The 52,982-nt window shown below is 67.0% G+C and carries 60 protein-coding genes (2 of these 60 cut by a window edge); 24 read left to right on the top strand and 36 right to left on the bottom strand.

What is annotated here, in order from left to right; genetic code table 11:
• The 7 genes from NTCA1_RS16390 to NTCA1_RS16360 form a co-directional block, all read right to left on the bottom strand.
• Window positions 1-53: the 5' portion of a ScpA family protein gene (locus NTCA1_RS16390; protein ID WP_133084806.1), read on the bottom strand. 760 nt of this gene lie to the left of the window's left edge; 53 of the gene's 813 nt are visible here — the first part of the coding sequence; it begins with the start codon at window positions 51-53; its stop codon lies off the left edge, out of view.
• A gap of 2 nt (window positions 54-55) precedes the next feature.
• Window positions 56-1,066, bottom strand: a complete 1,011-nt coding sequence (nagZ, locus tag NTCA1_RS16385; RefSeq protein WP_133084807.1) for a beta-N-acetylhexosaminidase — start codon at window positions 1,064-1,066, stop codon at window positions 56-58.
• Window positions 1,067-1,171: 105 nt separating this feature from the next.
• A complete protein-coding gene (locus NTCA1_RS16380; RefSeq protein ID WP_133084808.1) occupies window positions 1,172-1,957 on the bottom strand; it encodes an SPOR domain-containing protein in 786 nt (261 codons plus the stop codon).
• 3 nt (window positions 1,958-1,960) lie between these two features.
• Window positions 1,961-3,709: an arginine--tRNA ligase gene (gene argS / locus NTCA1_RS16375; RefSeq protein ID WP_133084809.1), complete on the bottom strand. Its 1,749-nt coding sequence runs from the start codon at window positions 3,707-3,709 to the stop codon at window positions 1,961-1,963.
• 131 nt (window positions 3,710-3,840) lie between these two features.
• On the bottom strand, window positions 3,841-4,080 hold the full coding sequence (locus tag NTCA1_RS16370) for a helix-turn-helix domain-containing protein (protein ID WP_133084810.1): 240 nt from the start codon (window positions 4,078-4,080) through the stop codon (window positions 3,841-3,843).
• A 60-nt stretch (window positions 4,081-4,140) separates the two neighbouring features.
• Window positions 4,141-4,722 carry a hypothetical protein gene (locus NTCA1_RS16365; RefSeq protein ID WP_133084811.1) on the bottom strand — a complete coding sequence of 194 codons (582 nt, stop codon included), beginning with the start codon at window positions 4,720-4,722 and terminating at the stop codon, window positions 4,141-4,143.
• 238 nt (window positions 4,723-4,960) lie between these two features.
• Window positions 4,961-5,437 carry an RcnB family protein gene (locus tag NTCA1_RS16360; protein ID WP_133084812.1) on the bottom strand — a complete coding sequence of 159 codons (477 nt, stop codon included), beginning with the start codon at window positions 5,435-5,437 and terminating at the stop codon, window positions 4,961-4,963.
• Between the two features lie 320 nt (window positions 5,438-5,757).
• Between NTCA1_RS16360 and NTCA1_RS16355 the strand changes: the two genes are divergently transcribed.
• The 5 genes from NTCA1_RS16355 (at window position 5,758) to NTCA1_RS16335 (ending at window position 10,118) form a co-directional block, all read left to right on the top strand.
• The gene (locus tag NTCA1_RS16355; protein WP_133084813.1) at window positions 5,758-6,813 is read left to right on the top strand and encodes a PhoH family protein; all 1,056 of its coding nucleotides are present in this window, start codon (window positions 5,758-5,760) and stop codon (window positions 6,811-6,813) included.
• Between the two features lie 38 nt (window positions 6,814-6,851).
• Window positions 6,852-7,358 carry an rRNA maturation RNase YbeY gene (gene ybeY / locus NTCA1_RS16350; RefSeq protein WP_133084814.1) on the top strand — a complete coding sequence of 169 codons (507 nt, stop codon included), beginning with the start codon at window positions 6,852-6,854 and terminating at the stop codon, window positions 7,356-7,358.
• Between the two features lie 23 nt (window positions 7,359-7,381).
• Window positions 7,382-8,305: a hemolysin family protein gene (locus NTCA1_RS16345; protein ID WP_086493036.1), complete on the top strand. Its 924-nt coding sequence runs from the start codon at window positions 7,382-7,384 to the stop codon at window positions 8,303-8,305.
• Window positions 8,306-8,357: 52 nt separating this feature from the next.
• On the top strand, window positions 8,358-9,242 hold the full coding sequence (locus NTCA1_RS16340; RefSeq protein WP_086493035.1) for a LysR substrate-binding domain-containing protein: 885 nt from the start codon (window positions 8,358-8,360) through the stop codon (window positions 9,240-9,242).
• 129 nt (window positions 9,243-9,371) lie between these two features.
• Window positions 9,372-10,118 (top strand): DUF2059 domain-containing protein, encoded by a 747-nt coding sequence (locus NTCA1_RS16335; RefSeq protein ID WP_133084815.1) that lies wholly within the window; start codon window positions 9,372-9,374, stop codon window positions 10,116-10,118.
• A gap of 202 nt (window positions 10,119-10,320) precedes the next feature.
• Here the strand turns inward: NTCA1_RS16335 and NTCA1_RS16330 are convergent, their stop codons facing one another.
• Window positions 10,321-10,791 carry a peptidylprolyl isomerase gene (locus tag NTCA1_RS16330; RefSeq protein ID WP_133084816.1) on the bottom strand — a complete coding sequence of 157 codons (471 nt, stop codon included), beginning with the start codon at window positions 10,789-10,791 and terminating at the stop codon, window positions 10,321-10,323.
• 159 nt (window positions 10,792-10,950) lie between these two features.
• Between NTCA1_RS16330 and mgtE the strand changes: the two genes are divergently transcribed.
• From mgtE to NTCA1_RS16315, 3 genes are read left to right on the top strand one after another with little or no spacing between them, the layout of a single operon-like run.
• Window positions 10,951-12,387: a magnesium transporter gene (gene mgtE, locus NTCA1_RS16325; protein WP_133084817.1), complete on the top strand. Its 1,437-nt coding sequence runs from the start codon at window positions 10,951-10,953 to the stop codon at window positions 12,385-12,387.
• 24 nt (window positions 12,388-12,411) lie between these two features.
• Window positions 12,412-12,813, top strand: coding sequence for a DUF1489 family protein (locus NTCA1_RS16320; protein WP_133084818.1), 402 nt, complete (start codon window positions 12,412-12,414; stop codon window positions 12,811-12,813).
• The gene (locus NTCA1_RS16315) at window positions 12,810-13,058 is read left to right on the top strand and encodes a helix-hairpin-helix domain-containing protein (protein ID WP_133084819.1); all 249 of its coding nucleotides are present in this window, start codon (window positions 12,810-12,812) and stop codon (window positions 13,056-13,058) included. The genes NTCA1_RS16320 and NTCA1_RS16315 overlap by 4 nt, the downstream gene beginning before the upstream one ends.
• Before the next feature lie 104 nt (window positions 13,059-13,162).
• On the opposite strand, the gene nudC is transcribed toward NTCA1_RS16315, so the two are convergent.
• The 3 genes from nudC to NTCA1_RS16300 are packed head-to-tail and all read right to left on the bottom strand — an operon-like array spanning window position 13,163 to window position 16,466.
• Window positions 13,163-14,089 carry an NAD(+) diphosphatase gene (gene nudC / locus NTCA1_RS16310; protein ID WP_236549381.1) on the bottom strand — a complete coding sequence of 309 codons (927 nt, stop codon included), beginning with the start codon at window positions 14,087-14,089 and terminating at the stop codon, window positions 13,163-13,165.
• Window positions 14,086-15,402 (bottom strand): serine hydrolase, encoded by a 1,317-nt coding sequence (locus NTCA1_RS16305; RefSeq protein WP_133084882.1) that lies wholly within the window; start codon window positions 15,400-15,402, stop codon window positions 14,086-14,088. Before NTCA1_RS16305 ends, nudC begins: the two co-directional genes overlap by 4 nt.
• 5 nt (window positions 15,403-15,407) lie before the next feature.
• On the bottom strand, window positions 15,408-16,466 hold the full coding sequence (locus NTCA1_RS16300) for an A/G-specific adenine glycosylase (RefSeq protein WP_086493028.1): 1,059 nt from the start codon (window positions 16,464-16,466) through the stop codon (window positions 15,408-15,410).
• A 29-nt stretch (window positions 16,467-16,495) separates the two neighbouring features.
• On the opposite strand from NTCA1_RS16300, the gene NTCA1_RS16295 reads away from it, so the two are divergent.
• The 6 genes from NTCA1_RS16295 (at window position 16,496) to NTCA1_RS16270 (ending at window position 22,841) form a co-directional block, all read left to right on the top strand.
• Window positions 16,496-17,083, top strand: coding sequence for a DUF721 domain-containing protein (locus NTCA1_RS16295; protein ID WP_133084820.1), 588 nt, complete (start codon window positions 16,496-16,498; stop codon window positions 17,081-17,083).
• Window positions 17,083-17,838, top strand: a complete 756-nt coding sequence (locus NTCA1_RS16290; protein ID WP_133084821.1) for a thioredoxin domain-containing protein — start codon at window positions 17,083-17,085, stop codon at window positions 17,836-17,838. The genes NTCA1_RS16295 and NTCA1_RS16290 overlap by 1 nt, the downstream gene beginning before the upstream one ends.
• Window positions 17,839-17,957: 119 nt before the next feature.
• Window positions 17,958-18,725 carry a thioredoxin domain-containing protein gene (locus tag NTCA1_RS16285; protein WP_086493025.1) on the top strand — a complete coding sequence of 256 codons (768 nt, stop codon included), beginning with the start codon at window positions 17,958-17,960 and terminating at the stop codon, window positions 18,723-18,725.
• A 33-nt stretch (window positions 18,726-18,758) separates the two neighbouring features.
• On the top strand, window positions 18,759-22,196 hold the full coding sequence (gene smc / locus NTCA1_RS16280; RefSeq protein WP_133084822.1) for a chromosome segregation protein SMC: 3,438 nt from the start codon (window positions 18,759-18,761) through the stop codon (window positions 22,194-22,196).
• 131 nt (window positions 22,197-22,327) lie between these two features.
• On the top strand, window positions 22,328-22,600 hold the full coding sequence (locus NTCA1_RS16275) for a BrnT family toxin (protein ID WP_133084823.1): 273 nt from the start codon (window positions 22,328-22,330) through the stop codon (window positions 22,598-22,600).
• Window positions 22,560-22,841 (top strand): BrnA antitoxin family protein, encoded by a 282-nt coding sequence (locus NTCA1_RS16270; protein ID WP_201282518.1) that lies wholly within the window; start codon window positions 22,560-22,562, stop codon window positions 22,839-22,841. The genes NTCA1_RS16275 and NTCA1_RS16270 overlap by 41 nt, the downstream gene beginning before the upstream one ends.
• A 3-nt stretch (window positions 22,842-22,844) precedes the next feature.
• Here NTCA1_RS16270 and soxR read toward each other — a convergent pair whose 3' ends face one another.
• Window positions 22,845-23,285 carry a redox-sensitive transcriptional activator SoxR gene (gene soxR / locus NTCA1_RS16265; protein ID WP_086493021.1) on the bottom strand — a complete coding sequence of 147 codons (441 nt, stop codon included), beginning with the start codon at window positions 23,283-23,285 and terminating at the stop codon, window positions 22,845-22,847.
• Window positions 23,286-23,542: 257 nt separating this feature from the next.
• On the opposite strand from soxR, the gene NTCA1_RS16260 reads away from it, so the two are divergent.
• Window positions 23,543-23,914 (top strand): VOC family protein, encoded by a 372-nt coding sequence (locus NTCA1_RS16260; RefSeq protein WP_133084824.1) that lies wholly within the window; start codon window positions 23,543-23,545, stop codon window positions 23,912-23,914.
• A gap of 81 nt (window positions 23,915-23,995) precedes the next feature.
• Here NTCA1_RS16260 and ubiA read toward each other — a convergent pair whose 3' ends face one another.
• Entirely contained in the window at window positions 23,996-24,910 is a 915-nt protein-coding gene (ubiA, locus tag NTCA1_RS16255) for a 4-hydroxybenzoate octaprenyltransferase (protein ID WP_201282517.1), read from the bottom strand.
• Between the two features lie 159 nt (window positions 24,911-25,069).
• Here ubiA and NTCA1_RS16250 point away from each other — a divergent pair, with 159 nt between their 5' ends.
• Both NTCA1_RS16250 and NTCA1_RS16245 read left to right on the top strand, forming a co-directional pair.
• A complete protein-coding gene (locus tag NTCA1_RS16250) occupies window positions 25,070-25,813 on the top strand; it encodes a 16S rRNA (uracil(1498)-N(3))-methyltransferase (RefSeq protein ID WP_133084826.1) in 744 nt (247 codons plus the stop codon).
• A 134-nt stretch (window positions 25,814-25,947) separates the two neighbouring features.
• Window positions 25,948-27,321, top strand: a complete 1,374-nt coding sequence (locus NTCA1_RS16245) for a glutamate--cysteine ligase (protein WP_133084827.1) — start codon at window positions 25,948-25,950, stop codon at window positions 27,319-27,321.
• 195 nt (window positions 27,322-27,516) lie between these two features.
• On the opposite strand, the gene NTCA1_RS16240 is transcribed toward NTCA1_RS16245, so the two are convergent.
• The 5 genes from NTCA1_RS16240 to NTCA1_RS16220 all read right to left on the bottom strand — a co-directional run bounded on the left by NTCA1_RS16240 (window position 27,517) and on the right by NTCA1_RS16220 (window position 33,372).
• On the bottom strand, window positions 27,517-28,869 hold the full coding sequence (locus tag NTCA1_RS16240) for an isoprenylcysteine carboxylmethyltransferase family protein (RefSeq protein ID WP_086493018.1): 1,353 nt from the start codon (window positions 28,867-28,869) through the stop codon (window positions 27,517-27,519).
• Window positions 28,870-29,031: 162 nt separating this feature from the next.
• Entirely contained in the window at window positions 29,032-30,390 is a 1,359-nt protein-coding gene (locus tag NTCA1_RS16235) for a PQQ-like beta-propeller repeat protein (RefSeq protein ID WP_086493065.1), read from the bottom strand.
• 2 nt (window positions 30,391-30,392) lie between these two features.
• Window positions 30,393-31,202: a tetratricopeptide repeat protein gene (locus NTCA1_RS16230; RefSeq protein ID WP_086493017.1), complete on the bottom strand. Its 810-nt coding sequence runs from the start codon at window positions 31,200-31,202 to the stop codon at window positions 30,393-30,395.
• A 126-nt stretch (window positions 31,203-31,328) separates the two neighbouring features.
• The gene (locus tag NTCA1_RS16225) at window positions 31,329-32,462 is read right to left on the bottom strand and encodes a glycosyltransferase family 4 protein (RefSeq protein ID WP_133084828.1); all 1,134 of its coding nucleotides are present in this window, start codon (window positions 32,460-32,462) and stop codon (window positions 31,329-31,331) included.
• A 25-nt stretch (window positions 32,463-32,487) separates the two neighbouring features.
• The gene (locus NTCA1_RS16220; protein ID WP_133084829.1) at window positions 32,488-33,372 is read right to left on the bottom strand and encodes an alpha/beta fold hydrolase; all 885 of its coding nucleotides are present in this window, start codon (window positions 33,370-33,372) and stop codon (window positions 32,488-32,490) included.
• 67 nt (window positions 33,373-33,439) lie between these two features.
• On the opposite strand from NTCA1_RS16220, the gene NTCA1_RS16215 reads away from it, so the two are divergent.
• Together NTCA1_RS16215 and NTCA1_RS16210 are read left to right on the top strand one after the other, a co-directional pair.
• A complete protein-coding gene (locus NTCA1_RS16215; protein WP_133084830.1) occupies window positions 33,440-34,852 on the top strand; it encodes a protein adenylyltransferase SelO family protein in 1,413 nt (470 codons plus the stop codon).
• Window positions 34,853-35,019: 167 nt separating this feature from the next.
• Window positions 35,020-36,423, top strand: coding sequence for a succinylglutamate-semialdehyde dehydrogenase (locus NTCA1_RS16210; protein WP_255490513.1), 1,404 nt, complete (start codon window positions 35,020-35,022; stop codon window positions 36,421-36,423).
• A 113-nt stretch (window positions 36,424-36,536) separates the two neighbouring features.
• Here NTCA1_RS16210 and NTCA1_RS16205 read toward each other — a convergent pair whose 3' ends face one another.
• Together NTCA1_RS16205 and NTCA1_RS16200 are read right to left on the bottom strand one after the other, a co-directional pair.
• On the bottom strand, window positions 36,537-37,259 hold the full coding sequence (locus tag NTCA1_RS16205) for a hypothetical protein (RefSeq protein WP_236549380.1): 723 nt from the start codon (window positions 37,257-37,259) through the stop codon (window positions 36,537-36,539).
• Window positions 37,260-37,705: 446 nt separating this feature from the next.
• Window positions 37,706-37,996 carry a glycine zipper 2TM domain-containing protein gene (locus NTCA1_RS16200; RefSeq protein WP_133084832.1) on the bottom strand — a complete coding sequence of 97 codons (291 nt, stop codon included), beginning with the start codon at window positions 37,994-37,996 and terminating at the stop codon, window positions 37,706-37,708.
• A 206-nt stretch (window positions 37,997-38,202) separates the two neighbouring features.
• Here NTCA1_RS16200 and rarD point away from each other — a divergent pair, with 206 nt between their 5' ends.
• Complete coding sequence (rarD, locus tag NTCA1_RS16195) at window positions 38,203-39,129, top strand: EamA family transporter RarD (protein WP_133084833.1); 927 nt, start codon at window positions 38,203-38,205, stop codon at window positions 39,127-39,129.
• A gap of 166 nt (window positions 39,130-39,295) precedes the next feature.
• Here rarD and NTCA1_RS16190 read toward each other — a convergent pair whose 3' ends face one another.
• Window positions 39,296-39,982, bottom strand: a complete 687-nt coding sequence (locus NTCA1_RS16190) for an HPP family protein (RefSeq protein WP_133084885.1) — start codon at window positions 39,980-39,982, stop codon at window positions 39,296-39,298.
• Window positions 39,983-40,170: 188 nt separating this feature from the next.
• On the opposite strand from NTCA1_RS16190, the gene NTCA1_RS16185 reads away from it, so the two are divergent.
• Window positions 40,171-40,512 carry a hypothetical protein gene (locus NTCA1_RS16185; RefSeq protein WP_236549379.1) on the top strand — a complete coding sequence of 114 codons (342 nt, stop codon included), beginning with the start codon at window positions 40,171-40,173 and terminating at the stop codon, window positions 40,510-40,512.
• 107 nt (window positions 40,513-40,619) lie between these two features.
• Here NTCA1_RS16185 and NTCA1_RS16180 read toward each other — a convergent pair whose 3' ends face one another.
• Together NTCA1_RS16180 and NTCA1_RS16175 are read right to left on the bottom strand one after the other, a co-directional pair.
• Window positions 40,620-41,198, bottom strand: a complete 579-nt coding sequence (locus tag NTCA1_RS16180; RefSeq protein ID WP_086493009.1) for a nitroreductase family protein — start codon at window positions 41,196-41,198, stop codon at window positions 40,620-40,622.
• A gap of 48 nt (window positions 41,199-41,246) precedes the next feature.
• Window positions 41,247-41,945 (bottom strand): pirin family protein, encoded by a 699-nt coding sequence (locus NTCA1_RS16175; RefSeq protein WP_133084834.1) that lies wholly within the window; start codon window positions 41,943-41,945, stop codon window positions 41,247-41,249.
• A 140-nt stretch (window positions 41,946-42,085) separates the two neighbouring features.
• Between NTCA1_RS16175 and NTCA1_RS16170 the strand changes: the two genes are divergently transcribed.
• The gene (locus NTCA1_RS16170) at window positions 42,086-42,994 is read left to right on the top strand and encodes a LysR family transcriptional regulator (RefSeq protein ID WP_133084835.1); all 909 of its coding nucleotides are present in this window, start codon (window positions 42,086-42,088) and stop codon (window positions 42,992-42,994) included.
• Window positions 42,995-43,042: 48 nt separating this feature from the next.
• Window positions 43,043-43,789, top strand: a complete 747-nt coding sequence (locus NTCA1_RS16165) for a folate-binding protein YgfZ (RefSeq protein ID WP_133084836.1) — start codon at window positions 43,043-43,045, stop codon at window positions 43,787-43,789.
• A gap of 107 nt (window positions 43,790-43,896) precedes the next feature.
• Here NTCA1_RS16165 and NTCA1_RS16160 read toward each other — a convergent pair whose 3' ends face one another.
• The 4 genes from NTCA1_RS16160 to rplU all read right to left on the bottom strand — a co-directional run bounded on the left by NTCA1_RS16160 (window position 43,897) and on the right by rplU (window position 46,081).
• Window positions 43,897-44,469, bottom strand: a complete 573-nt coding sequence (locus tag NTCA1_RS16160; protein WP_133084837.1) for a GNAT family N-acetyltransferase — start codon at window positions 44,467-44,469, stop codon at window positions 43,897-43,899.
• A gap of 169 nt (window positions 44,470-44,638) precedes the next feature.
• Window positions 44,639-45,226: a GNAT family N-acetyltransferase gene (locus NTCA1_RS16155; protein ID WP_133084838.1), complete on the bottom strand. Its 588-nt coding sequence runs from the start codon at window positions 45,224-45,226 to the stop codon at window positions 44,639-44,641.
• 264 nt (window positions 45,227-45,490) lie between these two features.
• Window positions 45,491-45,760: a 50S ribosomal protein L27 gene (rpmA, locus tag NTCA1_RS16150; protein WP_086493003.1), complete on the bottom strand. Its 270-nt coding sequence runs from the start codon at window positions 45,758-45,760 to the stop codon at window positions 45,491-45,493.
• A 24-nt stretch (window positions 45,761-45,784) separates the two neighbouring features.
• Window positions 45,785-46,081, bottom strand: a complete 297-nt coding sequence (rplU, locus tag NTCA1_RS16145; protein ID WP_021233963.1) for a 50S ribosomal protein L21 — start codon at window positions 46,079-46,081, stop codon at window positions 45,785-45,787.
• Between the two features lie 261 nt (window positions 46,082-46,342).
• On the opposite strand from rplU, the gene NTCA1_RS16140 reads away from it, so the two are divergent.
• Complete coding sequence (locus tag NTCA1_RS16140) at window positions 46,343-46,879, top strand: hypothetical protein (RefSeq protein WP_133084839.1); 537 nt, start codon at window positions 46,343-46,345, stop codon at window positions 46,877-46,879.
• Between the two features lie 297 nt (window positions 46,880-47,176).
• Here the strand turns inward: NTCA1_RS16140 and NTCA1_RS16135 are convergent, their stop codons facing one another.
• From NTCA1_RS16135 to NTCA1_RS16095, 9 genes are all read right to left on the bottom strand, one after another.
• A complete protein-coding gene (locus NTCA1_RS16135; RefSeq protein WP_133084840.1) occupies window positions 47,177-47,608 on the bottom strand; it encodes a hypothetical protein in 432 nt (143 codons plus the stop codon).
• 131 nt (window positions 47,609-47,739) lie between these two features.
• Window positions 47,740-48,198, bottom strand: coding sequence for a molybdenum cofactor biosynthesis protein MoaE (locus tag NTCA1_RS16130; protein ID WP_086493001.1), 459 nt, complete (start codon window positions 48,196-48,198; stop codon window positions 47,740-47,742).
• Window position 48,199: 1 nt separating this feature from the next.
• A complete protein-coding gene (locus tag NTCA1_RS16125) occupies window positions 48,200-48,448 on the bottom strand; it encodes a MoaD/ThiS family protein (RefSeq protein ID WP_133084841.1) in 249 nt (82 codons plus the stop codon).
• A 3-nt stretch (window positions 48,449-48,451) separates the two neighbouring features.
• Window positions 48,452-49,456, bottom strand: a complete 1,005-nt coding sequence (moaA, locus tag NTCA1_RS16120; RefSeq protein ID WP_133084842.1) for a GTP 3',8-cyclase MoaA — start codon at window positions 49,454-49,456, stop codon at window positions 48,452-48,454.
• On the bottom strand, window positions 49,453-49,791 hold the full coding sequence (locus NTCA1_RS16115; RefSeq protein WP_133084843.1) for a Rossmann fold domain-containing protein: 339 nt from the start codon (window positions 49,789-49,791) through the stop codon (window positions 49,453-49,455). The genes moaA and NTCA1_RS16115 overlap by 4 nt, the downstream gene beginning before the upstream one ends.
• Before the next feature lie 3 nt (window positions 49,792-49,794).
• Complete coding sequence (locus tag NTCA1_RS16110) at window positions 49,795-50,166, bottom strand: dihydroneopterin aldolase (protein WP_086492997.1); 372 nt, start codon at window positions 50,164-50,166, stop codon at window positions 49,795-49,797.
• Window positions 50,167-50,176: 10 nt separating this feature from the next.
• Window positions 50,177-51,088, bottom strand: a complete 912-nt coding sequence (locus NTCA1_RS16105) for a class I SAM-dependent methyltransferase (protein WP_133084844.1) — start codon at window positions 51,086-51,088, stop codon at window positions 50,177-50,179.
• Window positions 51,088-52,488: a threonine synthase gene (gene thrC / locus NTCA1_RS16100; RefSeq protein ID WP_133084845.1), complete on the bottom strand. Its 1,401-nt coding sequence runs from the start codon at window positions 52,486-52,488 to the stop codon at window positions 51,088-51,090. Before thrC ends, NTCA1_RS16105 begins: the two co-directional genes overlap by 1 nt.
• Before the next feature lie 126 nt (window positions 52,489-52,614).
• Window positions 52,615-52,982: the 3' portion of an SURF1 family protein gene (locus NTCA1_RS16095; RefSeq protein ID WP_133084846.1), read on the bottom strand. The gene runs 199 nt beyond the window's last position; only the last 368 of its 567 coding nucleotides appear in the window; its start codon lies beyond the right edge, outside the window; its stop codon occupies window positions 52,615-52,617.

Here is a 52,982-nt window from a genome sequence, read left to right as displayed (position 1 = left end):
CACACGGCCTGCGCCGCGGCGTGATCGAGGGGAAGCTCGGTAGGCGTGCTCATCGTCAGCCCGCCAGCGCCAGCAGGGCATCGCGCTTGGCCAGCAGCTCGGCATGGGTGCCCGTGGCCCCAGCTTCTGCGACCGAGGCCAGTGCCCGGTCCAGCTTCGCGGCGGCTTCCGCGCTCATCGCGGGCAGGCGTTCGGCGATGCCGATCATGTCGTCCATCTTCGCCCAGCAGTTGAGCGCGATGTCGCAGCCCGCCGCGACCGCCCGTTCGGCAAGCTCCGGCACGCTGCCGGAAAGCGCCTGCATGTCGAGATCGTCGGTCATCAGCAGGCCGGTGAAGCCGATGCGTCCGCGAATGATCTCGCGGATCACGTAAGGCGAGAGGGTCGCCGGGTTTTCGGCATCCCATGCGGTATAGCGCACATGCGCGGTCATGCCGAAGGGGGTGTCGCAGAGGGTGCGGAACGGCGCGATATCGCGTTCCAGCTCTTCCTCGCCTGCCTCCACGGTCGGCAGTTCCTTGTGGCTGTCCGCCATGGCGCGGCCGTGGCCGGGGATATGCTTGATGCAGCCGACGATACCCGCCCGCGCGAGCCCCTGAAGCACCGCCCGGCCGAGCGCGGCTACCTGCATCGGATCGGCACCGAAGGCGCGGTCGCCGACGATGTCGTGCGCGCCGGGGTGGCGCAAGTCGAGCGGCGGATGACAATCGGCCGTGATCCCCACCTCGGCAAGGTCGTGCCCGAGCGCCTCGGCATTGTCCCGCGCCGCCTCGATGGCGCTGGCGGGGGCAAGGTCATAGAGCCTGTCGAACGCGCCGCCCGGCGGATAGGCGGTCCAGACCGGCGGCTTCATCCGCGCGACGCGGCCGCCTTCCTGATCGATGGTGATGTAGAGCCGCTCGCGCCCGTGGATCGCGCGAAGCGCGTCCGTCAGCGCGCGCACCTGCGCGCGGTCCTGCACGTTGCGGCCGAACAGGATGTAGCCGGCCGGATCGGCATCGCGAAAGAACGCGCGCTCGTCGGCGCTGAGGGTCAGCCCGGAGAGGCCGAAGATGGCGGGTGTCATAATCGCGCTTGGTCGCAGGATTCTGCGATTTTCGCAAGATTTCGTGCGGTGGGAAGTGTGGAAAGGAGCTGGAGTGCAGGGGCGATGGCCCCTGCCTTCCCCTTCCTACTGCTTGACCTGACAGCTCAGCCCGGCCGACTTCATCCCGCTGCACAGCGCCCGCGCCGCCGCGAGATCGCCGGGGACGGCCTGGAGGCGGTAGACTTTGCCGATATCGGCCTGCCCCTCGACGATGCGGTGATTCACGCCGGAGAGTGCGGGATACTGGACCTTCAGGGCGTTCCAGCCCGCTTCTGCGGTAGGCTTGGAGGTATAGGCGCCGACCTGCACGCCCACGCCGGTCACGACCGGCTCAGGCTTGGCGGGAGCGCTGGCACTGGCGCTCGGCGAAGGCTTGGGCGCGGGCTGCGGCGCAGGCGGGGCTTCCTCCTGCCCGATCTGCGGCATGCGGCTCTGCCCTTCGGCAACCGCATAGCTGGTATCGCCCGTGCCCGCCACGACGTCGCCACCGGGATTTTCCGGGCGGGTCTTGTAAGGCTCTTTGGGTGCCTCGATCACGCCGCCGCTGGCGACCAGCGGGGCTTCGGACTTCTGCCGGGTCGCCCACCAGATCCCGCCGACGATCACGAGAACGGCGACGATCGCCAGCGCGACGAGCAGCAGGGTCTGGCCGGAGCCGCCGCCCTGCTGGTCCTCGAATTCCTCGTCCTCGCCTTCGAGCCAGGGCAGGCGCACGTCCTCGTCACCGAGTTCGAGCTTGCCGGAAGACTGAGCCTCCTCGAACGCCCCGCCCGAGCGGCCGGTATCGAGCCCGGTATCGAGATCGTCCTGGAAGGAGCCCCGGCGCTGGCCGTCCTGTTCCCCTCCCTGATTCTGGCCCCAGTTCGCCATGACTTACATTTCCTCCACTGCCTCGACGCCGAGCAGCGCGAGGCCATTGCGGACAAGCTGCCCGATCTGCGCGGCCAGGAAAAGCCGTGCGCCGGTCAGGTTAGCGTCGGCAGCGTTAACGAAGCGCTTTTCGACGCGGTCGTTGCCGAGATTCCAGTAGCCGTGGAAGGCGGCGGCGACATCGCCGAGGAAGAAGGCGATGCGGTGCGGCTCGCGCGCGGCGGCGGCGGCTTCGACGATGCGGGGGAACTGCGCGGCCAGCTTGACCAGTTCCAGTTCCTCTTCGCCCAGCAGCTCCAGATGCTCGCCCGAGGGGGTGAAGCCGCCCTCGGCCTGCCCCTTGCGCAAGGTCGAGTGGACGCGGGCATTGGCGTATTGCACGTAGAACACCGGGTTGTCCTTCGAGGCTTCCACCACCTTGGCGAAGTCGAAGTCCATCTGCGCTTCGGGCTTGCGGGTCAGCATGGTGAAGCGCACCACGTCCTTGCCCACTTCCGTCACGACTTCGGCCAGCGTGACGAAGTTGCCCGAACGCTTGGACATCTTCACCGGCTCGCCGTCGCGCAGCAGCTGGACCATCTGGACCAGCTTGATCTCGAACGGGGTCGGCTCTCCATCGGCGCCGGTCATGGCGGCGACGGCGGCCTTGATGCGCTTGACCGTGCCCGCGTGGTCCGCGCCCCAGATGTCCACCAGCGCGTCGGCGCTCTGGGCCTTCTGGAAGTGGTAGGCGAGGTCGGCGCCGAAGTAGGTCCAGGTGCCGTCCGACTTCTTGATCGGGCGGTCCTGATCGTCGCCGAACGCGGTCGACTTGAACAGCGGCAGCTCCACCGGCTCCCAGTCCTCGGGCGTCTTGCCCTTGGGCGCTTCGAGCACGCCGTCGTAGACGAGGCCTTTGGCGCGCAGCCAGGCTTCGGCCTCGTCCGGCTTGCCCGAGGCCTGAAGCTCCGCTTCCGAGGAGAACAGGTCGTGGTGGATGCCCAGCAGGCCGAGGTCCTGCTTGATCATCACCAGCATGGCGGCAACGGCCTTTTCGCGGAACAGCGTCAGCCATTCCGATTCGGGCGCCGCCACGTACTTGCTGCCGAATTCGTCGGCGAGCTGCTGGCCGACCGGGATCAGGTATTCGCCGGGATAGAGGCCTTCGGGGATCGAACCGACCGCCTCGCCCAGCGCCTCGCGGTAGCGGACATGGGCCGAGCGGGCGAGCACCTGCACCTGCGCACCGGCATCGTTGACGTAGTATTCCTTGATGACCTTGTGGCCCGCGAACTCCAGCAGTGTCGCCAGCGCATCGCCGACCACGGCGCCGCGGCAGTGGCCCATGTGCATCGGGCCGGTCGGGTTGGCCGAGACATATTCGATGTTGACGGTCGTGCCGCCGCCCATCTCCGAGCGGCCATAGTTTGACCCCAGCGCGCCGATCGCGCGCAGTTCGGCGATCCAGGTCGCGGCCGAGAGGCGCAAGTTGATGAAGCCCGGCCCGGCGATCTCGGCCGAAGTCACCGATTCGAGCTTCGACAGTTCCGCCACCAGCGCTTCGGCCAGATCGCGCGGCTTCATGCCTGCGGGCTTGGAGAGGACCATGGCCGCATTGGTCGAGAGGTCCCCGTGCGAGGCATCGCGCGGCGGCTCGACCGTGATCGCGCTTCGCTTCAACCCGCCGGGCAGCGTGCCCGCTGCTTCGAGCGCATCGAGCGCGGCGTTGAGGTGGCCTGCGAAGGCGGCGTAAAGGGTCTGGTTATCGCTCATGACGCGCGCGGATAGCGTAAGTGCGGGCAAAGGGAAACAGGCTGCGGGGAACAGGCTGCAAGGTGACACGCGCTTGACACGGTTGATACGGTCCAGGGGCAAAACCGTCACCTTGTGCCGGAAGTGTCACCTTATACCTCTTGAAGCACCGCGCGGCGGATCGCACCGCTGCGCTGCGCCTCGCGCCAGACGGCGGCGAAGTCCGCGCCCAGTCTTTCGCGCAGGCGATAGGCGGACTGGCGGCTCATACCCACCTCCCGCGCCGCCGCCGCGACCGAACGGCCATGGTAGAGCAGGTCCAGAAAGGCGAGCGCCTTGGCTCTCGTCCAGCGATAGCGTGAATTGGGGCGGCGGGTGCGGGGCTGGGTCATGGCGGCAGAGTAACCCGCGCCCCGGGTTGTAGGAAAACGGTTTCCCGTTCAGCCGCCCGTTTAGTCCAGCGGCTTTACCGCGTCTTCCGCGATCAGGGGCTTGGCGATCGGGGCCGCGTCCGGGCTCACTTCCACGCTGGCATTGGCGGGATAGCCGCGGCCGGTGAAGCGCAGGCGCGAGACGCCTTCTGCCATGCCGCCGCCCGAAACGCTGACCGCAAGGTCGCGCCAGCCGTGCGAGGTGCTGTCCAGCACGCCGACCGGAAGCTGGACCACGGTGGTTTCGCTCACCTGGACGAGATCGCCGTCCTGCCGCTTCAGCACCACCAGGTTGCAGCCGCCCGTCCCGCAGAACATCGGGCCGCCGAGATAGACCAGCACTTCCGGCGTGCCGTCTCCGTCGAGGTCGGTTTCCGCCGTGGCATATTGCAGCTTGCCGAGATCGGTGGAGAGCGCATCCTTGTGGTTGGCGCGGATCCAGTCCTCGGCGCTCATCGGTGCGGGCTGGCTGGCTTCCTCGCTCGCTTCGGCGCTGGCGGTGGCCTCGGGCGGCGCGGCGTCCTTCTTGCAGGCGGCCAGCGAAAGGCCGAGGGCGAAGAACGGGGCGAGCGCCAGCAGCCGGGCGCGGGGAGTGCTTCTCATGCGGGCGAGGCTAGCCGCTGGACAATCATTGCCGCAACCCCTGTCCGTCGCACGAGAAAGGGCCTCCGGCTTGCGCCGAAGGCCCCTGAGCATTTTCAAGTCAGGTGGACACCTGACGGCTCGGAAAATGCGGCACTCAAAAAAGTTGGAGCATGATCCGTTCGTCATGAACGGATCATGCTCCTGCGACCCGCCTGGGACTCGTCCGGCGCCCTGTTTCGGGCGCCGGTGGCGGTTATTACCAGAAGAAACCGTTGTGGACGGTGACGACCCGGCCCGAACGCATGTTCACCATGGCCACGTCATTGCCGTAGCGAACCCAGCGGTGGCCGGAACGCGGGGCGGGCAGGCGATAGCGGCCATAGTCGTTCACCCAGTAGCGGCTGCCGTAGTAGGCCGGCTGGAAACGATAGCCGACGGCGACCGGGCGATAGCGATAGCCGCGCGGGCCCTGGTAGGCGGGACGGCGGAAGTCGCCGCGATGGGTCTGGCGATAGTCGCGCCAGTCCTCGCGCAGTTCGCGGCGCGAACTGTTGAGGTCGCGACGGGCATCGCGGACGTCGCGGCGGTCGCCGTAGCGCTGGGCCTGACGCAGGTCATGCTGGTCGCGGCGCACGTCGCGGGCACTGTCGCGGACTTCGCGGGCGCTCTGCGCCGAAGCCATTGTCGGCACTGCCGCCGCGGGGATGATGACGCTTGCTGCCAGGGCGGCCATGATGAATTGCTGCCAGGGCGGCCATGATGAACTTGCGCATTGTTGCTTCTCCTTGAACCGATCGCACCTGAAGGTTTTGGAGTCTTCTGGTCGGTCTGTGGGTTCAGGTTTGCCCCAGGCAAGCTGAACGGACCTAAAATATTGTTTGCAGGAAAATTTCAGGTTCGTCGCAAGTCTGCGACAAATCGCGGAAGACCGCGCCGAAACGCCCGGTTATCCCCGGTGAAGCGCGCAATTTTCGGATAGGGATATCTTGCAGGACGCGATGCGCGGAGCCATCTTCGAGACAGAACGAAAGCATGCTCATCTGAAAGGAGCACATGGCCCGCAAAGCAGCACGTGCCGGTGAAACGGCGCAGTTCAGGCCCGAAGCACACCGCCGGGCGCGTGTCGAAGTCGAGTTCGACGAACAGACTTTGCTGGGGGCCTTGTTCGGCCAGTTCGATTCCAATCTCGTACAGGTCGAAAACAGGCTCGGCGTCTACATTGCCGCGCGCGGCAACAAGATCCAGATCGAAGGCCCCGAAGACGCCGTCGCCCGCGCGCGCGATACGCTCAAGGGCATGTATCACCGGCTGGAGCAGGGCCAGGCCCTGGATGCCGGTGCGGTCGAATCGCTGATCGCCATGTCGGCCGAACCGACGCTGGAGGGCATCATCTCCGGCGATACCGGCGCCCCGCCGATCATGATCCGCACCCGCCGCAAGACGATCGTGCCGCGTTCGGCCACCCAGATCGAATATATGCGCGCGCTGGCCCGCTCGGACGTGATCTTCGCGCTCGGCCCGGCAGGCACCGGCAAGACCTACCTCGCGGTGGCGCAGGCGGTCAGCCAGCTCATGACCGGATCGGTCCAGCGCCTGATCCTCTCGCGCCCTGCCGTGGAAGCGGGCGAAAAGCTGGGCTTCCTGCCCGGCGACATGAAGGACAAGGTCGACCCTTACCTGCGCCCGCTCTACGATGCGCTCTACGACTGCATGCCGCCCGAGCAGGTGGAGCGCCGCCTCGCCAGCGGCGAGATCGAGATCGCGCCGATCGCCTTCATGCGCGGCCGCACGCTGGCCGATGCTTTCGTCATCCTCGACGAAGCGCAGAACACCACGCGCGAGCAGATGAAGATGTTCCTCACCCGCTTCGGCCAGAACAGCCGCATGGTCGTCTGCGGCGACCCCCGGCAGGTCGACATCCCCGGCGGCGACCGCATGAGCGGGTTGGCCGACGCGGTGAGCCGACTGGAAGGCGTGGACGGCATCGAAGTGACCCGCTTCACCGTGCAGGACGTGGTGCGCCACCCGATCGTCGGCCGCATCGTCGAGGCTTATGAAGGGCCTTACGTCGATCCTTCGGCGCCAAAGGCGGATCAGGCGCAAGGCTGAAGTAGCTTCTCGGGAGGTTTTGCGCCAAGGGGCCGGGAATGGATCTCGAAATCGATATCGAAGCCCCCTGGCCCGCCTCCATCGACGGGGTCGCCACCGACTGGGCCGACCTTGCCGAAGCCGCGCTGGAAGCGCTGGTGCAGGTGGCGCCGGAACTGGACAACCCGCGCCTTCTCGCCAGCCTGCTGTTCACGTCGGACGCGGAAGTCCACGTCCTCAACCGTGAATGGCGGGCCAAGGACAAGCCCACCAACGTGCTGTCCTTCCCCATGCTCGAACGCGCGGACCTGCTCGATCTTGCGCCCGACGGGCCGCCCGAGATGCTGGGCGATCTCGCCCTCGCTTTCGAGACCTGCGCGCGCGAGGCCGAGGAAAAGGGCGTGCCGGTGGCGCATCACGCCAGCCACCTGATCGTCCACGGGCTGCTCCACCTCGCCGGACTGGACCACGAGATTTCGGACGAGGATGCCGAGGCGATGGAGGCCCTTGAAACAAAGGCTCTTGCCCTCATCGGCATTGCCGACCCATATGGCGACAGAACTTAACCTTACAGGGGTAACACAGGACGATGGCCGACAATGGCCGCCACACCGAGTCCGGCTCGGGAGACGGGGACAGTACCGGCACGCTCTGGCGTGTATTTCGGAGACTTTTCCAGAACGACGGCGATCAGTCGCTTCGCGCGCAGATCGAAGGCGTCATCAACGAACATGAAGGCGACGGCGAGGAAGAAGCCCTCGCCCGCGGCGATCTTTCCTCGATCGAGCGGCAGATGCTGCGCAACCTGCTCCACTTCAGCGAGCACGATGCGGACGATATCGCCGTGCCCCGCAGCGAAATCGTGGCGATCCCCGCCTCGGCCAGCTGGGCCGAAGTGGTGGACGCCTTCGCCGAGCACGGCCACAGCCGCATGCCGGTCTACGGGGATTCGCTCGACGCCATCAAGGGCATGATCCACATCAAGGACGTGTTCCCCCTGCTGGCGCGGGGCGAACAGCCGCCCGAGGACTGGTCCAGCCTGCTGCGCCAGCCGCTCTACGTGCCCCAGTCGCGCGGCGCGCTGGACGTGCTGGCCGACATGCGCGCCCAGCGCACCCATCTGGCGGTGGTGATCGACGAGTACAGCGGCACCGACGGCATCATCACGATCGAGGACCTCGTCGAGGAAATCGTGGGTAACATCGAGGACGAGCACGACGACGCCCCCGAAGAGTTGCTAATTTCGCAAGAGAACGGTATCTGGGACGCCGACGCCCGCGTCGAGCTTGATGATGTGGCAGAACGGATCGACCCGCGCCTCGCCGAAGTCGAGGAAGCGGTGGACACCCTGGGCGGCCTCGCCTTCGTCCTGGCCGGGCAGGTTCCCGCGGTCGGCACCGTCCTTGACCATGACAGCGGCTGGCGCATCGAAGTCACCGACGGCGACGAGCGCCGCGTCACGCGGCTTCGTCTCCATCCTCCGGTCACGGAAATGGCCGAAGAGACCGATTAACCCATGGCGCCACCTGCCGGCGGCGCCGGACCCCGAGTGAAAAGACGAGACATTGCCAGTACGCCGACTCCCCCCCCTGCGCGCGCTTGAAGCCTTCGTTCGCGTCGTCCGCCTCGGTTCGGCCAAGGCCGCCGCCAACGAACTGGCCCTCTCGCCTTCCGCGCTGTCGCGCCGCGTCGCCGCGCTGGAAGACTTCACCGGCAAGCGCCTGTTCACCCGCCAGCACCAGTCGATGAAGCTGACCGACGAAGGCCAGGCCTTCTACAACGTGGTCGGTCCCAAGCTGGAAGAACTGGCCGAAGCGGTGGAATCGCAGATCGATCGCGGCCAGGTGCTGCGCCTGCACCTCGGCGTGCCCTCGCTGTTCGGCGGCCAGCGCCTGTTCCCGCGACTGCCGGAACTGCGCAAGCTGCACCCGCGCCTGCATATCGACATCGACACCGGCGCCCATCTGGAAGACCGCGTGGGCGACACGCTGGACGCCGCGATCATCCTCTCGCCCGAGCCGGATCCGGCCTATTACCGCATCCAGCTCGACCACAACAAGGTCTACGCCATCACCTCGAAGGAGATGGCGGAAGAGATCGGCACCGTCCCCGACGAGGCGATCCTCTCCAAGCAGACGTTCCTGATCCACCAGGACCTGCCGCAGAGCCTGGATGCCTGGAAGAGCGCGATCGGGCTGGAAAAGCTGGAACCGGCCTCGGTAGACCGCTTCGATTCCGGCCAGCTCGTGCTGGAAGCCGCGGCCCAGGGCCTGGGCATCGCGATCATGCACGACGATCACTTCCGCCGCAGCCACGACAACCGCCTGGCGCGGCTGTTCGACATCGACGTGGAAAGCCCCTACCGCTACTGGTTCGTCTGCAAGCCCAAGGCCCTGGAATCGCGCCCCGTGCGCATTTTCCACGAGTGGCTGCTGCAAGCCGGGCTCTAGTCCTGCCCGGCTGCCGTCCTTGCGCAAGCGGGGACGGCGCTTTTGCGACATGACGGGCGATTTCATTCCCCTGACGGCACTTCGCGCGGTATGATCCCGCGACTTTTCCGACTGCCCGGGGGCTCCATCATGCGCTTCGTATTATTCGTTTCCGCCGCTGCGGCGGCTATCGCCTCGGCCACGCCCGGCTTTGCCGCCGAGCCTGCTGCGACCACCGCCGCGACGGCGCCCGTCACCGACCCCGCCCGGATCGCGGCGGCGCGCCAGACGGTAGACTACGTGTTCCCCCTGGGCACTTACGCCCGCCTGATGAACGGCACGCTGGACAAGATGATGGACTCCATCATGGATTCCACCATGAAACTGCCGATGAGGCAGCTTGCAGGCCTCAGCGGCGTCGATACCGAGAAGCTGGGCGAGGCTTCCATGGCCGAGATCATGGAAATCTACGATCCCGCCTTCAAGCAGCGCATGCAGATCTCCACCCGCACGATGATGGGCGAGATGATCCCGCTGATGACCCAGGTGGAACCCGAAGTGCGCGACGGCCTGACCCAGGCCTATGCGGGCAAGTACAGCGCCGCCCAGCTCGGCGAACTCAACGCCTTCTTCGCCACGCCCACCGGCAGGGCCTATGCCGCCGATTCCTACCTCATCATGATGTCGCCCGAAGTCATGTCGAAGATGCAGGCTTTCGTGCCCAAGCTGATGGAGCAGATGCCCGCCATCGCCGAGAAAGTGAAAGCCGCCAGCGCCAGCCTGCCCGCTCCCCGCGCTTACGCCGACCTTTCCAAGAGCGAAAAGGTCCGCCTCGCCAAGCTGCTCGGCGTGTCCGAGGATCAACTGGAGAAGGATGAGAAAGCCAAGGCGGAGTAGCGCAATCCGCATCGTCGTCCCGGACTTGATCCGGGACCGCTGGCAATGAAAAGCCCACCTCGAACCAAGGCGCCCTGACGCCAGCTTGCGCCTGAAGGACCGACAGCGGTCCCGGATCAGGTCCGGGACGACGTTGAAGCCAAACGAAAAAGGGCGGCTCCTTGCAGAGCCGCCCCTTCTCATTTCAGGCGTTCGGTAAGGATCAGCCTTCCGAAATGGTCGCCTTGACGATCTTGCCGGGCTCGCGCGGCGGCTCGCCCTTGGGCAGCGCGTCCACGAGTTCCATGCCTTCGACCACCTGGCCCCAGACGGTGTACTGGTTGTCCAGGAAGCGGGCGTCGTCGAAGCAGATGAAGAACTGGCTGTTGGCCGAGTGCGGATAGCTGGTGCGGGCCATCGAGCAGACGCCGCGCACGTGCGGCTCGGCATTGAATTCGGCCTGGAGGTCGGGCTTGTCCGAACCGCCCATGCCGGTGCCGTTGGGGCAGCCGCCCTGCGCCATGAAGCCGGGGATCACGCGGTGGAACTTGATGCCGTCGTAGAAGCCTTCGCCGGTCAGTTCCTTGATGCGCTCCACGTGGCCGGGGGCCAGGTCGGAACGCAGCTTGATCTTCACGTCGCCGCCTTCACCGTTGCCGGTGTCGAGCGTGAGGGTCAGGTATTCGTCAGCCATTGCAGTCTCCTTCTGCCGGCGCAAGGCTGCGCCGGTGGGGCATCGGCGCCCGATATAGGCACTGGCGCGGCAATGTCACGCCGGGACGTCCGAGATAAACGCCGGGCGAATTTTTGCCGCCCTGTTGCAATCGCGAAATAGCTGCGTAGACCCGCCCGGATGAGCGAAACGGACCTCAAGCACGACCCGGCGGAACAGGCGGAAGACGCCGCGCGTCTCGATGTGCCCGAGTCCGAATCCCTCGACGACGACAACCGCCTGAAGGCCGAATTCGTCCGCAGCGTGAAGGACGCGCTGGACGAGGAGGACTTCGAGCGCGTCTACGACCTTGTCGAACCGCTCCACCCCGCCGACATCGCCGACTTGTTCGAGCTGGTCGACGAGAACGAACGCCTCGGCCTCGCCCGCGCCATCCGCGACCTGATGGGCGTGGAAGTCATCGCCGAGATGAACGACTGGGTGCGCGAGGCCCTGGTCGAGGCGCTGCCCGCCGACGTCGTCGCGGAAATCGCCGAACAGCTCGATACCGACGATGCCGTCGCCATGCTGGAAGACCTCGACGAGGAAGACCAGCAGGCCGTCCTGGCCGAGATGGAGCCGGAAGACCGCGCCGCCATCGAGACGGCGCTGTCCTATCCCGAGGAATCCGCGGGCCGCCTGATGAGCCGCGATTTCGTGGCCGTCCACGAATCGATGACCGTCGGCGATCTCATCGATTTCCTGCGCGAGCACCGCGAGCTGCCCACCGAGTTCTGGGAAGTGTTCATCGTCGATCCGATGCACCGCCCGATCGGCACATGCGCGCTCTCGTGGATCCTGCGCACCCCGCGCAACATCCCGCTCTACGACGTGATGGCGCGCGACCAGACGCTGATCCCGGCCGACATGGACCAGGAAGAAGTCGCGCTGCGCTTCCAGAAATACGCGCTGATCTCCGCCGCCGTGGTCGATGATCACGGGCGGCTGATCGGCCAGATCACCGTCGACGACATCGTCCACATCATTCAGGAAGAAGCGGGCGAGGATACGCTGCTGCTCTCCGGCGCGGGCGACGGCGACATCAACGAGCCGATCCGCGACGCCTATTCCGCGCGCGTGCGCTGGCTGATCGCCAACCTGCTCACCGCCACCCTCGCCTCCTCGGTGATCGCCATGTTCGAGGGCACGATCTCGAAGATGGTGGCGCTGGCCACGCTGATGCCGATCGTCGCGGGCCTCGGCGGCAATGCCGGGACGCAGACGCTGGCCGTCACCGTGCGCGCGCTCGCCACCAACCAGCTCACCGCCTCCAACGCCTGGCGCGCAGTGCGGCGCGAGATGTCGATCGCCCTGCTCAACGGCTGCACCGTAGCCGTCGTGATCGGCATCGTCGTCAGCCTGATCTTCGGCAACGTGACGCTTGGCCTGGTCATTGCCATGGCGATGATGACGAACATCCTGATCGCGGGCATGGCGGGCGTCTTCGTGCCGCTGACGCTGGAACGCTTCAAGGCGGACCCGGCCATCGCCTCGTCCATCTTCGTGACGATGACGACGGATTCGATGGGCTTCCTCGTCTTCCTGGGCCTCGCGACGGTTTCCGGTCTGGTGGGCTGAACCCCCAATACCTATTTAGCCCCCATGCCGCTGCACATGACCAAGATCGCCTTTTCCGCCGAGAGCCCGGCGGATCTGCGCGCCTGGCTGGAAAGCCACGAGGACGTCGGCGAGGCCCGCCTGACCACCCGCTACCTGCCCAAGCGGCAGGAGGAGATGGTCGGCGGCTCGCTATACTGGATCTACGAACATGCGCTGATCGGGCGTTCGCCGATCCTGGGCTTCGAACAACGCGAGGACGGCCGCTGGCATATCCGCCTCGCGCCCGCGCTGATCCCGGTCGTCACCCAGCCCAAGCGCGCCCATCAGGGCTGGCGCTACCTCGCCGAAAAGGACGCCCCGCGCGATCTCGGCGAAGGCGAGACGGCGGGCGATGCGATGCCGCCCGCCATGGCGCGAGAACTTGCGAAACTGGGGCTGGTATGACGGGTTTCAGCAAGGACGAACGCGCGGCATTGCTGGCGGTGAAGGGCGTCGGGCCCACGGTGGTCGCCCGACTGGAGGAACTGGGGATCGCCACTTTCGCCGATCTCGCCGCGCGCGATCCCGATGCGATCTGCGCCGAGGTTTCGGCGACGCTGGGCGCCACCTGCTGGCGCAACAGCCCGCAAGCGCGCGGCGCCATCGCCGCCGCCGTGGCGCGGGCGGGTGAAGGGCTGCAAGACCGATAACGTCGTCCCGGACTTGATCCGGGACCGCTGGCAATGAACAGCCCACCCCGAAGCAGAGCGCCCTGACGCGACCTTGCGCCTGAAGACCTGACAGCGGTCCCGGATCAAGTCCGGGACGACGTGGAATCCACCCACCAGCGCATCAGCACATGGGCGATGGCATGGGCGGGCGGCGCGCCGAAGGCCTTGCCGCTTTCGCCCCGGCCAATGGCTTCGAGGGCATCGATCACCTCGTCGCGGGTGAACCAGCGCACGTCCTCAAGCTCGGTCTCGTCGATGGTGATCGCGTCGTCGTCCGCCAGGGCATGGCAGCCGATCATCAGCGAGGAAGGGAACGGCCAGGGCTGGCTCGCCACGTAAGTCACGTCGCGCACCCGCAGCCCCGCTTCCTCGTGGATCTCGCGCGCGACCGCTTCTTCCACCGATTCGCCCGGCTCCACGAAACCCGCCAGCGTCGAATAGCGCCCCTCCGGGAAACGTGGCTGGCGGCCCAGCAGGGCGCGGCCCTCGTGCTCGACGAGCATGATCGTCACCGGATCGACGCGCGGAAAGTGTTCGGCGCCGCAGTCGATATTGGTGCAGCTCCGCTGCCAGCCGCCCTTGGCAAGCGCGGTGGGATGGCCGCAGACCGCGCAGTGGCGGTGGCGCGAATGCCAACTGACCAGCGAGCGCGCGCCGCCATAGGCCGCAAGCTCGCCGGGATCGAGCACGGCCATGGCATGCCAGTTGACCGGAGAGGCATGGGGACCGCCTGGCGGCGTCGCCGGCGGCACTTCCGCGAAACAGGGCACGGTGCCGTCGAGGCCGAGGAAGATCATCTCGCTGCCCGGCTCGGCTGCGGCAAGGGTTTCCCAGACGAGCGCGCCGTCATCCGTCAGCACGGCGTCCAGCCCGTCCAGCCGCAGCAGCCGCGCCTCGCTGCTTTGCAGGGCGAGCAGGGCGGCAGGATCGTTGCGGATATGGTCGGCGCGGTCGAGGTGCGATCCGGCAAAGGCGATGGGAAGCAGTTTGGGGCGGGCGGTCTTGGTCAAGTCTGCTTCTCCAACAGGGCCATGATGTCGGCCTTCAGCGCGGTCTGGAATTGAGGGATCAGGTCGAAGGCACTGGGCGGCATGAACTGCGCGAAAAGCTGGGATCGCAGGCCCCGGATCATGTCCACCATGCCCACCGTGCCCGCCGCGCCGGACCAGCCGAAGATGCCGTTTTCCGCGCCCCTCCCCACGCGCCCGCCCGCACCGAAGCCGCTGCCGGGGGGCAGCATGGCGGCCAGCGCGACTCCCGGCGGCAACAGGTCGGCGGTCCCGGTAACAACGGCGCTCTCGGCCAGTACGCGTCTGCCGTCGATCGTGCCGCGCTGCGCCAGCAGGCGCAGGAAACGGTCGTAATCGCGCGGGCTGCTGACGAGGCCCGATCCGCCGAAGGGAAAGGCGGGCCTGTCCAGGAACACCGAAGTGCCCGGCTCGTCGATCGGCACCAGCACCTCCCCGAAGGCGCCGTAATTGGTGACGAGGCGGTGGCCCTGGGCGGCGGGCACCTGGAAGAACGTGCTGGTCATCCCCGCAGGTTCGAACAGCACCTCGCGCAGATAGGCATCGAAGGGACGGCCGGTGACCACTTCGATCACCCGCCCCATCAGGTCGAGGCCCAGCGAATAGCTCCAGTGCGTGGCCGGATCGCGGACCAGCGGCACTTCGGCCAGCCTGTCGGCAAAGAGCGCAAGGCTGGGCGCGGGCGGGCCGTCGGTAAGGCCGGGCACCTTGAGGCGGCTGATCTGCCCGGCGGCAAGCCCTTTCGCCTGCATCAGCGCGCGGATCGGGCCGCTCTGCACGATCGTATAGCCCAGCCCCGAAGTATGGGTGAGCAAGTGCCGCATGGTGATCGCATGGGGTGCCGGATGGAGCGCAGTGAGCGAACCGTCATAGCGGTCCTGCACCTGCATCGCCGCGAACTTGGGCAGCACCTCGCGAACCGGCTGGTCGAGGGCGATCAGGCCCTTCGCGATCAGGTCCATGGCCACAATGCCGGTGACGGGCTTGGTCATCGAATAGATGCGGAACAGGCTGTCCGGCGAGACCGGCGTGCCATCGGTGAACCCCTGCGCCCCAAGCGAGACGAACTCGGCCTCCTGCCCCGGCAGGCCCAGCGAGGCCACCATGCCGGGAAAGACACCGGGCTTGTCGGCCGTTCCCGTCCAGCGCTCCAGCAGCGCCCGCACGCGCGGCATGGTTTCGACCTGCCCGGCCGCGAGGGCCAGGCGCGGCAGGAGCGCGGCGCCGATGCCCGCAACCCCGGCCATGCGCAGCAGCATGCGGCGATCGAGCGAGGCCGCCAGCCGCTCCCGCATGTCCGTCATGCCGGCTCCGCCAGCGCGAGGGCTGCCGCCTTGGCGAAGAGCGTGGGCAGCCCGGCCTCGTCCAGCCGGTCGATCGGCCACCATTCGCCCTCGCCCGGCAGATCGACCGAAGGATCGCCGCGGAATTCGCCGAGATGGACGGAAAGCCCCAATTCCAGCGCGAAGTGCGTGAAGACATGGCCGACCCGCCCGGCGCTGTCCCAGCGCCCCGCGACCGGCGGCTCCCCGTGACCGTCGGCGCGCGCCGACCAGCCGTCGTCCGGCAGCGCGCGCATGCCGCCGAGCAGCCCCTTGCCCGCCCGGCGCACCAGCCAGACGCGTTCGTCACGCTCGATCCAGAAGGCGCGGCCCTTGCGCGTGGGCCGGGCCTTCTTCGGCGCCTTAACTGGAAACCGCTCCGGCTCGCCCAGGGCGCGCGCCGCGCAATCGGCGGCGATCGGGCAGAGCAGGCAGCGGGGGGCACGCGTGGTGCAGACGGTCGCGCCCATGTCCATCAGCGCCTGCGCGAAATCTCCGGCGCGGTACTCCGGCGTGATCGTGTCGGTAAGCGCGCGGATGGCGGGGCGCGAACCCGGCAGCGCCTCTTCCAGCGCGAAGAGGCGCGTCACCACGCGTTCGACATTGGCATCCACCACCACCGCGCGGCGGCCGAAGGCGATGGCGGCCACGGCAGCGGCAGTATAGGCCCCCAGCCCCGGCAGGGCGCGCAGGCCTTCCTCGCTATCGGGAAAGGTGCCGCCCCGCGCCGCCACTTCGCGCGCGCAGGCCAGCAGGTTGCGGGCGCGTGCATAGTAGCCGAGCCCGGCCCAGGCGGCCATGACGTCCTCGTCCGAGGCGGCGGCAAGGTCGCTCACGGTGGGCCAGCGGCCGGTGAATTTCGCGAAATAGTCCTTAACCGCCGCAACCGTGGTCTGCTGCAGCATCACCTCGGAAAGCCAGACGCGGTAGGGATCGGGCGCCGGCATGCCCGGAGCGGCGCGCCAGGGCAACGTACGGGCATGGACGTCGTACCAGTCCAGAACCTTGCGGAAGATCGTATCACGGCTGGCATCCATCAGCGCCCTATGGCATTGGAGCGGCCACAATGGAACGGCATCCCGGCAAAGGAACGGAAAAGGCGGCGAAGTCCGCGAAAGGCGCGTCGAAAGCGGCCGCGGCGCCCAAGCGCTTCGAGCGCGCGCGCGGCGGGCAGGCGCGCCAGATTTCCGACCTCATGCCCGAAGTGGGCCGCACCGCCTTCCGCCGCTTCGGCTTCGTGCAATCGAGCGTGGTGACGCGCTGGCCCGAGATCGTCGGCCTGCGCCATGCCCGCGTCTGCGCGCCCGAATCGATCCGCTTCCCGCCCGGCGAGAAGTGCGACGGCATTCTCCAGCTGGTGGTGCTGGCCGCCCATGCGCCGATGATCCAGCATGTCGTGCCCGAGATCATGGAGCGGGTGAACCGCTTCTTCGGCTACAAGGCGGTGGCCAAAGTGAAGATCCGGCAAGGCGAGGTTAAGGCGCCGCCTGCCACCCGCCCGAAGGCGGCCCCGCCCTCGCTCAAACCCGTACCCTTCGAACTGGGCGAATCGCTGCGCGACATCGGCGACCCCGAGCTTCGCGCGGTACTGGAATCCCTGGCCCGAAGCCTCGGCGCCCAGGAGGATCAAAAGCAAAACCAGGAAAAGCAGTGATGAAGTCCACCTTGCGCCTCGCCGCTCTCGCTACCCTCGCCCTGCTTGCCGCTCCTGTCCAGGCCGCTACCAAGCCTGCCGCGAAGCCCGCCCACAAGCCGCTGGCGCCCGCTTCGAACCCGGCCTCCAACTGGGCGAACCAGATCGTCGTCACAGCCGACGGCAGCCACATGTTCGGCAATCCCAAGGCCGATATGCAGCTGACCGAATTCGTCAGCTACACCTGCCCGCACTGCGCCCACTTCACCCGCGAGGCCGACCCGGCCCTGCGCCTGACCCTGGTGCCCAAGGGCCAGATCGCGGTGACGGTGACCACGCTACTGCGCAACCCGATCGACCTCACCATCTCGATGCTGACCACCTGCGGCGATCCCAAGCGCTTCTTCCAGCGCCACAACGCCTTCCTCACCGGGCAGGATTCCTGGATGGGCAAGCTGGAGAAGATGAGCGAGGAACAGCAGAAGCGCTGGTATCAGGGCGCCCTGCCCGAACGCATGAAGGCCATCGCCAGCGATTTCGACTTCTATTCGCGCGTTGCCGCCTGGGGCATGACCCGCACCCAGGCCGATGCCTGCTTCGCCAACGAGGCCGTGTTCGACACGATCAAGCAGCAGCAGGCCACCGTCGCCAAGAACGGCGTGAACTCCACGCCCAGCTTCATCCTCAACGGCAAGCTGCTCGACGCCCACGACTGGGCCGGGCTCTCCAAGGAGATCACCGCCCAGATGGCCGCCAAGCACAAGGGCGCGATCTGAAAGTTAGTTTGCGCAAAACGGGCGTGTTTCTGTGGGAAAGCGCCCCCTGCTCCTGCCCCCGGCGCTGTTATCCGCGCCGCCGTTCCGCTAGTTTCCCCGCCTTCTCACAAGGATTCGCCATGCTCCGCAAGACCGCCCTGCGCACACTCGCCCTCGGAATGATCGCCGCGCCGCTCGCGCTCGGCCTCGCCTCCTGCGGCAAGAAGGAAGCCGGATCGACCGAAGCGCCCAAGTCGGAACAGGCCCTGCCCAAGGTCGCGCCGCCCGCTGGCAAGTCCTGGGCCGAAATGGTGACGAAGACGCCTGAGGGCGGCTACCGCATCGGCAACCCCGACGCACCGATCAAGCTGGTGGAATATGGCGCCCTGTCGTGCTCGCACTGCGCCGAATTCGCGCATGAAAGCTACGAAAAGCTGCGTGACGATTACGTCGCCAGCGGGCGCGTCAGCTACGAACTGCGCTACTTCATGCTCAATGCCTTCGACATCCCGGCCTCGCTGCTGGCCACTTGCGGATCGACCGAGGCCGTCCTGCCGCTCAGCGAGCAGTTCTGGGCCTGGCAGCCCAACATGTTCCAGAATCTCCAGTCCGCCGGTGACGCGCGGATGAAGCAGATCCAGGACCTGCCCAAGGATCAGCAGATGCTGGCCATCGCCGAAGTCGGCGGCATGACCGAATTCTTCGCTTCGCGCGGGATTTCGCGCGATCAGGCCAAGGTCTGCCTGGGCGACGCTGCCAAGGCCAAGGCCTTTGCCGACCAGACGCAGAAGGCGACGAGCGAACTCAACATCAACGGCACGCCCACTTTCATCATCAACGGCACCACTGTCGGCTCGATGGGCTGGAAGGAACTCGAGCCCAAGCTGCAGGAAGCCGGCGCGCGCTGATCCGCGCCGCCGTCATGAATTGAACCAGACAAGATGCGCATAAAACGGCTCAAGCTCACCGGTTTCAAGAGTTTCGTAGAGCCTGCGGAATTGCGCATCGAACCGGGGCTGACCGGCGTGGTCGGCCCCAACGGCTGCGGCAAGTCCAACCTGCTCGAAGCGATCCGCTGGGTCATGGGCGAAAGCTCGGCCAAGTCGATGCGCGGCGGCGGCATGGAGGACGTGATCTTCGCGGGCACCGCCACGCGTCCGCCCCGCGCCTTTGCCGAAGTCGTGCTCCAGGCCGATGCCGCCCCCGACGCGCGCGGCGTGCGCGAGGAACTGGAAGTGGTCCGCCGCATCGAGCGCGGCGCGGGCAGTGCCTACCGGATCAACGGCAGCGACGTGCGCGCCAAGGACGTCTCGCTGGTCTTTGCCGATGCCGCCACCGGCGCGCACAGCCCGGCGCTCGTCAGCCAGGGCCGCATCGCCGCGGTCATCGCCGCCAAGCCCGCCGAACGCCGCGCCATGCTGGAAGAGGCGGCGGGCATTGCCGGTCTTCACGTCCGCCGCAAGGATGCCGAGCAGAAGCTGCGCGCCACCGAAGCCAACCTCTCGCGCCTCGAAGACCTCATGGCCGGGCTGGACAAGCAGGTCGCTGGCCTGCGCCGCCAGGCCAAGGCCGCCGAACGCTACAAGGCGCTGTCGGACGATATCCGCCTTGCCGAGGCGCGGCTGGTCTTCGCCCGCTGGCGCGACGCCGCCCAGGCTGCCGAAGCCGCGAAAAAGGAAGCGCAAGGGGCCGAAACCCGCGTCAGCGAGGCGCAGGACGCCGCGAAGCTGGCGCAGGACGCCCAGGCCAAGGCTGCCGAGGCGCTGGTGGAGGCCCGCGACGAACTCGCCGACCGGCGCGACGATGCCAGCGCCCAGGGCCACCGCATGGCCACGCTCACCAGCCAGCTGGAAGCGGCCGAACAGCGGCTGAAGGACCTCGAACGCCAGAAGGCCCGGCTGGACGAGGATCGCGGCGATGCCGACCGCATGACCCGCGACGCCGCCGAGGCCCTCGCCCGGCTGGAACGCGATCTGGCGGAAGGGGCGAAGCAGCTCGAACAGGACGAGGCCCAGCGCCCGCGCCTTGCCAATGCCCTCGAAGGCGCCGAGCGCGCTGCCCGCAGCGCCGAACTCGATCTGGCGCAGGCCACTGCCGCGCAGGCCGGGGTCGAGGCCGAATGGCGCATTGCCGAAGCCGAACTGGCGCAGGCGAAGGGCCGTCTCGACCGGCTCGCCGCCGAAGCCGCCCGGCTCGAAGCCCAGGTCCAGGCGCTGGAGGCTGCGGGCGATCTCGAAAAGGCCGTCACCGAGGCGCGCGCCCGCGCCGAGGAAGCCAGTGCCGCCCTCGCCGCCGCGCGCGAGGGACTGGACGCGCAGCAGGCCCGCAAGGCCGAGCTTCAGGGCGAGCGCGATGCCGCCGCCTCGGCGCTCGCCGCCGCCCGCGCCGACCTGACCGGCATCGAACGCGAACATTCCGCCCTCACCAGGGACCGCGAGGCTCGCGCCAAGGGCGCGAAAGCCGCGCACGGGCTTCCCGTCGCCATCGACGCGGTGCGCGCCGCGCCGGGATACGAACGCGCGCTCGCCGCCGTGCTCGGCCGCGATGCCAAGGCGCCGCTGGGCGAAGTCGACAAGGCGGACGGCCGGTTCTGGACCGGCGCGCAGGCCCCGGCGGCGGTGGAGGACAGCCTGGCCGCCCATGTCACCCAGTGTCCGGCGGAACTCGCGGCGCGCCTTGCCCTCGTTCATGTGGTCGAGGAAGACGATGGCCGCGAACTCGGCAAGGGCGAGTGGCTGGTTACCCTTGCAGGCGCCCTGCGCCGTTGGGACGGCTTCGTCGCGCGCGGCGAAGGCGCCGCCGAAGCGGCGCGGCTCGAAGCGGAAAACCGCTTTGCCGATCTCGAAACCCAGCTTCCGCCGCTTCGCGAAGCACTCGCCGCCACCGAAGCGCGGCAGGGCGCGGTGCAGCAGGAACTCTCCGCCCATGCCGCCGCCGTGGTCGCCGCCGAGCGCACCATTGCCGAGGCCGCCAATGCCGAACGCGCCGCCCTGCGCGCCGCCGATCAGGCCGAGGACGCCCGCCAGCGCCAGCAGTCGCGCCGCGCCGAACTGGACCGCGCCCAGGGCGATCTGGCCGAGCAGCGCCAGGCCGCCGAACGCGACATCGCCCTGGCCGAAGGCAAGCGCTCCGCCCTGCCCGATCCCGAAAGGGGCCGCGCCGGGCTGGAAGCCGCGCGCGAAAAGAACGACGCCGCCCGCGCCACGCTGCAGATATCCACCGCGACCCTCGCCTCGCACGACCAGGCCCTGGCCGTCGCCCGCGAACGCACGGGATCCCAGCGCGGCGATATCCGCAACTGGCAGTCGCGCGCCGGAGACGCCGCCAACCGCCTCGCACAGATGGCCGGACGGCTTGAGGAGATCGAGACCGAGCGCGCCGTGATCGCCGCCAAGCCCGCCTCGCTGATGGAACAGATCGAGCAGGGCGAAGCGGTGCGCAATCGCATTTCCGAGGAACTGGGCAAGGCGGAAGCCGCCGTCGCTTTCGTCACCGACGCCGCCCGCAGGGCCGATGCCGCGCTCGCCGCCGCGCAGGAAATGCTGGCCAGCGCCCGCGAGAACCGCGCCGGCGCCGCTGCCCGTGCCGAAAACGAGGACGGCCGCCGGGTCGAGATGACCCGCATCTCGGGCGAGCGCTTCCAGTGCCCGCCGCCTGTCTTGCCCGAACGCTTCGCTTTCGCCCCGGCCGATGTCGGCGCCGCGCCGGACGAGATGGCGGCCATGGAGCGGCTCATGGCCGACCGCGAGCGGATCGGCCCGGTCAACCTCGTCGCCGCCACCGAACTGGCCGAAGCCGAAGCCCAGCTTGGCACCAGCATTACCGAGAAGGCCGAGCTGGCCGAAGCGGTGAACCGCCTGCGCGGCTCGATCGGCAATCTCAACCGCGAAGGCCGCGAACGCCTGCGCGCCGCTTTCGAAGCCGTGGACGGGCACTTCCGCCGCCTCTTCACCCGCCTGTTCCAGGGCGGACAGGCCCACCTCGCGCTCGTCGATTCGGACGATCCGCTGGAAGCCGGGCTGGAGATCTTCGCCCAGCCTCCGGGCAAGCGCCTCCAGTCGCTCACACTGCTTTCGGGCGGCGAGCAGGCCCTTACCGCGGTCGCCCTGATCTTCGCCCTGTTCCTGACCAATCCCGCGCCGATCTGCGTGCTGGACGAAGTCGACGCACCGCTCGACGATGCCAATATCGAGCGTTTCTGCGACCTGCTCGAAGCGATGACGCAGGAAACCGACACACGCTACCTGATCGTCACCCACAATGCCGTGACGATGAGCCGCATGCACCGCCTGTTCGGCGTGACCATGGTGGAAAAGGGCGTCTCGCGGCTGGTCAGCGTCGATCTGGTCGGCGCGGAGGAACTGCTGGCGGCGGAATGAGATTGACTTTTTTGTAGTTACATTTAATGTCGATTTCACTTTTGACGAACGGCGCCTGCAAACTCTTAACTCGCCAGTGACGCCTTTATGCGGCGAAACCCCTTCTCGGATGAGGGAAGGGTCCGGCAGGCATGGACATCAGTTTCGATGAAGCGAAGCGCCTGCTCACCCTTCAGCATCGGGGCCTCGATTTTGCAGAAGCAGGAAAGATTTTCGACGGCACCGAGTTCACCTGGCAAGACGACCGCCAGGACTATGGCGAAACAAGGTTCAATACCTTCGGATCTCTCGATGGCCGCCTGGTCGCCATCACCTGGACAATTCGGGATGATACACGCCGCATCATCTCCATGAGAAAAGCCAATGATCGAGAACAAGCCCGCTATCGACGAGAACTGGGTTGACCCCGATGATGCGCCGGAATGGACGGAAGAGCATTTCCGGTTCGCCCGAAAAACGGTCGGCGGGCAGGTTGTTCGCGAGACAGAGGGAACCTGGACGCGTCCCGGCCGCCCGCCTTCGCAAAACCCCAAGAAGCAGGTGACGCTGCGCCTCGATCCCGAAGTCGTCGAGGGATTTCGCGCGACCGGCAAGGGCTGGCAATCGCGGATCAATGCCGAACTGCGCAAGGCGCTCGGTATCTGATCGCTACTTGAGCACGAAGCGCGGCCCCGGCCCTTGCGCGGCGGCTTCGTCCGCATAGTTGTAGAGGCGGCATTTCGCCAGGCTCAGGCAGCCGCAGCCGATGCATTCGTCCAGCTTGCGGCGCGTCAGTTCCAGCAGCGCGATCTTTGCGTCGATTGCCTCGCGCATCGAAACGCTGATGCGCTCCCAGTCCTCCAACGTCGGCGTGCGCCCTTGCGGCAGGGCGGAAAGCTCGCGCTCGATCTCCGCAAGGCCCAGCCCCAGTTTCTGCGCGATCAGCACGAAGCTGACCCGGCGAATGTCGGAACGCAGGAAGCGGCGCTGGTTGCCGCTGGATCGCAGCGAGGTGAGCAGGCCCTTTTCCTCGTAAAAACGGATCGCCGAAACCGCCACGCCGGTACGCCGCGCCAGATAGCCTATGGATATGAAGCGATCCTGGATCACGGATTTCTCTGGATGCCTCCTAGATGCGGTTTGAAAATCCGCCGCTGGCGGATTTTGCGGCACCGGCCCACGCCCCCACCCACCACCCGCAGGATACTACCGTTGGGTGGTGGGTGGGGGCGTGGGCTGGTGCCGCTCAAAATGCCCACCCGGGCATTTTCAAACGGGCTCACCACTTTGTGCTTGACCTCAAGTTAACTTGAGGTTGCATCAATGCCAAGCCGGCGAAGACCGGTAATAAGCAGGAGATACCAAAAATGGCCCAGGGCCGCCTCGAACACGCCAATATCACGGTCAGCGACATCGACCGGAGTTCAACGCTTCTGCAGGATCTGCTCGGCTGGCACGAGCGCTGGCGCGGGCCCGCCATCAATGGCGGCGAGACCATCCATGTGGGCGGCGATTTCAGCTATATCGCCGTCTATACCGACCGGAAGCCGCACGATCGCTTCCCGAAAGGATCGCCGCTCAATCATGTCGGGCTGGTGGTGAGCGATCTCGACGCCGCCGAACGGGTCGTGATCGATGCCGGGCTGCAACCCTTCAACCACGCGGACTACGCGCCGGGGCGGCGGTTTTACTTCTTCGACTGGGACGGGATAGAATTCGAGCTGGTCAGCTACGATTGAGATTTGCTTGAAAAATGCCTGAAGGGCATTTTTGAGGCGGCACCGCTTGCGGCGGATTTTCAAACAAGCTCCAGGCCGGGATCAGAGGATCCCGGCATTACCGACGACCCAGCAGGCCAGGGCCATCACCAGCCCGAGGTCGCGGTTGGAGCGGAAGCGGGCGAGGGCATTCTCTCCATCCTCGGTATCAAGCGTGACGACCTGGAAGCCCAGGTGCAGCGCCACGGGCAGCAGGCCCACCAGCGCCACCCAGTCATGGCGCAGGGTCCAGAAGCCCAGCGCCCAGAAGGCCAGGGCCAGGGCGTAGAACCCGGCGACGCCGCCGCGCACATGGCTGCCGAGCCGCAGCGCGGACGAACGGATGCCGACCACGGCGTCATCCTCCCGGTCCTGCAATGCGTAGATCGTGTCGTAGCCGATGCACCAGAAGATCGAGCCAGCATAGAGCGCGGCCATGACGGCGAGCTGGTCTCCGCGAATCTCCACCCAGCCGACCAGCGCGCCCCAGGTGAAGACCATGCCCAGCCAGGCCTGCGGCCACCAGGTGATCCGCTTCATGAAGGGATAGGCGGCGACCAGCGCGACGCTGCCTAGCGCCGTGAGCTGTGCCTGCCAGCGCAGTTGCAGAAGGACCACGAAGCCGATCGCGCAAAGTGCCAGCAGCCAGATCCAGGCCGCTTTGGGACTCACTTGCCCGCTGGCGACAGGGCGCGATGCCGTGCGCGCGACCTTGCGGTCTAGGTCGGCATCGACGATGTCGTTCAGCACGCAGCCCGCACCGCGCATGGCGATCGACCCCAGCAGCAGCCAGAGGATAAGGCCCCAGCGCGATTCCCCGCCCGCCAGCAGCACGCCCCAGACGCAGGGCCAGAACAGCAGCCACCAGCCGATCGGGCGGTCGAAGCGGGCCAGCATGGCGTAAGGGCGCAGACCGGACGGCAGCAGCGAGACGAGGCCGCGATGTTCGGTGTCCGGGACGAGAAGAGAGTCGCTCACGACCGGACGAGTACTCCAACATGGCAGGGCTGTCATGAAATAACGTGATTTGTACACATGTGTACGCTGGCGCCGCCGCCCCGGTTGCGCCGCCGCCCGGTTCGCGCGAGAAGCATGCTTTCCATCCAGATGCCGGATTTCAGGAGTTTCGACAGTATCATGGCCGCCACCCCCGCCTGGCCCCCGCGCAGCGCGCCGCGCCTCTTCGTCGCCGGTCCCCTGGTCCAGGACGCCCAGGTGACCATCGAGGGCGGGCAGGCGCACTACTTGTCCAAGGTCATGCGAGTCGCGCCGGGTGACGCGGTGATCCTCTGCGATGACGAGACCGGCGAATGGGCGGGCGAAGTGAACTCGGCGGGCAAGCGCGATGTCGTGCTCACCTTGCGCGAACGGCTGCGCGCGCGCGAGGCGGTGCCGGATTTCTGGCTCTGCGCCGCGCTGCTCAAGAAGCCGAACTTCGATCTCGTGCTGGAAAAGGCCACCGAATTGGGCGTGGCCATGATCCAGCCGCTGATCACCCGCCGCTGCGTGGCCGACAAGCTCAATGCCGAGCGCGCAGCCACCATCGTTACCGAAGCCGCCGAGCAATGCGCGCGCACCGCCCTGCCGCAAGTGGCCGCGCCGGTGAAGCTGGAAACGCTCCTGCGCGACTGGCCCGAAAGCCGCGCGCTGTTCTTCGCGGACGAGACCGGCGGTGAAACCGCCGCCGCGCAGTTCGCCGCGCATTCAGGCCCGGCAGCGCTGCTGGTGGGGCCGGAGGGCGGGTTCGACGAAGAGGAACGCGCCCTGATCCGGGCGCATCCCATGGCGCGCGCGATCACGCTGGGCCCGCGTATCCTGCGCGGGGAGACCGCGAGCATCGGCGCCACGGCGCTGTGGATGGCGGTTTCCGGCGATTGGTGAGGGTGTGAAGCCCTGTGGCACCCACCCCCAATATCATGCCGGAAACGCCCGAAAACCGTGCCTCTCGCGCAAAAGAAACCGAGCGGTACAAAAAGTTCTAGCATCGCGCTCTCAGGCATTCTACCTCCGCGCCCATGAGCACCCGTGAGGTTTCGGATCGCGAAGATCCGGTGATCGAAAGCCTGGATCAACTCGCCGCGCCGATGGCTGCGGGCGAAAAGCCGCGCGAGGCGTGGCGCATAGGCACCGAGCACGAGAAATTCGTCTACGACACCGCCGATCACCATGCCCCGTCCTATGACGAGCAAGGCGGCATCCGCGATCTGCTGAATGCGCTGACCCAGTTCGGCTGGCAGCCGATCATCGAGGGCGACAACGTCATCGCCCTGAAGGGCAGCGACGGCAACGTCAGCCTGGAGCCGGCGGGCCAGCTTGAACTTTCCGGCGCGCCGCTGGAAAACCTGCACCAGACCTGCGCCGAAACCGGCCGTCACCTCGCGCAAGTGAAGACCATCGGCGACCACATCGGCAAGGCCTACCTCGGCCTCGGCATGTGGCCCGACAAGACCCGCGCCGACCTGCCGATCATGCCCAAGGGCCGCTACGACATAATGCTGCGGCACATGCCGCGCGTGGGCACCATGGGCCTCGACATGATGCTGCGGACCTGCACCATCCAGGTCAACCTCGACTATTCGAGCGAGGCGGACATGGTGAAGAAGTTCCGCACCTCGCTGGCGCTGCAACCGCTGGCGACCGCGCTCTTCGCGAACTCGCCCTTCACCGAGGGCAAGCCCAACGGCTACCTCTCGTACCGCAGCCACATCTGGTCGGACACCGATCCGGCGCGCACCGGCATGCTGCCCTTCGTGTTCGAGGACGGCTTCGGCTACGAGCGCTATGTCGACTACATGCTCGACGTGCCGATGTACTTCGTGTTCCGCGACGGCAAGTACATCGATGCCGCCGGCCTGTCCTTCCGCGACTTCCTGAAGGGTGAGCTTTCGGTGCTCCCCGGCGAGAAGCCGCGCCTGTCGGACTGGCAGGACCACCTTTCCACCGCCTTCCCCGAAGTGCGTCTGAAGTCCTTCCTCGAAATGCGCGGTGCCGATGGCGGTCCGTGGGGCCGCATCTGCGCCCTGCCCGCGTTCTGGGTGGGCCTGCTCTACGACCAGACCGCGCTCGACGCCGCATGGGATCTGGTCAAGGACTGGGACATGGAAGGCCGCGAACTGCTGCGCAATTCCGTGCCCAAGCTGGCGCTGGACGCTCCGCTTCCGGGCGGCGGCACGCTGCGCGATATCGCGGGTGAAGTGCTGAACATCTCGCGTTCGGGCCTGGCCGCACGCGCCCGCCTCAACGCGGGCGGCGACAACGAGACCGGCTATCTGGAACCGCTGGCCGAGATCGTCGCCACCGGCAAGGTCCCGGCCCAGCGCCTGCTCGATCTCTACAATGGCGAGTGGGGCGGGGATCTTTCGAAGATCTACGCGCTGAAGAGCTTCTGAACAGGGGAGGCCTCATTCCCTCCGGTGAGGCCCTCATTCCCATTCCCGCTCAGGCTGAGCTTGTCGAAGCCCCCTGAGGCGAGGCGCTGTGGCTCACATCCTTCGACAAGCTCAGGATGAGCGGGGAGTGGCGAACTCACGTTGAGCAGTGGGGCAAGCTCAGGTCCAGCACTGGAGGCGGGTGGATAAGGCCCCCTATTCCGCCGCCTGCGCCTCTCGCACACCCGGCCGCAGCCTATCGCCCAGCTTCGTCAGCGCCCGCGTGATCGGCGCATTTTCCGCCATCCAGGCGTGGTAGGCGCGGTACTTCGCATCCTCTGCCAGCAGGTGCGCTTCCTCGGTCCGCGCGCGCCAGTAGTAGATCGCGCTCACCACGCCGAGCAACACGGTATTGCGCACCATGTCGGTCAGGGCATGGCTGGATACGAGGAACGGCAGCGTGGAGCACCACCAGAACAGGTTCTTCGACAGGTAGGCCGGGTGCCGTGTGAAGCGGTAGGGGCCGTTCGTCAGCACGCCGCGATAGGTGAGGTTGGAAAAGCGCAGGCCGAAGGCGAAGGTCGCCCAGGCGTAGATCGCGGTCAACGCGACCAGCAGCGCCGCCCAGAGCCACAGCAGCATGGGGTGCCCCTGAAGCCAGAACGACCAGCCCGGCGTATTCACTTCATAGCCCAGCACGTCGGCGCGGCCCATCGTGCCCCAGACGAAGGGTGGATAGCACATCAGCGCCGCCACCCAGCCCGCCAGCAGCGGATTGCCGCTGCGGATATGAGCATCGAGCGGGCGGAAGGTGAAGATGTAGCCGACCGTGCCGATCTGCACGTCGATCAGGAACAGCAGCGCGATCACCGTCGAGGCCAGCGGCACCGGATCGTGGATCATGGCGCCGAAGTTCGCCTCCACCACTTGCGCGAAACCGCCCGGCAGGATCGAGATCATGAAGGCGCCGAAGAAGGCCTTGATGGTCCAGGCGCGGCCATGCTTCTTCACGGCTTCGACGTCCCACGCCTCGCGGCCGATCAACAGGGCGCCGAAGTGCCAGGCCTGGTCGCGCGGATCGATCAGTCGGCGGTCCAGCCAGAGCACATAAGGCACCGAAAGCACGAAGACCGGCAGGGCTGCCGCACCGATCACTTCCATGGCGAAGAGGTATTGCCCGTCCCAGTACCAGCGGCCGATGCAGTAGAATGCGCCAATCAGCGCCCAGGTGGCCCAGAGCCCCGCGAGCTTGGTGATCGAAAGGTCGAGGGATTCGGCGAAGGGGCGGCGCCGGTTCCAGTCGATGCCGGTCGAGGGGCGGCGGTGGACCTTGTCGACCAGCACGGACCAGAGCGCCATGGCCGTGCCGGTCACGAACAGGGTGGCGACGGCGGCATAAGGCCCGCTCATCGGGGCATGGGGTCCGGGAAGCGCGAAAGCCTGGGCTATGGCGGCCCAATTGCGGCAGATCGCCAGCCAGACCAGCAGCGCGGCGAGACCGCAGAGGCCGACGCCCGCCGAAACGTCGCTGGCGGGGCGGCTTTTCACGGGAATCGGGGCGCTGCTCATGCCGCTCCGACTAGCGAAAATTGGTTAAGAGGTGCGAAATGCCGGAATATCCCGTCGTCCCGGACCCGATCCGGGACCGCTGCCCATACTTTAGGCGCCTGCTAGCGAGCAAGGCGCGGAGCTGCCAGCGGTCCCGGATCGGGTCCGGGACGACGGGGAACATCAGCGATAGGCCGTGATGCGGCCCGAATCGTCGAGAATGTAGAGCGTCTGGTTGGCCACGACCGGCGCCAGCGACACCGGATCGCCGAGTTCGACGAAAGGCGTGAGCTTGCCGGTCGCCGGATCTACGGTGCCGACTTCGCCGCGCGAATTGCCGACCCACAGCTTGCCCCCGGCGAGCACCGGGCCGACCCAGAAGATCGGATTCTTGCGCTTCTTCTCGTTCTCGTAGCGTGCGAGCTGGGTCAGCCAGCGGACTTTGCCGCTGCTGCGGGCGATCGCCAGGATTTCCGCGTGGTCGTCCAGGGTGAAGACCCAGTCGCCCACGACCATCGGCGTGGAGATGCCCGCGAGGTTGAGTTCCCAGATGCGCTGGCCGGTGACCAGTTCGTAGGCGGCCATGCGCCCGCCCTGGCCGAGCGCATAGACGCGGCCCTGGTCGATGATCGGATCGGCATCGACGTCGGTGAGGCTGCCCACTTCGGTCGAGATCGAGGTGCGGGCCAGCGCGTCGGACCAGACCTGGCGGCCGTTCTCGTAGCGGTAGGCCACGAGTTCGCCCGAGGAATAGCCCGCGATCACGGTGCCCTGCCCGGCTGCCGGAGCGGCCACGCCGAAGACGCCCGCCTGCGACAGCGAGGCCGATTCGTTCCACAGCACATTGCCGTCCGCCGCGTTCAGCGCGAAGATCTGGTTGTCCTGCGTCATGACGTAGACGGCGTTGAAGCCGATCGTGGGAGAGCCGCGCAGCGGGCCGCCCGGCTTCTTGGTCCAGAGCTGGCTGCCGTCGGACGCCTTGATCGCCGCCACTTCGCCGAGGCCGGTGGTGACGTAGAGGTTGCCGCCGTCATAGCTGACGCCGCCGCCGAACACGGAATTGGAATTGTTGCCCGAAACCGAGAAGCTCTTGGTCCAGAGCTGGCCGCCGGTCTTGGCGTCGAAGGCATGGACCATGCCTTCGGTATCCATCACGAAGAGCTTGTCCTCGGCCACGACGGGCGCGGCGGCAAGGCGCGCGCGATTGGTGGAACCGGCGATCTGGGCGGTCCAGACGCGGGTCGGGTTTTCGGCCAGGGCAAGGTGCCCGTAGGACTTGGCGGCATTTCCGCCCGCCTGCGCCCACTCGGCGTTGGACTGCTGCGGCGGCAGGATCACCGAGACGGCTTCCTGCGTGGGATCGACCTTGGCGCCGCTTTCGATGCGCGAAAGGATCGGCACGCGCTCGCCCACGGTCGGGGTCTTGGGTCCCTTGCTGTTCGACTTGCAGCCCGAAAGGCCTGCAACAAGCGCCAGGGCGATCAGGGAGACGGTGCCGGCGCGCCGACCCGTGCGGGCCAGATTACGTTTGGATTCAACCATGTTCATTCTCCGGCGGCAGGCGCGACTTGCGCGCCGGCCTTGGCCTCTACGCCCTTGGCTTTGCCCAGCGGTTCGCCGCGTTCGTCCACCACGTCCTCGATGGCATCCACGCCCAGCACGGCGGCGAGCTGGCGGGCGCGGCTGCGCAGGCCGGAATCGACCTGTTCGTCCTTGGCGATGGCGGCGAAGAGCGGACCGGCCTGGTCCTGCTTGTTCATCTTGATATAGGCCATGCCGACCAGTTCCCCGGCCACGCCGAACCAGGGATTGCCGGGCGCGGCATATGGCTTGAGGCGGGCGACCACGTCTTCCGGCTTCATGCCGTCGAAATTGGCGGCCACGGCGCGCACGGCGGCAAGATCGCGCAGGGGCTGCGGCGCCTTGGCGTCATTCGCGACTTCGTCGTAGAGCTTGACCGCGTCGGGCAGGCGCTTCTGCTCGGCGGCGATGCCCGCCAGCATGAGCTTGGCCGAGGCGGAGCTGCCGCCCGTGCCCTTGGCCAGCGGTTCCAGCTTGCCCTTGGCGGCATCGAGATTGCCGGACTTCATGCTGTCGATAGCCTGCACGTAAGCCTCGGCATCGGCATTGCGCTGTTCGTTCTGGCGGTGATTCCAGTAGAGCCAGCCGCCGAAGGCCGCCAGCGCCAGAACCACGGCCGCGATCACGGGCTTGCCGTAGCGGGTGAAGAAGCCTTCCATCTGGTCCTGCCGCAGGGCGTCGTCCACTTCGCGCAGGAAAACATCCTGCTGCGCGGCGAGTCGCTCGGCAGACTTGGGGTTGGTCGGGGTGCTGTTGGAAGGAGGCAGAGCCAAGTTTCGGGCGCTTTCTGCGGAAAATACAGGATGGTTGCCGGGCTGTTTAGCGAATGGCCACGGCTTTTCAACGGTGATGATCGCTGCACCGCTTGCGGTGAAGCCTTGCTGAATGATGTCGGCGTGTCAAATGAGCCGCTCCCGGCCCAGCGCTTCACCGTACGTACGGCTATAGGCATCCAGCATCGCGCCTTCGTCGTAATGGCGGCGGGCATGGGCGCGGTTGGCCATGCCGATCCGGGTGCGCAGGTCCTCGTCGCCCGCCAGCCGCAGCAAAGTGGCGGCCAGCGCCGCCTCGTCGCCCGGCGGGGTGATGAAGGGGCGGTTTTCCGCCGATACCATCCCTGCCACGTCCCCCACGGCGGGCGATGCCACCGGCAGCGCCGCCGCCATCGCCTCCACCACCGAGATCGGGAACTGCTCGCTGTCGGAAGACAGCGCGAAGAGATCGAACAGGCCCACCGCATGGGAAGGCTCGGCCACGAAACCGGGCAAGTGGACCCGCTCCGCCGCGCCCTGCCGTGCCGCTTCCGCGGCGATAGCCTCGCGTTCCGGCCCTTCGCCCAGGATCACCAGCCGCCACGGCTCCGGCATGCCCGCGAAGGCCCGCACCAGACGGGGCAGGTTCTTGACCGCGCGGAGGCCCGCTAGGGTGCCGACCCAGCGCTCCCTCGGCTGCTTGACCAGACCCGGCAGCATGTCGGGCCGAGGCCGGTCGAGATAGGCGGTGCAATCGATGCCGTTGGTGATGAGCCGCACCCGTTCGCGCGGCTGGCGCCAGGCCGTGCGCGCGATCTCCTCCAGCCGCCGCGAGGGCACGACAAGCGCCGAAGCCCGCCGCAGCGCCAGGCGCCGAAAGCGGTTGCGGGCGGGCTTGAGGCCGGTCGCCTCGTCCTCGTTGAAGCCGTCCTCGTGATGGACCAGCGGCGGCAGGCCCAGCAGTCCGCCGAACAGGCCATGGGCCATGACCGCGTCCATCGCCCCCCAGTTATAGGTGAGCACGAGGTCGAAATCCGCCATCGCCTGGGCGATCCGCCAGAGGCGGGCGGGGGTGGGATGCCCCTGAAGGCCGGGAAAGTCCTCTGGAAACACCACGGGCACGCGCGGATCGAGCCGCGCGGCGGCGCCGTGCGCGCCGGGCTGGGCCGAGACGACCGCATGGGCCACGCGCGGGCCGAACAGGTTCATCAGCCGCACCGCGCGCAGTTCCTTGCCGCCCGCCGCGAAGCTGGAATGAAGATGGAGAACGCGCAAGGTCATGCGGTTTCGCGCCGATCCCGTCCCGTCAGGCGGCTTGCGCCAGCAGCCGCTCGATGGCGGCGACGGCCTCCGGCTCGTCCAGCGTGGGGGCATGGCCGACGTTTTCCAGCGTCACCGCTTCCGCGCCGGGCAGGCGGCGCAGCATCTTTTCCAGCGTCGCGGCGGAAAGCAGGTCGGAAAGCGCGCCGCGCAGCACCAGCACCGGCCGCCCCGCCAGCGCTTCCCAGGCGGGCCAGAGATCGGGTTGGTCGTCCACGTCGTAGCCCAGGAAAGGCTCGGCGATCTTCATGTCGTAATCGAAGACCACGCGCCCGCCGCTGGACACGGTCATCAGCCGCTTGGCCCGGCCGATCCAGAAGTCCAGCGGCTGGCCGGGGTGGGCCTCGCTCTGGTTGTCCTCCAGCGCGCGCGCGGCATGGACCCAGGTAGGATAGCTGCGCCCCTGCCCCACATATTCCTTGATCCGCGCGACCCCCGCCGGTTCGAGGAACGGCCCCACGTCGTTGATCACGGCGGCGACGATGCGGTCCGGTATCATCGTGGCGAGGCCCATGGTCATCAGCCCGCCCAGCGACGTGCCGATGGCAACGAACCGGTCGATCCCCTCCTGCGCCAGCAGTTCCAGCAGGTCCTCGCCGTACTGGACCGGATTGTAGCTGGCGGAATCGCGCGCATATTCGCTGTCTCCCCGCCCGCGCATGTCCGGGCAGATCACCCGCCGGTGGGGCGAGAGACGCTCGGCCAGAACCTCGAAATCGCGGGCATTGCGGGTGAGGCCGTGAAGGCAGACGATCGGCGGAAGCCCGTCTCCATCGCGGCGCTCATCACTGGCCCCATCACCGGGATAATCCCGGAAGTGCAGCTTCAGTCCATCCCGGCTCGACCAGAACCGATCCTCGAATAGCGTCATGCCGAAGCCGCGACCTCATCTTGTGGCCCGGCTTGATCGACGGGCATCGGATCGCCACTATTGCCCGATGCGAAGCGAACCGCAAGCAAGTGCCTACCGCCCTGCCCTCCGTATCGAGGCAATTGCCGACTGGATTGCCAGTCCGGTGTCCCCTGCCGATTTTCCAAGCCATATCCTGCGCTTCCGCAACGACCGCTGGGCCGCCGCGGTCGGGCTGGAGGGGCTGGACGACGAAAGCTGGATCGCCCGTTTCGGACGTTTCGAGGCGCTGCCGGACAACCTGCCCCGGCCGCTCGCGCTGCGCTATCACGGGCACCAGTTCCGCAACTACAACCCCAATATCGGTGACGGCCGGGGCTTCCTCCATGCCCAGATGCTGGACGGCGAGGACCGCGTGCTCGATCTCGGCACCAAGGGTTCCGGCCAGACGCCCTATAGCCGCGACGGTGACGGCAGGCTGACGCTGAAAGGCGCGGTGCGCGAGATTCTCGCCACGGAAATGCTGGAAGCGCTGGGCGTCTACACCAGCAAGACGTTCTCGGTGATCGAGACCGGCGAGGAACTCTGGCGCGGCGACGAGCCTTCGCCCACGCGCTCGGCCGTGATGGTGCGGCTCAGCCACGGGCATATTCGCATCGGCACTTTCCAGCGCCTGCTCGCCCTGGAAGAACAGGATCACATGGCAGCGCTGGTGGCCTATTGCCTCGAGACTTTCCCCGGCAACCTGCCGCCTGAGGACATGCCCGGGCGCGACGAGCCTGCCGTGATCCTGCTCCATCAGGTGGTGGAGCGCATGGCCGACCTTGCCGCGAGCTGGATGGTCGCGGGCTTCGTCCACGGCGTGCTCAATACCGACAACATGAACGTCTCGGGCGAGAGTTTCGACTATGGCCCCTGGCGTTGGCTGCCGCGCTGGGATCCGCGCTTCACCGCCGCCTATTTCGACCATTCCGGCCTCTATGCCTTCGGCCGCCAGCCGGAAGCCCTGCTGTGGAACTGCGGCCAGCTGGCCATCGCCCTCAGCATGCTGACACAGACCGAGCCGCTGGTGGCCGCGCTCGACCGTTTCGCGCCGCTCTACCAGCAGGCGATGAGCCGCCGCTTCGCATGGCGCCTCGGCGTGACATCGCAGGGGCTGGAGCAGGACTCCGCGCTGATCCAGGCCGCCGAGCAGGCCATGCTGGCCAGCGGCGAGGCGCCCGAGCAGTTCTTCTTCCGCCATCGCGGCGGCCGGAATGGCACCCAGGACCGATTCGGGGAGCTTCTCGCCGCTTACGCGCCTGCCGCCGACATCTCCGACCCTTTCTGGCAGCAGGCGCTCCCGCCGAGCACCCTGATCGACGAAGTGGAGCGCATCTGGAGCGAGATCGACCGCTACGACGACTGGTCCGCGCTTCACGCCCGCGTCGCGGACATTCGCGAACTGGGCCGCCAGCTAGGGCCTGCCCCCACGCCCGCCGGGCATCTCGCGAGGGACTGATCCGAAAGGATTACATCCCCCGTTAGCATCCCGGTAGGAATAGATATGCAACAGCAGCCCCGACAGCGAGTCATCCAGCAAGCGGACCGACAATCTTCATGGGCGCGACAGCGAGCGCATATAATTCCCCAAGTCAGGGACAGGCTCGTCAGGAACGGGCGGGCAACGTGACCGAGATCGTCTCTTTCGAACCGGCCACCGGCGCGCAGCTCTGGCGCGGCAAGCCCTGCGACGTCGACGAAGTGGTGAGCCGCGCGCGGCGTGCCTGGCCGACCTGGGCCGCGCAGCCGCTCGCCACCCGCATCGAACTGCTGCGCCGCTTCGCCAACGAAGTGCGCAAGGACGCCGAGCGACTGGCCGAGACGATCGCCCGCGAAGTGGGCAAGCCCTTGTGGGAAGCGCGCGCCGAAGTGGAAAGCGTGGTCGCCAAGGTCGAAGTCTCGATCCGCGCCTATGCCGAGCGCACCAGCCAGCGGAGGCTCGATTCGGCGCTTCAGGGCACCATGGCCCTGCGCCACAAGCCGCACGGCGTGCTGGTCGTGCTCGGCCCGTTCAACTTTCCCGCGCACTTGCCCTGCGCCCATATCGTTCCCGCCCTGCTCGCGGGCAACGCGGTGATCTTCAAGCCGAGCGAGAAGGCGCCCGCCACCGGCGAGATGCTGTCCCGCTGCTTCCACCGCGCGGGCATTTCCGCCGCCGTCATGCAGTTCGCCGCGGGTGGCCCGCTGGAAGGGCAGGACTTCGTGGCCCATGACGGCATCGACGGGGTGCTGTTCACCGGATCGGCCAATACCGGCATCTCGATCAACCGCCGCCTCGCGGCGCGGCCCGACAAGCTGGTGGCGCTGGAGATGGGCGGCAACAATCCGATCGTGCTCTGGGACACTCCCAAGCTGAGCGACGCCGCCGCCCTGATCGTGCAATCCGCTTTCGCTTCCGCCGGACAGCGCTGCACCGCCGCGCGGCGGCTGATCGTGAAGAGCAGCCTCTACGACGAGGCGATCGCGCAAGTGAAGGCCCTGGCCGACCGCCTGATCGTGGGCGCGCCTTTCGACGATCCGGCGCCGTTCATGGGCCCGGTGATCGACACCATGGCGGCCGACGGCCTGACCGAGAGCTTCCTCTACCTCCTCAGCAACGGCGGCCGCGCGATCAAGCACCTCGTGCGCGGTGACGAGACGCTGCCTTTCCTCAGCCCCGCGATCATCGACACCACGGCGATGCAGGACCGCCCCGACGTCGAGCTGTTCGGCCCGATCCTCCAGGTGATCCGCGTGGACGACTTCGACGAGGCCATAGCCGAGGCCAACAACACCCGCTTCGGCCTCGCCGCCTCGCTGGTGGGCGGAAGCCCGCAGGACTACAACCGTTTCTGGGCCAATGTCCGGGCCGGCATCGTCAACTGGAACCGCGCCACCGCCGGCCCCAGCCACGCCGCGCCGATGGGCGGGATCGGACTGTCGGGCAACCATCACCCCAGCGGCTACTATGCGGCGGACTACTGCGCCTATCCGGTGGCCTCGGGCGAAATGGAACAGCCCCGCGCCATGATCGGCGTGGGCCTGCGGTAGCAGCCGTCGTCCCGGACCTGATCCGGGACCGCTGGCCGAGCCGCGCCTTGCGCGCGGGGGAGCGCCTAAAGGACTGCCTGCGGTCCCGGATCAAGTCCGGGACGACGTTTTCCTCACTTTCCGCTGGTCACGAGGTCCACTTCGGTCACGCCGCTGCCCAGCGTGCGGGCATAGGCGACAAAGGCCTGTCCGCCCTTGCGGCCGCCAATGACATGATCGCCGCCGTCCACCCGGTACTCCGCCGTATAGCCGCCGCGCTGCGCCATCGAATAGTAGAAGCGCACGACATCCTCGGGCGAGACCGCCGTGCCGTAGTTGACGACGCGCAGCGCGCAGCCCTCGCCGTCGGTTCCGGCAGCTTCATGCAGCGCCGCGCGTGGATAGACCGGGATGGCGGCGGGCAGCCTGGTCGCCCAGGCGTTGGAAAACTGGACTTTGCCCGAACAATCGACCTTGGCGGCGCGGGCGCCCTCGGTGACTTGCGCGGCCAGCGCCGCATTCCGGGCGAGCGCCGCAGCGTCGCCCTGCCCCGGCGCGGGCGCGGGCAGGAGCTTGCCGCCTGCGGCATCGGCAGCCGACTGGCGGGCCGCCGCGACGGCTTGCGGCGTCCGCGCCGCCGAGGGCAGCGAAACCGGCGTATCGTCCGCCGCATCTCCGCTCTTTTCAGGATCCACCACGATCCGGTCGCCCAGCGCGCCGGTCAGCGCCGGATCACTGCCTTCCGCCTGAGGCTTCTTCTCCGCGCTGCACGCCGCCAGTGCGAGCGAGCAGGCCAGCGCCAGGAACACGGCAGTGCCGGTTGCGCTCATCTCGCCTGCCGTTTTAGGAACCGTCATCGCTGCATCCTTCCCTCGGGGCCGAACTGTCACGGCGGCAACCCGGCTCTACTCGATGTGCCGAGACTTCGCCTTAAATGGCGGAAATTCAAGGCCTCCCCGGCACAAATCCGGCTTGCGTCCCATTACGGGAAGGGCATCGACCGATGGATTACCATCCCCCGCCCCATCTCCCAACGCATCGAGGGCGTCCGCAGCCGAAGCCACGAACGCCCTCTCCCACCCGTCCTCAACGTATCGAGTTCGGGAGGTCTCCCCCGCAAGTCGCCGTCCTTGCGGGGAAGCCTTTAACGTCCTTTTGAAAATCCGCCGTGGGCGGATTTTGGGGGCACCGGCCCACGCCCCCACCCTACCACCCAACGGTAGTATCCTGCGGGTGGTAGGGTGGGGGCGTGGGCCGGTGCCGCCCTTGAAAATGCCTATTCAGGCATTTTCAAGCAGTCCAATCAGCGGCAGCGCGAGCCGCCGCGATCGACTTCGCGGCCGAGCAGAGCACCGGCGGCGGCGCCGAGGACGGTGCCGGTAGCGCGGTCACCGCGATAGTAATGGTCCCGGTTGCCGTAGCCACGGCGGCGGTCTTCACGCGAATAGCGTTCGCGCCAGTGGCCATAGTCCTGCTCGCCGGGAGCCTGGAATTCGTGAGTCGGCGCGAAGCTGACTGCGGCCGAAGCCGGAAGAGCGGTCGCCAGGCTGGCCGTTGCGGCAGCGAGGGCGGTTGCCTTGAAGAATGCGTTCATCTCGAATCTCCTCGTCATTGCCGGGAGGGTGCCCTTTGAGGCGCGATCCTCGGTACGCATTCAGCTTTAAGGCAGTGAAGCTGAACGATCGGCAACGCGGCTGTCAGAATTCGCGTTATCGACGAGATGAGGAACGTGTTGCGACGAACTGCTTGCGGATCAGGCATTTCCCGACATATCGGGCGAGACCTTTCCAGGGAATCACGATGCAGCCCGCTTCCACGCCCCCCCGTTTCACCAATCGTATCGCCCATGGTTTCGGCAATCAGGGGGGCCTGTTGCAGGCATTCGGCGCCTATTTCATCTGGTGCCTGTTCCCGCTCTATTTCGCGGCGCTGCACGCGGTATCGCCGTTCGAGGTGGTGGCCTGGCGGCTGCTGTTCACCCTGCCCTTCTGTCTCGTGATGATCGCCGTCCTGCGCCAGGGGCCGCAGCTGCGCGCGGCGCTCGGCAATCCGCGCCTGCTGGGCGCGCTGGCGCTGAGCGGGCTGCTGATCGGCACGAACTGGCTGGTCTATGTGGTGGCGGTGATGGAAGGCCACGTTCTGGCCGCCAGCCTCGGCTACTATATCAATCCGCTGGTCAACGTGCTGGCCGGAACGATCTTCCTGCGCGAGCGGCTGTCGCGCCTGCAGTGGACCGCCGTGGCGCTGGCCGCCGTCGGCGTCGCCATGCTGGCCTGGGGCGCGATGGACACATTGTGGATCAGCATGGGTCTGGCGCTGAGTTTCGCAGGCTACGGCCTGGTGCGAAAGCTGACCCCGGTCGAATCGCTGCCCGGCCTGACGGTGGAAACGCTGGTCCTGCTGATCCCCGCACTGGGCCTGCTCGGCTGGCAGGCGGTCAGTCCCGCAGGGATGGCGATGGGACAGTCTCTGGCGACAAGCCTGCTGCTGGCCTGCGCGGGCATCGTCACCGGCATTCCCCTGCTGCTGTTCGCAGGCGCCGCGCGCAAGCTGGACTTCTCAGTGCTGGGCTTCATCCAGTTCGTGACACCGACCGGGGTGTTCCTGCTCGGCCTCTTCGTTTTCGGAGAGCCGCTGAAACAGGTTCAGGTCTTCTGCTTCCTGTTCATCTGGACCGCCATCGCGGTGTTCTGCTGGGATCTGCTGTCCCGCCGCCGCGTTGTTTGAAAATTCGCTGAAGGCGAATTTTAGCGGCACCGGCCCCAAGACTCTTAGGCGCCCCCACCCGACCTCCCACGAGTGTATCCTGATGGGAGGTCGGGTGGGGGCGTGGGCCGGTGCCGCTAGCCTTCGACGGATGTCGAAGGCGCACTCGACAAGAGCTCAGGTTCCTTCACCCCTTCTTCCCCTTTTTCAAAAGCGCCTGAACGAACGCGTCGAGATCGTCGACATCGACGTCAAGCACTTCGTCCCACTCCGCCAGCAGCCCTTCGATATCGGCGCGCGTATAGGGTTCGGGGGCCTTGTGCTGCACTTTGGGCGCGCGGTGGGGCCAGGCGTGGCCTGTCAGGTTGTTGTAGAGCCAGCCCGCCTGGAACAGGAATATCAGGTTCAACGCCAGCGGCAGCAGATAGCCGATGCCCCAGTGCTGCTCACCCGTGGCGCCCAGCGCATAAAGCAGCGCGCAGGCGCCGCCCGGCGGATGGAGGCTGCGGGTAAGCGACATGACCGCGATCGCCAACCCCACCCCGGTCGATGCGGCCAGCCAGGGATTGCCCAGCAGGTGCCCCATCGACAGGCCGACCACGGCGGAAATCATGTTCCCGCCGATCACCGGCCAGGGCTGCGCCAGCGGGCTGGCCGGAACGCAGAAGACCAGAACCGCCGAAGCGCCCAGCGGCGCCAAGAGAAACGGAAGCGCCGAAAGGCCGCCCATCAGCCCGCTCAGTTCCGGGCCCTTCATTTCGAGCAGCATGGTCACGCCGCCCGCCAGCGCAATGCCCAGAAGGCCGCCGAAAGCCCCGCGCAGCCAGGCCGGATAGGCCTTCAGGCCAGACCCCGCACTGTTCAACCATCCCATCGCCACCGAGCCCGACCTCCTTGCAATATCATCCGCGAGCGGGCCGCCTATGGACCTGCCCCGCCGCGATGGCGAGGCCAGTCGTGCTTGGGCGCGCGATAGCAGGATTGTAACGGGGTTCTTCACACATCCTGCCGCAATTGAGCCATCTTCGGGTGATTGCCTCGGCGCTCCTCCCGGAGCCGACAATGCCAGCACTCGACGCTTCCCCTGCTGCCCTCTCCGCCTCCGAGCAGAGCCTCGACGCCTTCGATCTCAGACAGATGCGCAGTTCGTCCGGCGCGAACTACAGCGTGATTTCTCCGCGCTGCCCCGAAGGCCGCCCCGGCGAGATCGTCGTCTGCGCGCCGGATCCAGAGAAGGAGCGCCTGCGCCCGCTGCCGGAAGGCTACGATGTGCCGCAAGGCCCGCCGCGCCTGGAAATGAAGCTGGACGAGACGACCGCCGCCGACGTTCATCTGCAAGCCGAAGTCTTTCCCAACGGCACCACCAGCAACCGCGTGATGGTCGGCGTGAAGAAGAAGTTCTGAGGTGGGTTTCCCAAACCAAAAGCCCGGTCCGCCCAGGGAGAGGCGGACCGGGCCGACAGACGCTCCGGTGACAGGAGGGGGAGGGCCCGGAGCGCCCTAAGGACGGGTCAGGCGAACTTACCTGCCTTGGCGATCTCCGCCACCGGCTTGCGGTTGGAGGCGACTTCGCGTTCCTGAAGGAATTCGGGAAGCTGGCTCTTGTCGCCCATGCGGCCGATGGCGAAGGCGGCTTCCAGGCGGTGGTCGGCCGGAATGCCGAGCGCCTTTTCGGCCTCGCCGAACTTCAGCCCGGTCATGCCGTGGGTATGATAGCCCAGCGCCTGCGCCTGAAGCGCGGCCAGGGCCCATGCCGCACCGGCATCGAAGCTGTGGCTGTGATTGTCCGAATTGCCCTTGTCCGAACGCATCTGGCTATCGGACACGACATAGACGATCGCCGAGGCATCCTTGGCCCAGCCCTGGTTGAACTCGATCAACTGCGAAAGCAGCAGGTCCCAGTTGGCGTCGCCCTTCTTCGCATAGAGGAAGGTCCAGGGCTGCACGTTGTAGGCCGAAGGCGCCCAACCGGCCGCCTCGAAGATCACGTCGAGGTCTTCCTGCGGAATCTCGCTACCGTCGAAGGCGCGCGGCGACCAGCGATCGACGATCAGCTTTTCGACTTTGGGATGGGCAATACGTCCGGTCATGTCGATTTCCTCGTTGATGAGATATCTGGATGAGATGTCGTGGGAGAATCAGGCCGCGTCGACGAGGACCAGTTCGGCGTCCTCGATGGCGGTGACGGTGATGGTTTCGATCCCGGTGATCGCCACGCCGTCGCGCGGCTGCGCTTCGACGTCGCCCACCCGGATGCGGCCCCTGGCCGAGACCAGATAGGCATGGCGGCCACGTTCGGTCTGGTAGGTGACGGTGTCGCCGGCCTTGACCGTGGCGCCCAGAACGCGCGCATCGGCACGGATAGGCAGGGCGTCCTCGTCACCGGCGATACCGCTGGCGAGAGTCACGAAACGGCCCGCGCGGTCGTCCTTCGGGAAAGGCCGCGCACCCCATCCGGGGGCTTCGCCGCGGTGGTCGGGCAGGATCCAGATCTGGAACAGGGTCGTCGCCTCGTCCTCGAGATTGAACTCGGAATGGACGATGCCCGTGCCCGCGCTCATGACCTGAACGTCGCCCGCGCCGGTACGGCCCTTGTTGCCTAGGCTGTCCTGATGGGTGATCGCCCCGGTGCGGACGTAGGTGATGATCTCCATGTCCCGGTGCGGGTGCGGCGGAAAGCCGGAACGCGGGCCGATGGTATCGTCGTTCCACACCCTGAGGCGGCCCCAGTTGGTGCGCGCGGGATCGTGGTAGTCGGCGAAGGAGAAGTGGTGGTGGGCGTCGAGCCACCCGTGATCGGCGGCGCCGAGGCTGGCGAAGGGACGAACTTCGATCATATGGCCCTCCTGTGCGAATTGGCCCTGGTGGATGGTCTGCCGCGACCTGCGGCTTGCTTGTCTTTCATCTAGGCCTTGCGAGGCCTCCCGATAATTGGGATAAAATGGATCGAAATGTTCAACTAAGCTGAAGGCCTGCCATGGTCGATATTGCCCCGCCCAGCCTCGATCACGTCCGCACCTTCCTGACCGTGGTGGAAGAAGGCAGCTTCGGCGGCGCGGCCCGCAGGCTGGGACGGGCGGTTTCGGTGGTGAGCTATGCCATCGCCCAGCTCGAAACCCAGCTTGACGTCCGCCTTTTCGAGCGCGAGGGCTCGCGCAAGCCGAAGCTCACCGATCAGGGTCGCGCGCTCCTGAGCGAGGCCCATGCCATTGCCGACGATGTCGATGCCCTGCTCGCCAAAGTCCGCAGCCTGCGGCAGGGACTGGAACCCGAACTCTCGTTGGCCGTGGACGTCATGGTGCCGGGCAACGTCCTGGCCAGATTGCTGCGCGATTTCCAGGTCATGTTCCCCAGCGTGCCGCTGCGCCTCCATGTCGAGGCGCTGGGCGCGGTGGCCGCGCTGGTGCTGGACCGGCGCGCGACTCTCGCCATCGCCGGTCCCGATATCGTCGACCTGCCGGAGATCCAGCGCGAAACGGTCGGCTCGGTGGAGATGACCCATGTCGCCGCGCCGGGCCACCCCCTCGCCGTTCCCGGACCTATCCCGCCCGGAGAAGCGCGCAAGCACCTGCAACTCGTGCTCACCGACCGTTCGCCGCTGACCGAGGGGCGCGATTTCGCGGTGTTCAGTCCGCGATCCTGGCGGCTGGCCGATCTCGGCGCCAAGCATGCCCTGCTGAAGGAAGGGATCGGCTGGGGATCGATGCCGCACCATCGCATCGCCGCCGATCTGGCCAGCGGCGAACTGCTGGAGCTGGAGCTGCCCGAGCGGCCCTCGAAGGACTATGCCCTCGTCGCCCTCTGGCGCAAGGACAGCCCTCCCGGCCCCGCCGCCGTCTGGGTGCTCGACGAGATTCGCGAGCGCCTGGCGAAGAGCGCCGTCTGAAATTCCGCGGCACTTGCGCAAGGCGCCGCACTGCCCCACTTATCGGCCATGACCGCCAGCCGACTGTTCGACCGCGCCGTGATCCGGCTCTCCCCCCGCCCCGATTCGAATGAAGACATAGGCGCCTTCCTGCAGGGGCTGGTCACGGCCGACGTGCAGAAAGTGCTGCCCACCTGGGCCGCGCTGCTCTCGCCCCAGGGCAAGGCGCTGTTCGACTTCATCGTCTGGCCCGGCGGAAAGGGGCTGCTGATCGACTGCGAGGCCGAAGTCGCCGATGCGCTGGTCAAGCGCCTGTCGATGTACCGCCTGCGCCGCGCCATCGACATTGCCCGCGACGATTCGCTCGCCGTCCACTGGCGCCCCCATACCGGAGACGGCGCCGCGCCCGATCCGCGCCATCACGGCCTCGGCGAACGCTGGCTCGCGCCGGTCGATCCCACCGATCCATCCGAAGCCGAAGGCGCCGACGCCGCCTGGCGCGCGCATCGCCTGGCCATGGGCGTGCCCGAGGGCCGCGCCGAACTGGGCGATGGCGAAACGCTCTGGCTGGAATGCAACGCGGTGGAACTGAACGGGGTCAGCTTCACCAAGGGCTGCTATGTCGGGCAGGAAAACACCGCGCGGATGAACTGGCGACAGAAGGTCAACCGCCGCCTCATCGTGGTGCCGCTCGCCCGCTCGGACGAGAAGCGCCGCCGGGCCGCCTATCCCGAACTCGGCCTCGCGGTGGATCACTTGCGGGTCGAGGACATCGACCCCAAGCTCGCGCCCAAGTGGCTGGAGCTTTCCGCGTGAGAAAAATGCCCGAAGGGCATTTTTAAGCGGCACCGGCCCTCTCCCCCACCCGACCTCCCATCAGGATACACTCGTGGGAGGTCGGGTGGGGGAGAGGGCCGGTGCCGCTAGCCATTCGCGGATGCGAATGGCGCACTCGACAAAGATCCCACCGCATGCAGGAACGGCCGATCCGTGAGATTGGCGACGTAGATTCGCGCCCGCACCGGCACGCCGCGTCCTTCGCTGAACCTTTCCCGCTCATTGCCGCTATCCGAGAATCCCGTCTCCTCCAGCACATCACGCGTCGCGGGATTGTCCGCGAACTGGCTCGCCACGACACGGCGGTGGCCCAGCGACCGCGCCTGCGCGAGCACGGCGCGCACCGCCTCGCGGGCGAAGCCCCGGCCGCGATGGGCCGGTGCGATCCAGTAGCCGAGTTCTACCTCGTCCTCGATCCGGCCGAGACCGATCCCGCCCACCAGCTTGGGGCCGCCGGGCGCGCGCAGATACATGAAGAAGTGCGGCAGACGCGGATCGCGCGGCCTGCTCAGGTAATCGCGCATGGCCCGCGTCGAACGCGGCAGTTCGCCGACGCCCAAGTTTCGCTGAACCGCCTCGTCGGAAATGGCTTCCACCAATTCCTCGACGTCTTCCGGCCAGCCGGGTCTCAGGAACAATCTCTCCGTGCGGACGAACATGTGACGGTTCTCCGTTTTTATTATTTCCGCGCCCCATACTATGCACAAAGAGAGTTGCTTTGCACGGGTTTTGCTGTGCCGTCCTGCAGCCGTCAGGAAGCCTTCTCCGGCGCAGCACGGATGCGCCGGAGAGAGCGGTATTTTCAGCTATTTATGAGAACGCTCTGCTTCACGCCGCAAGCGGTTGTCCGCCGCCGAGGTCGGGATTCGGGCAGTCGCCGCCAAGCGCATCACCGGATCGGCAGGGCGAATCGGGTTCCGCGGCATATTCGCGCGAGAGGCAGCTGGCGTTCCGGCCCATGCTGAACCGTTCGACGACACGCCCGGTCGGGCTGAAACCCGCCTTTTCCAGAACGCGCCCCGACGCCGGGTTGTCGATGAAGTGGCTGCCGACGATGCGCCTGTGACCGATCGCCCGCGCCAGCGAGAGAACCGCCTGCGCCGCCTCGCTCGCGAATCCCTGACCCCAGTGATCGCGGGCGATCCAGTAACCGAGGTTCACCTCGCCATCGAGCAGCGACAGGCCGATGCAGCCGACGATGCGGGTGCCGTGGGCGCCCGGCTGGGTGATCAGGAAACGCGGCAGCCGCATGTCCTGCGGCGCGCCCAGGAATGCGCGGGCATCGCCGGCAGTATAGGGCCAGGGCGCACGGGTCAGGTTCCGCACGACGCCTTCATCGGCGATCAGGGCCAGGAACTCGTCCTGGTCCTCGGGCCAGCCGGGCCGCAGAAACAGCCGTTCGCTGCGAACGAACATAGAGTATCTCCACTCATCCGCCCCGCGCTTCCTCTAGGTTTTGCGCGTGACATTGCGATTACGCACAACGTCCGAAGAGCCTGAAATATCCGCGCAAATTCGTAAGAAATTGTACGGATCAGTCACCTCGCCAGACAATTGCGCCGTGCGAGAGGGAGACACGAAAAGAGGGAGACGGGCTGGCCCCTCTCCCTCGTTCAGCCGATCCTCAGAAGGATCGGCGGGACCATCCCGTCGGGATGGCCCTTTTACCGACCATCCGAATTATTCGGCGGCTTCCGCCATGACGTCTACCGAGACGTACTTGCGGCCAAGTTTGCCGTCGTGGAAACGCACGCGACCTTCGGCGGTGGCGAACAGGGTGTGATCCTTGCCCATGCCGACGTTCACGCCCGGATACACGCGGGTGCCGCGCTGACGGATGATAATGTTGCCGCCGATCACTTCCTGACCGCCGAACTTCTTAACGCCAAGGCGGCGGCCCGCAGAGTCGCGACCGTTACGCGACGAACCGCCTGCTTTCTTATGTGCCATTGCTCAGTCCTTCCGATCTTTGGCTCAGGCGACCGACACGATGCGCAGCAGGGTCATCTGCTGGCGGTGGCCGTTCTTGCGACGATAGTTGTGGCGGCGGCGCTTCTTGAACACCACGACCTTTTCGCTCTTGGCCTGCGCGATGATCTCGGCCGAAACCGTGATCTTCGAGGCGTCGGCGACTTCGCCTTCGTTGCCGGCGAGCAGAACGTCGCCCAGCGTGATGGTCTCACCGGCTTCACCAGCCAGCTTTTCAACCGCGATCTTGTCTCCGGCGGCAACCCGGTACTGCTTGCCGCCCGTGCGCACAACTGCGAACATGGTGCCCTTACCTAATCTCAATGAGCCCTAAACAGGCCGAAACAACTCTGCCCCGGCCGCTCTGGTCCAGGAAGGAACCGTGGAGCCTTGCGGGCGACGCGCCGGCAGTCTCGTTTTCACGAGGTGCCGGAAAGAAGGGTGCCGTTAGTCCAGCGACCGATTCGTGTCAACCAAGGAGTCACGCGGTTCCGCCGTAAAAGCCTAATAGCCTGCACCGCGATTGACGCTCGCGATTGCATGGCGACGTGCTATGGCACGGGCATGATCCGCGCAAAAGCCCGTTTCCTCTCGCTGCTCCTGCCCGCCGCATTGCCGATCGGCCTGGCCGCCTGCTCCACCGCAGCAACATATCCGTCGCTGGCCTATCGCGAGGTGGAGCGCAGCGCGATGCCCGCCGCCGCCGAGCCGCAGCCCGCCCCGGTGCCCCTGCCGCCGCCCACGGCGGACCTCTCGACGCGAATCGACGGCCTCCTGGCAGTCGCGCGCGATGCGGACAGGCAGTTCGCCGGAAAGCGCCCCGCCGCCGAGCGCGCCGTCTCGGCCGCTGCCGGCGCCTCGCGCACGAGCGATTCCTGGGTTTCCGCCCAGGTCGCCGTCTCCGCGCTCCAGGCCAGCCGCGATACCGCCGTGGCTGCGCTGGCCGATCTCGATTCGCTCTATGCCGATGCCCGCCAGGCCGAGCCGGTGGAAGAATCGCCCAGCGCCCAGGCCATCGATACGGCGCGGAGCCAGGTGCAAGGGCTGGTGAACAGTCAGAACGAGACCATCGCCGCGCTGGATTCGCGGTTGAGGAGTTAAAAATGCCCGACGGGCATTTTTAAGGCGGCGCCAGCCCACGCCCCCACCCACCACCCAACGGTAGTATCCTGCGGGTGGTGGGTGGGGGCGTGGGCTGGTGCCGCAAGCTCGTCACGGATGTGACGAGCGCACCCAACAAAAACTCGGGCCGGTGCCGCCAAAATCCGCCTCAAGGCGGATTCTCAAACAAATAAAACCCCTCCCTTCTCGCGAAGGGAGGGGTTCTCCAAGCAGACCGACCCGACCTGAAAGCCCCCCGGCCCAGGTCAACGATCGGGAGGTACAATCACCGAGTGATCACCTCAGGGCGACGATGACGGCGACGGCCAGTCCCCATCCCAGGATCAGCACGGGCAGCATGAGGACCTGAATGGTCGCCTCGCCTGCCGTCAGCCTTCCGCTCAAAGTCTCGATGCCGCGCGCACGGAACTGCCCCCAGTCCGGCGCCACGGTATCGTTTTCGGGCTTCATCCGCGTCCAGAACCCGACGAGTCCGAACGCGAAGACCACGAAACCTGCGAAGATCACCATCGGGATCGCCAGTTCCGGGTTGAGGAACGAGACGGCCATGACGCCGATTAAACCGAGGTAAAGCGCCACTGTCACCGCGTAGATCGGCGTCGGCAGGCCGAAGCCACGATCCACCGTGGTCGGAACCCTGTCATTCACCGGCTTTTCGTGGCCGACGGCGAGTTCGCGAAGTTGCTGCTTATCGAGGCGCTGCGTCATGGCTCAATCCTCCAAGGCGTGATCTCCTTGTGGAATCGCTCATGAACCGTTTGCGCCGATGATGAATTGATGCCGGTCAAACCGGATCGCGGGATCGCTTTTATCCTGCCTGAGTTTTTATCCTGCCCGCGTCACAGCCAGCGGGCGAGATCCTCGATGTCCTGCTCGCGCGGCTCGATCCAGCGCCATGCGCCTGCCGCCTTCTCGCGTTTCCAGAACCACGATTCGCTCTTGAGGTGGTCCATCGTGAAATCGGCCGCCGCAAAGGCATCGCGGCGGTGGCGCGCGGCAGCGGCGACCAGCACGATCGGCTCGCCCGGCAGCATCGTGCCGCTGCGGTGGACGATGACCAGGCCGTCGAGCGTCCAGCGCCCCATCACGCGTTCGCCGAGCGCCTGCATCGCGGGCAAAGTCAGCGGCTCGTAATGGCGCAGTTCCAGCGCCTCGACGTCTCCCCCCGGCCCGCCGCCCGCCCTGACCTGGCCGAGAAAGCTGACCACGCCGCCCGCTTCCGGCAGGGCATCGGTGAACGTGCGCAGCGTGTCCGCCGCATCGAACGGCTCGGTCAGGAGCTGGATCCGTACCGTCATCTCAGCCGCCAGAAACCGGCGGCAGGAAGGCCAGTTCGTCGCCGTCGCGAAGGTCCGCTTCGAAATGCCCCTGCCCCGGCAAGAGCGCGCCGTTCACGGCATAGCGGATGCGCGGTGCGCTGACGGCTTCGGCAAGCTGCGGCTCCAGCGCCGCGATCACGGCCGACAGCGACGACGCGAAAGCGACCTCGCGGCTGCCGCTTCCGGCCAGATCCTCCAGCCGCCCCAGGAACACGAGTTGCAGGGCCATGGGTCAGCCCCCGGTCATCGACATGTGCCGTGGCAGAGCCGGAGCCGCGCCGCGCCGGTCGATGGCGAAATGATGCCGCTCCGGCTTGATCCGCATCGCGGTATCGAGCGCGGCATCGAGCGCGGCGGCAGGGTTTTCGCTGCGCAGCGCGGCGCGCAGGTCCACTTGTTCGTTTCCGCCGAGACAGGCGAAAAGCTGCCCGGTCGCGGTGACCCGCAGGCGGTTGCAGCCTTCGCAGAAGTTCTGGGTGAGCGGGGTGATCAGCCCCAGCCTGCCGCCCGTTTCCGCCACGTCGAAATAACGGGCCGGGCCGCCGGTGCGGTGATCGCTGGGCCGAAGCGTCCAGCGCCGTTCGAGATCATCGCGAACCTGCGAAAGCGGCAGGTAATGATCGAAGCGATCTTCCTCCACTTCGCCCAGCGGCATGACCTCTATCAGCGTCGCGTCGAAGCCCTGCCCATGCGCCCAGCCGACGATATCGGGGATGTCCGCCCGGTTGATCCCTTCCAGCGCCACCGTGTTCAGCTTGACCCGGATTCCGGCCGCTTTCGCCGCCGAGAGGCCTTCCAGAACCTGCGGCAGCGAATCGCGCCGGGTGATCCGGTGGAAGGTCTCGCGGTCCAGCGTATCGAGCGAGACATTGATTCGCTTCACGCCTGCCGCCGCCAGATCGTCCGCGAACTCGGCCAGCCGGGTGCCGTTGGTGGTGAGGGTCAGTTCCTCCAGGCCATCACCCAGCTTGCGGCCGAGCGCCTGCACCAGCTCGATCATGTCCCGCCTGACCAGCGGCTCGCCCCCGGTCAGGCGCAGCTTGGTGACGCCGCGCGCGATGAAGCCCAGCGACAGTTCGTGCAGCTCGTCCAGGCTGAGCACGTCCTTCCTGGGCAGGAAGGTCATGCGTTCCGGCATGCAATAGGCACAGCGCAAGTCGCACCGGTCCGTCACCGAAAGCCGCAAATAGGTGATGCGGCGGCGGAACTGGTCCACGAGAGGCGAAGCGGTGCTCATTGCTGCGGGGATACTACGCTCCCCGCACCGATTTCATCAAGACGAAGGTATTGGCCGGTGATGCTTTCCGCGCCTGCCAGCCATTCGGCGGTGGCGGCCAACCCTGCCTCTTCCGCACCCGAGAGGGCATTGACGCGGCGGGGTGCGTACTGGCGGGCCAGTTCCTGCACCGCCGCCAGCCGCCAGCCGCGATGATCGCGGGCGGCGACCGGGAAAACCAGCGTCAGGTCGCTGCCCCTCGCCAGTACGGCGCGCGCTTCGGGAAGGACTTCGGCATGGAACCGCGCGGCGGCATCGAGCGGATTGTCCGCCAGTGGCCCGACGCGCAGGATCATGGCTTAGCGGCGCTGCCGGGTGAGCGTGATGCCGATCTTCTCGCCCGCTTCGGCAATGGCGAGCTTGACGATCTTCACCGTTACCGCCGTGATTCGCGCGTCCTGCAGGAACAGCGTCTCGCAGACGTGATCGGCCACGGCCTCGATCAGCTTGAAATGAACCCCCTGCGGCAGCGCTTCGCTGGCCGCGAACTTGAGATCCATGTAGTTCTTGCTCTCGGTCAGCGGCGTATCGGGCGTGTAGCGCTCGATCGGCTTCATCGAGACCTGGATGGTGAAGCGCAGCGGCTGCGGCTTGCCGGTCTCTTCCGAGTAGATCCCGGTGAGAACGTCGTGTTCGAAATCGGCGACTTCGAGAAGGAGCGAATCGGTCATGGAGCGCGCCTTAGCCGTTATTGCGCCAGCGCGCGAAGATTGCCGTCGGCAGCAGGCGACCTTCCCGCTCATCCAGAGCCTGTCGAAGGACATCCTCGCGGACGGAAAGGTCGCCGTGCTCGATGGTGCCGGGCAGATCGCGGAACAGCTCTTCCATCAGTCCGGCCAGCGCCAGCGACGACATGCGCACGGCATAGACGGTGAGGAACAGGAACTTGCTGTCGCCGTCCAGAAGCTGGCGGCAATCGGCGAGCAGGCCGGGAAGGTTTTCCTCCAGGCGCCAGGTCTCGCCGGTAGGGCCGCGGCCGAACTTGGGCGGATCTAGGATGATGCCGTCATAGCGCTTGCCGCGGCGCACTTCGCGCGCGGCGAACTTGGCGGCATCGTCGATCAGCCAACGGACCGGGCGATCCTCCAGCCCCGCCAGCGCCGCGTTTTCGCGCGCCTGGCCGACCGACTTCTTCGAGGCATCGACATGGGTGACCGGACCGTGCGCCGAAAGCGCCAGCGTGCCGACGCCGGTATAGCCGAACAGGTTCAGGGTATTGGCGTCGCTCTTGCCCGCGAGCATCTCGCGCATCCAGTCCCACACCGGCGCCATGTCCGGGAAGAAGCCGAGATGGCGGAACGGCGTACACTGCGCGGTGAAGCTGACTTCGTTCCACGCCAGCGGCCAGCCTTCGCGCGGCACCGGCTTGTCGAACAGCCACCTGCCGCCGCCGTCCTCGTCCGAACCCGGCACGAATTCGCCGTGGGCATCCCAGTTTTCGAGGCGCGGGGTCCACATCGCCTGCGGTTCGGGGCGCACGAAGCGGTAATCGCCGTAGCGCTCCAGCTTGCGGCCGTGGCCCGAATCGACAAGGCCGTAATCGTCCCAGCCCTCTCCGGCGAGGATCACGGGTTGGGTTTCCAGGCGTGCCATCAGATCTTCGGGCTCGCGTGCTGGGCCACGAAACTGGCGATCGATTCGTAGTCGCCGGTCAGTTCGACACACTTTTCCTCACGCTCGAACAAGTCGCCGACGCGCGCGGGCAGGCCGGAGCGCTGGCCGGTGGCGCGTTCGACGGCGTCCGGGAACTTGGCGGGATGCGCGGTGGCGAGCGTGACGACCGGGATGCTCGCGTCAATTCCGGCCGTGCGCGCGGCGAAGAGGCCGCAAGCGGTGTGCGGATCGATCAGTTCGCCGCAGTTCTCCCAGGCCCAGCGGATGGCCTGCGACATCTCGTCGGCATCGGTGCGGGCGGAGGAGAACAGTGCGGCAGCGCCTTCACGCTGCGCGTTGGTAAGCTGCATGGCCTTGCTGGCTTCGAACCCGGCCATCTGTTCGGCCAGCGCCTTGCCGTCGCGGCCGTTCAGGTCGAACAGCAGGCGTTCGAAGTTGGACGAAACCTGAATGTCCATCGAAGGCGCGGCGGTCGGCGTGACGGTGCCCTGCGAGTAGTCGCCTTCGGCCAGCGCGCGGTGGAGGATGTCGTTGACGTTGGTGGCGACGATCAGCTTCTCGATCGGCAGGCCCATCTGCGCGGCGACGTAACCCGCGAAGACGTCGCCGAAGTTGCCGGTCGGCACCGAGAAGGCGACCTTGCGGTGCGGCGCGCCCAGCTGGAGCGCGGCGGCGAAGTAATAGACCACCTGGGCCATCAGGCGCGCCCAGTTGATCGAGTTCACCGCGCCGATGGCGAAGCGGTCGGTCATCGCCTTGTCGTTGAACATGCGCTTCACGGTGGCCTGCGCGTCGTCGAACGAACCGTCGATGGCGATGTTATGGACGTTGGGCGCCAGCACCGTGGTCATCTGCCGGCGCTGCACATCGGACACGCGCCCCTTGGGGTGCAGCATGAAGATATCGACCTTGGCGCGGCCGGCCACCGCGTCGATCGCGGCCGAACCGGTATCGCCCGAAGTGGCACCGACGATGGTGAGGTTACGCTCCGATCGGCCGAGGAATTCCTCGAACAGCAGGCCCAGCAGTTGCAGCGCCACGTCCTTGAAGGCCAGCGTGGGGCCGTGGAACAGTTCCAGCACCCACTGCTGTTCGTCCAGCTGCTTCAGCGGCGTCACCGCCTTGTGCGCGAAGCGGCCGTAGGCCTGGGTGGTCAGTTCCAGCAGGCGGTCATAGGTCAGGCTGCCCTCGACGAAGGGGAACATGATCTTCGCGGCCAGCTCGGCATAAGGCAGCCCCGCCAGGGCGGCGATCTCTTCGCTTGAGAAGCGCGGCCATTCGCGCGGCACGTAGAGGCCGCCGTCCGAAGCGAGTCCGGCGAGCGTGGCGCCTTCGAAATCGAGCGCCGGTGCGCTGCCGCGGGTGCTGATATAGTCCATGGAGGCGCGGTTAGCCGCAGGGGCGCGAAATGAAAAGCCTGTCGTTGGGGTTTGGCGAGAACAATTCCTAAAGCCCTGCGAAGTGAAATGCCGGCCGGAGTGCTGGCCAGAGTGCTGGATTTGCGCTCATGCCCTGTTCCGCTTGATTACCGCTAGCGCGTAGATCACCAGGGCCATGGCCGCGAAGATGAACCACTGCACGGCATAGGCGAAGTGGTTGTTGGGAATATCTGCGGGGTCGGGAACGGCATTGGCGTCCAGCCCCGCGAGCGGCGGCGAGGCGACGAGCCTTGGCCCCGGCGCGATCACGCCGTGGACTTCGCCGCCCGGCCACCCGCCCGCCGCCATCGGCAGCCGCGACCAGCCGAGCACGACGCGCGCCCTCGTCCCGTCCGCCAAGGTGCAGTCGGCGGTCTGCGCCGCGCCCGATTCGCCCTTGGCATTGCGTCCGGCGATGCTCGAATGGTCGGTGACGGCCACGCAGTCGAGCCGGG

It is taken from the genome of Novosphingobium sp. TCA1 (assembly GCF_009811895.1).
In the GTDB taxonomy this organism is placed as follows: domain Bacteria; phylum Pseudomonadota; class Alphaproteobacteria; order Sphingomonadales; family Sphingomonadaceae; genus Novosphingobium; species Novosphingobium panipatense_A.
This window is presented reverse-complemented; position numbering and strand designations above follow the sequence as displayed.

What these genes read in the sequence shown, in the direction of transcription:
- NTCA1_RS16205 (WP_236549380.1), bottom strand. Translation starts at nt 37,259, where the DNA reads ATGACGGTTCCTAAAACGGCAGGCGAGATGAGCGCAACCGGCACTGCC.
- NTCA1_RS16370 (WP_133084810.1), bottom strand. Translation starts at nt 4,080, where the DNA reads ATGACCCAGCCCCGCACCCGCCGCCCCAATTCACGCTATCGCTGGACG.
- NTCA1_RS16105 (WP_133084844.1), bottom strand. Translation starts at nt 51,088, where the DNA reads ATGGCACGCCTGGAAACCCAACCCGTGATCCTCGCCGGAGAGGGCTGG.
- NTCA1_RS16295 (WP_133084820.1), top strand. Translation starts at nt 16,496, where the DNA reads ATGGAACGGCATCCCGGCAAAGGAACGGAAAAGGCGGCGAAGTCCGCG.
- NTCA1_RS16170 (WP_133084835.1), top strand. Translation starts at nt 42,086, where the DNA reads ATGGTCGATATTGCCCCGCCCAGCCTCGATCACGTCCGCACCTTCCTG.
- NTCA1_RS16220 (WP_133084829.1), bottom strand. Translation starts at nt 33,372, where the DNA reads ATGACGCTATTCGAGGATCGGTTCTGGTCGAGCCGGGATGGACTGAAG.
- NTCA1_RS16260 (WP_133084824.1), top strand. Translation starts at nt 23,543, where the DNA reads ATGGCCCAGGGCCGCCTCGAACACGCCAATATCACGGTCAGCGACATC.
- NTCA1_RS16125 (WP_133084841.1), bottom strand. Translation starts at nt 48,448, where the DNA reads ATGGCCCTGCAACTCGTGTTCCTGGGGCGGCTGGAGGATCTGGCCGGA.
- NTCA1_RS16335 (WP_133084815.1), top strand. Translation starts at nt 9,372, where the DNA reads ATGCGCTTCGTATTATTCGTTTCCGCCGCTGCGGCGGCTATCGCCTCG.
- NTCA1_RS16160 (WP_133084837.1), bottom strand. Translation starts at nt 44,469, where the DNA reads ATGTTCGTCCGCACGGAGAGATTGTTCCTGAGACCCGGCTGGCCGGAA.
- NTCA1_RS16130 (WP_086493001.1), bottom strand. Translation starts at nt 48,198, where the DNA reads ATGACGGTACGGATCCAGCTCCTGACCGAGCCGTTCGATGCGGCGGAC.
- NTCA1_RS16185 (WP_236549379.1), top strand. Translation starts at nt 40,171, where the DNA reads ATGCCAGCACTCGACGCTTCCCCTGCTGCCCTCTCCGCCTCCGAGCAG.
- rarD (WP_133084833.1), top strand. Translation starts at nt 38,203, where the DNA reads ATGCAGCCCGCTTCCACGCCCCCCCGTTTCACCAATCGTATCGCCCAT.
- NTCA1_RS16180 (WP_086493009.1), bottom strand. Translation starts at nt 41,198, where the DNA reads ATGACCGGACGTATTGCCCATCCCAAAGTCGAAAAGCTGATCGTCGAT.
- NTCA1_RS16240 (WP_086493018.1), bottom strand. Translation starts at nt 28,869, where the DNA reads ATGAGCAGCGCCCCGATTCCCGTGAAAAGCCGCCCCGCCAGCGACGTT.
- NTCA1_RS16200 (WP_133084832.1), bottom strand. Translation starts at nt 37,996, where the DNA reads ATGAACGCATTCTTCAAGGCAACCGCCCTCGCTGCCGCAACGGCCAGC.
- NTCA1_RS16345 (WP_086493036.1), top strand. Translation starts at nt 7,382, where the DNA reads ATGGCCGACAATGGCCGCCACACCGAGTCCGGCTCGGGAGACGGGGAC.
- NTCA1_RS16215 (WP_133084830.1), top strand. Translation starts at nt 33,440, where the DNA reads ATGCGAAGCGAACCGCAAGCAAGTGCCTACCGCCCTGCCCTCCGTATC.
- NTCA1_RS16285 (WP_086493025.1), top strand. Translation starts at nt 17,958, where the DNA reads ATGCTCCGCAAGACCGCCCTGCGCACACTCGCCCTCGGAATGATCGCC.
- NTCA1_RS16290 (WP_133084821.1), top strand. Translation starts at nt 17,083, where the DNA reads ATGAAGTCCACCTTGCGCCTCGCCGCTCTCGCTACCCTCGCCCTGCTT.
- NTCA1_RS16175 (WP_133084834.1), bottom strand. Translation starts at nt 41,945, where the DNA reads ATGATCGAAGTTCGTCCCTTCGCCAGCCTCGGCGCCGCCGATCACGGG.
- ybeY (WP_133084814.1), top strand. Translation starts at nt 6,852, where the DNA reads ATGGATCTCGAAATCGATATCGAAGCCCCCTGGCCCGCCTCCATCGAC.
- NTCA1_RS16305 (WP_133084882.1), bottom strand. Translation starts at nt 15,402, where the DNA reads ATGCGGGAGCGGCTGGCGGCCTCGCTCGATCGCCGCATGCTGCTGCGC.
- moaA (WP_133084842.1), bottom strand. Translation starts at nt 49,456, where the DNA reads ATGAGCACCGCTTCGCCTCTCGTGGACCAGTTCCGCCGCCGCATCACC.
- NTCA1_RS16275 (WP_133084823.1), top strand. Translation starts at nt 22,328, where the DNA reads ATGGACATCAGTTTCGATGAAGCGAAGCGCCTGCTCACCCTTCAGCAT.
- NTCA1_RS16245 (WP_133084827.1), top strand. Translation starts at nt 25,948, where the DNA reads ATGAGCACCCGTGAGGTTTCGGATCGCGAAGATCCGGTGATCGAAAGC.
- NTCA1_RS16110 (WP_086492997.1), bottom strand. Translation starts at nt 50,166, where the DNA reads ATGACCGATTCGCTCCTTCTCGAAGTCGCCGATTTCGAACACGACGTT.
- NTCA1_RS16140 (WP_133084839.1), top strand. Translation starts at nt 46,343, where the DNA reads ATGATCCGCGCAAAAGCCCGTTTCCTCTCGCTGCTCCTGCCCGCCGCA.
- NTCA1_RS16235 (WP_086493065.1), bottom strand. Translation starts at nt 30,390, where the DNA reads ATGGTTGAATCCAAACGTAATCTGGCCCGCACGGGTCGGCGCGCCGGC.
- NTCA1_RS16365 (WP_133084811.1), bottom strand. Translation starts at nt 4,722, where the DNA reads ATGAGAAGCACTCCCCGCGCCCGGCTGCTGGCGCTCGCCCCGTTCTTC.
- NTCA1_RS16190 (WP_133084885.1), bottom strand. Translation starts at nt 39,982, where the DNA reads ATGGGATGGTTGAACAGTGCGGGGTCTGGCCTGAAGGCCTATCCGGCC.
- NTCA1_RS16360 (WP_133084812.1), bottom strand. Translation starts at nt 5,437, where the DNA reads ATGGCCGCCCTGGCAGCAAGCGTCATCATCCCCGCGGCGGCAGTGCCG.
- NTCA1_RS16270 (WP_201282518.1), top strand. Translation starts at nt 22,560, where the DNA reads ATGATCGAGAACAAGCCCGCTATCGACGAGAACTGGGTTGACCCCGAT.
- NTCA1_RS16115 (WP_133084843.1), bottom strand. Translation starts at nt 49,791, where the DNA reads ATGATCCTGCGCGTCGGGCCACTGGCGGACAATCCGCTCGATGCCGCC.
- NTCA1_RS16155 (WP_133084838.1), bottom strand. Translation starts at nt 45,226, where the DNA reads ATGTTCGTTCGCAGCGAACGGCTGTTTCTGCGGCCCGGCTGGCCCGAG.
- NTCA1_RS16225 (WP_133084828.1), bottom strand. Translation starts at nt 32,462, where the DNA reads ATGACCTTGCGCGTTCTCCATCTTCATTCCAGCTTCGCGGCGGGCGGC.
- NTCA1_RS16320 (WP_133084818.1), top strand. Translation starts at nt 12,412, where the DNA reads ATGCCGCTGCACATGACCAAGATCGCCTTTTCCGCCGAGAGCCCGGCG.
- rplU (WP_021233963.1), bottom strand. Translation starts at nt 46,081, where the DNA reads ATGTTCGCAGTTGTGCGCACGGGCGGCAAGCAGTACCGGGTTGCCGCC.
- rpmA (WP_086493003.1), bottom strand. Translation starts at nt 45,760, where the DNA reads ATGGCACATAAGAAAGCAGGCGGTTCGTCGCGTAACGGTCGCGACTCT.
- NTCA1_RS16355 (WP_133084813.1), top strand. Translation starts at nt 5,758, where the DNA reads ATGGCCCGCAAAGCAGCACGTGCCGGTGAAACGGCGCAGTTCAGGCCC.
- NTCA1_RS16250 (WP_133084826.1), top strand. Translation starts at nt 25,070, where the DNA reads ATGGCCGCCACCCCCGCCTGGCCCCCGCGCAGCGCGCCGCGCCTCTTC.
- NTCA1_RS16315 (WP_133084819.1), top strand. Translation starts at nt 12,810, where the DNA reads ATGACGGGTTTCAGCAAGGACGAACGCGCGGCATTGCTGGCGGTGAAG.
- NTCA1_RS16330 (WP_133084816.1), bottom strand. Translation starts at nt 10,791, where the DNA reads ATGGCTGACGAATACCTGACCCTCACGCTCGACACCGGCAACGGTGAA.
- NTCA1_RS16165 (WP_133084836.1), top strand. Translation starts at nt 43,043, where the DNA reads ATGACCGCCAGCCGACTGTTCGACCGCGCCGTGATCCGGCTCTCCCCC.
- mgtE (WP_133084817.1), top strand. Translation starts at nt 10,951, where the DNA reads ATGAGCGAAACGGACCTCAAGCACGACCCGGCGGAACAGGCGGAAGAC.
- NTCA1_RS16300 (WP_086493028.1), bottom strand. Translation starts at nt 16,466, where the DNA reads ATGGATGCCAGCCGTGATACGATCTTCCGCAAGGTTCTGGACTGGTAC.
- nagZ (WP_133084807.1), bottom strand. Translation starts at nt 1,066, where the DNA reads ATGACACCCGCCATCTTCGGCCTCTCCGGGCTGACCCTCAGCGCCGAC.
- thrC (WP_133084845.1), bottom strand. Translation starts at nt 52,488, where the DNA reads ATGGACTATATCAGCACCCGCGGCAGCGCACCGGCGCTCGATTTCGAA.
- NTCA1_RS16135 (WP_133084840.1), bottom strand. Translation starts at nt 47,608, where the DNA reads ATGACGCAGCGCCTCGATAAGCAGCAACTTCGCGAACTCGCCGTCGGC.
- argS (WP_133084809.1), bottom strand. Translation starts at nt 3,709, where the DNA reads ATGAGCGATAACCAGACCCTTTACGCCGCCTTCGCAGGCCACCTCAAC.
- smc (WP_133084822.1), top strand. Translation starts at nt 18,759, where the DNA reads ATGCGCATAAAACGGCTCAAGCTCACCGGTTTCAAGAGTTTCGTAGAG.
- NTCA1_RS16380 (WP_133084808.1), bottom strand. Translation starts at nt 1,957, where the DNA reads ATGGCGAACTGGGGCCAGAATCAGGGAGGGGAACAGGACGGCCAGCGC.